Annotated in this window: 48 protein-coding genes and 2 pseudogenes (1 of these 50 running past the window's edge); 27 read left to right on the top strand and 23 right to left on the bottom strand. The window is 63.4% G+C overall.

Annotation, left to right across the window (positions count from 1 at the left end; genetic code table 11):
* Positions 1 to 979: the 3' end of a bifunctional SulP family inorganic anion transporter/carbonic anhydrase gene (locus tag WBN73_RS06955; protein ID WP_337340008.1), read on the top strand. The gene continues 1,319 nt to the left of window position 1, outside the view; 979 of the gene's 2,298 nt are visible here — the last part of the coding sequence; the start codon falls outside the window, past its left edge; the stop codon is at positions 977 to 979.
* A gap of 192 nt (positions 980 to 1,171) precedes the next feature.
* Positions 1,172 to 1,768: a J-domain-containing protein gene (locus WBN73_RS06950; RefSeq protein ID WP_207594762.1), complete on the top strand. Its 597-nt coding sequence runs from the start codon at positions 1,172 to 1,174 to the stop codon at positions 1,766 to 1,768.
* Between the two features lie 95 nt (positions 1,769 to 1,863).
* Here the strand turns inward: WBN73_RS06950 and WBN73_RS06945 are convergent, their stop codons facing one another.
* Both WBN73_RS06945 and WBN73_RS06940 read right to left on the bottom strand, forming a co-directional pair.
* On the bottom strand, positions 1,864 to 3,177 hold the full coding sequence (locus WBN73_RS06945) for an ammonium transporter (RefSeq protein ID WP_207594760.1): 1,314 nt from the start codon (positions 3,175 to 3,177) through the stop codon (positions 1,864 to 1,866).
* Between the two features lie 170 nt (positions 3,178 to 3,347).
* Positions 3,348 to 4,574, bottom strand: a complete 1,227-nt coding sequence (locus tag WBN73_RS06940; protein ID WP_207597646.1) for an MFS transporter — start codon at positions 4,572 to 4,574, stop codon at positions 3,348 to 3,350.
* A 164-nt stretch (positions 4,575 to 4,738) separates the two neighbouring features.
* Here WBN73_RS06940 and WBN73_RS06935 point away from each other — a divergent pair, with 164 nt between their 5' ends.
* The gene (locus WBN73_RS06935; protein ID WP_207594758.1) at positions 4,739 to 5,470 is read left to right on the top strand and encodes a glutamine amidotransferase; all 732 of its coding nucleotides are present in this window, start codon (positions 4,739 to 4,741) and stop codon (positions 5,468 to 5,470) included.
* A gap of 124 nt (positions 5,471 to 5,594) precedes the next feature.
* On the opposite strand, the gene WBN73_RS06930 is transcribed toward WBN73_RS06935, so the two are convergent.
* The 4 genes from WBN73_RS06930 to WBN73_RS06915 form a co-directional block, all read right to left on the bottom strand.
* Positions 5,595 to 7,223 (bottom strand): FAD-dependent oxidoreductase, encoded by a 1,629-nt coding sequence (locus tag WBN73_RS06930; protein ID WP_337340009.1) that lies wholly within the window; start codon positions 7,221 to 7,223, stop codon positions 5,595 to 5,597.
* Positions 7,220 to 8,299 (bottom strand): alcohol dehydrogenase catalytic domain-containing protein, encoded by a 1,080-nt coding sequence (locus WBN73_RS06925; protein ID WP_280623552.1) that lies wholly within the window; start codon positions 8,297 to 8,299, stop codon positions 7,220 to 7,222. Before WBN73_RS06925 ends, WBN73_RS06930 begins: the two co-directional genes overlap by 4 nt.
* Before the next feature lie 9 nt (positions 8,300 to 8,308).
* Positions 8,309 to 8,632: a YciI family protein gene (locus WBN73_RS06920; protein ID WP_337340010.1), complete on the bottom strand. Its 324-nt coding sequence runs from the start codon at positions 8,630 to 8,632 to the stop codon at positions 8,309 to 8,311.
* A 112-nt stretch (positions 8,633 to 8,744) separates the two neighbouring features.
* Complete coding sequence (locus tag WBN73_RS06915; RefSeq protein ID WP_337340011.1) at positions 8,745 to 9,641, bottom strand: LysR family transcriptional regulator; 897 nt, start codon at positions 9,639 to 9,641, stop codon at positions 8,745 to 8,747.
* A gap of 91 nt (positions 9,642 to 9,732) precedes the next feature.
* Between WBN73_RS06915 and WBN73_RS06910 the strand changes: the two genes are divergently transcribed.
* The 5 genes from WBN73_RS06910 to WBN73_RS06890 all read left to right on the top strand — a co-directional run bounded on the left by WBN73_RS06910 (position 9,733) and on the right by WBN73_RS06890 (position 18,160).
* Positions 9,733 to 10,536 carry an IclR family transcriptional regulator gene (locus WBN73_RS06910; RefSeq protein ID WP_207594747.1) on the top strand — a complete coding sequence of 268 codons (804 nt, stop codon included), beginning with the start codon at positions 9,733 to 9,735 and terminating at the stop codon, positions 10,534 to 10,536.
* A gap of 247 nt (positions 10,537 to 10,783) precedes the next feature.
* On the top strand, positions 10,784 to 12,172 hold the full coding sequence (locus WBN73_RS06905) for an MFS transporter (protein WP_337340012.1): 1,389 nt from the start codon (positions 10,784 to 10,786) through the stop codon (positions 12,170 to 12,172).
* A 107-nt stretch (positions 12,173 to 12,279) separates the two neighbouring features.
* Positions 12,280 to 13,419, top strand: a complete 1,140-nt coding sequence (locus tag WBN73_RS06900; RefSeq protein ID WP_337340013.1) for a Gfo/Idh/MocA family protein — start codon at positions 12,280 to 12,282, stop codon at positions 13,417 to 13,419.
* Positions 13,420 to 13,421: 2 nt separating this feature from the next.
* The gene (locus WBN73_RS06895) at positions 13,422 to 16,400 is read left to right on the top strand and encodes an oxidoreductase (RefSeq protein WP_337340014.1); all 2,979 of its coding nucleotides are present in this window, start codon (positions 13,422 to 13,424) and stop codon (positions 16,398 to 16,400) included.
* Complete coding sequence (locus tag WBN73_RS06890; RefSeq protein ID WP_337340015.1) at positions 16,397 to 18,160, top strand: FAD-dependent oxidoreductase; 1,764 nt, start codon at positions 16,397 to 16,399, stop codon at positions 18,158 to 18,160. The genes WBN73_RS06895 and WBN73_RS06890 overlap by 4 nt, the downstream gene beginning before the upstream one ends.
* Before the next feature lie 30 nt (positions 18,161 to 18,190).
* Here the strand turns inward: WBN73_RS06890 and WBN73_RS06885 are convergent, their stop codons facing one another.
* The 3 genes from WBN73_RS06885 to WBN73_RS06875 form a co-directional block, all read right to left on the bottom strand.
* On the bottom strand, positions 18,191 to 20,386 hold the full coding sequence (locus WBN73_RS06885) for a transglycosylase domain-containing protein (protein ID WP_280623535.1): 2,196 nt from the start codon (positions 20,384 to 20,386) through the stop codon (positions 18,191 to 18,193).
* A 106-nt stretch (positions 20,387 to 20,492) separates the two neighbouring features.
* Positions 20,493 to 20,993 (bottom strand): sensor histidine kinase, encoded by a 501-nt coding sequence (locus WBN73_RS06880; protein WP_242703397.1) that lies wholly within the window; start codon positions 20,991 to 20,993, stop codon positions 20,493 to 20,495.
* Positions 20,994 to 21,191: 198 nt separating this feature from the next.
* Positions 21,192 to 21,779, bottom strand: coding sequence for a DinB family protein (locus WBN73_RS06875; protein ID WP_337340016.1), 588 nt, complete (start codon positions 21,777 to 21,779; stop codon positions 21,192 to 21,194).
* Positions 21,780 to 22,059: 280 nt separating this feature from the next.
* On the opposite strand from WBN73_RS06875, the pseudogene WBN73_RS21435 reads away from it, so the two are divergent.
* Positions 22,060 to 23,042: pseudogene (locus WBN73_RS21435) on the top strand (polysaccharide lyase 8 family protein); the annotation flags it as partial.
* 18 nt (positions 23,043 to 23,060) lie between these two features.
* Positions 23,061 to 24,368 (top strand): polysaccharide lyase family 8 super-sandwich domain-containing protein, encoded by a 1,308-nt coding sequence (locus WBN73_RS06865; RefSeq protein ID WP_443193283.1) that lies wholly within the window; start codon positions 23,061 to 23,063, stop codon positions 24,366 to 24,368.
* A gap of 60 nt (positions 24,369 to 24,428) precedes the next feature.
* On the opposite strand, the gene WBN73_RS06860 is transcribed toward WBN73_RS06865, so the two are convergent.
* Complete coding sequence (locus WBN73_RS06860; protein ID WP_280623528.1) at positions 24,429 to 25,622, bottom strand: GntR family transcriptional regulator; 1,194 nt, start codon at positions 25,620 to 25,622, stop codon at positions 24,429 to 24,431.
* Positions 25,623 to 25,774: 152 nt separating this feature from the next.
* Between WBN73_RS06860 and WBN73_RS06855 the strand changes: the two genes are divergently transcribed.
* A complete protein-coding gene (locus WBN73_RS06855; RefSeq protein WP_337340017.1) occupies positions 25,775 to 27,274 on the top strand; it encodes a sulfatase-like hydrolase/transferase in 1,500 nt (499 codons plus the stop codon).
* Here WBN73_RS06855 and WBN73_RS06850 read toward each other — a convergent pair.
* A complete protein-coding gene (locus WBN73_RS06850) occupies positions 27,271 to 28,296 on the bottom strand; it encodes a Gfo/Idh/MocA family protein (RefSeq protein WP_337340018.1) in 1,026 nt (341 codons plus the stop codon). The two genes, WBN73_RS06855 and WBN73_RS06850, sit on opposite strands and share 4 nt — an antisense overlap.
* A gap of 253 nt (positions 28,297 to 28,549) precedes the next feature.
* Here WBN73_RS06850 and WBN73_RS06845 point away from each other — a divergent pair, with 253 nt between their 5' ends.
* From WBN73_RS06845 to WBN73_RS06835, 3 genes are read left to right on the top strand one after another with little or no spacing between them, the layout of a single operon-like run.
* A complete protein-coding gene (locus tag WBN73_RS06845) occupies positions 28,550 to 29,887 on the top strand; it encodes a sugar ABC transporter substrate-binding protein (protein WP_337340019.1) in 1,338 nt (445 codons plus the stop codon).
* Complete coding sequence (locus tag WBN73_RS06840; protein ID WP_207594715.1) at positions 29,887 to 30,885, top strand: carbohydrate ABC transporter permease; 999 nt, start codon at positions 29,887 to 29,889, stop codon at positions 30,883 to 30,885. Before WBN73_RS06845 ends, WBN73_RS06840 begins: the two co-directional genes overlap by 1 nt.
* A gap of 10 nt (positions 30,886 to 30,895) precedes the next feature.
* Entirely contained in the window at positions 30,896 to 31,804 is a 909-nt protein-coding gene (locus tag WBN73_RS06835) for a carbohydrate ABC transporter permease (RefSeq protein WP_207594714.1), read from the top strand.
* Between the two features lie 15 nt (positions 31,805 to 31,819).
* Here the strand turns inward: WBN73_RS06835 and WBN73_RS06830 are convergent, their stop codons facing one another.
* Positions 31,820 to 32,179: a VOC family protein gene (locus tag WBN73_RS06830; RefSeq protein ID WP_337340020.1), complete on the bottom strand. Its 360-nt coding sequence runs from the start codon at positions 32,177 to 32,179 to the stop codon at positions 31,820 to 31,822.
* 68 nt (positions 32,180 to 32,247) lie between these two features.
* On the opposite strand from WBN73_RS06830, the gene WBN73_RS06825 reads away from it, so the two are divergent.
* Together WBN73_RS06825 and WBN73_RS06820 are read left to right on the top strand one after the other, a co-directional pair.
* Entirely contained in the window at positions 32,248 to 32,562 is a 315-nt protein-coding gene (locus WBN73_RS06825; protein ID WP_337340021.1) for an MmcQ/YjbR family DNA-binding protein, read from the top strand.
* Between the two features lie 85 nt (positions 32,563 to 32,647).
* Complete coding sequence (locus WBN73_RS06820; protein ID WP_337340022.1) at positions 32,648 to 32,959, top strand: hypothetical protein; 312 nt, start codon at positions 32,648 to 32,650, stop codon at positions 32,957 to 32,959.
* 84 nt (positions 32,960 to 33,043) lie between these two features.
* Here the strand turns inward: WBN73_RS06820 and WBN73_RS06815 are convergent, their stop codons facing one another.
* Genes WBN73_RS06815 through WBN73_RS06800 form a run of 4 tightly spaced genes read right to left on the bottom strand, consistent with a single transcriptional unit; the run spans position 33,044 to position 38,153 of the window.
* Entirely contained in the window at positions 33,044 to 33,856 is an 813-nt protein-coding gene (locus tag WBN73_RS06815) for a bifunctional allantoicase/(S)-ureidoglycine aminohydrolase (protein ID WP_011776030.1), read from the bottom strand.
* Positions 33,857 to 33,870: 14 nt separating this feature from the next.
* On the bottom strand, positions 33,871 to 35,133 hold the full coding sequence (locus WBN73_RS06810; RefSeq protein WP_337340023.1) for a DUF6986 family protein: 1,263 nt from the start codon (positions 35,131 to 35,133) through the stop codon (positions 33,871 to 33,873).
* A gap of 1 nt (position 35,134) precedes the next feature.
* Positions 35,135 to 36,733, bottom strand: coding sequence for a malate synthase A (aceB, locus tag WBN73_RS06805; RefSeq protein ID WP_207594704.1), 1,599 nt, complete (start codon positions 36,731 to 36,733; stop codon positions 35,135 to 35,137).
* Between the two features lie 19 nt (positions 36,734 to 36,752).
* The gene (locus tag WBN73_RS06800) at positions 36,753 to 38,153 is read right to left on the bottom strand and encodes an NAD-dependent malic enzyme (RefSeq protein WP_280623519.1); all 1,401 of its coding nucleotides are present in this window, start codon (positions 38,151 to 38,153) and stop codon (positions 36,753 to 36,755) included.
* A 222-nt stretch (positions 38,154 to 38,375) separates the two neighbouring features.
* Between WBN73_RS06800 and WBN73_RS06795 the strand changes: the two genes are divergently transcribed.
* The gene (locus tag WBN73_RS06795) at positions 38,376 to 39,131 is read left to right on the top strand and encodes an IclR family transcriptional regulator (protein ID WP_011776026.1); all 756 of its coding nucleotides are present in this window, start codon (positions 38,376 to 38,378) and stop codon (positions 39,129 to 39,131) included.
* A gap of 67 nt (positions 39,132 to 39,198) precedes the next feature.
* Here the strand turns inward: WBN73_RS06795 and WBN73_RS06790 are convergent, their stop codons facing one another.
* The 3 genes from WBN73_RS06790 to pucL all read right to left on the bottom strand — a co-directional run bounded on the left by WBN73_RS06790 (position 39,199) and on the right by pucL (position 42,436).
* Complete coding sequence (locus WBN73_RS06790; protein ID WP_337340024.1) at positions 39,199 to 39,666, bottom strand: DUF2867 domain-containing protein; 468 nt, start codon at positions 39,664 to 39,666, stop codon at positions 39,199 to 39,201.
* A 174-nt stretch (positions 39,667 to 39,840) separates the two neighbouring features.
* The gene (locus WBN73_RS06785; protein WP_207594697.1) at positions 39,841 to 41,349 is read right to left on the bottom strand and encodes a nucleobase:cation symporter-2 family protein; all 1,509 of its coding nucleotides are present in this window, start codon (positions 41,347 to 41,349) and stop codon (positions 39,841 to 39,843) included.
* A 172-nt stretch (positions 41,350 to 41,521) separates the two neighbouring features.
* A complete protein-coding gene (gene pucL / locus WBN73_RS06780; RefSeq protein ID WP_207594695.1) occupies positions 41,522 to 42,436 on the bottom strand; it encodes a factor-independent urate hydroxylase in 915 nt (304 codons plus the stop codon).
* 369 nt (positions 42,437 to 42,805) lie between these two features.
* On the opposite strand from pucL, the gene WBN73_RS06775 reads away from it, so the two are divergent.
* The 4 genes and pseudogenes from WBN73_RS06775 to WBN73_RS06760 all read left to right on the top strand — a co-directional run bounded on the left by WBN73_RS06775 (position 42,806) and on the right by WBN73_RS06760 (position 46,180).
* Positions 42,806 to 42,982: a hypothetical protein gene (locus WBN73_RS06775; RefSeq protein ID WP_014922716.1), complete on the top strand. Its 177-nt coding sequence runs from the start codon at positions 42,806 to 42,808 to the stop codon at positions 42,980 to 42,982.
* Between the two features lie 372 nt (positions 42,983 to 43,354).
* Positions 43,355 to 44,290 (top strand): annotated as a pseudogene (locus WBN73_RS06770) (type IV toxin-antitoxin system AbiEi family antitoxin domain-containing protein).
* A 431-nt stretch (positions 44,291 to 44,721) separates the two neighbouring features.
* Complete coding sequence (locus WBN73_RS06765; protein WP_337340025.1) at positions 44,722 to 45,102, top strand: hypothetical protein; 381 nt, start codon at positions 44,722 to 44,724, stop codon at positions 45,100 to 45,102.
* Between the two features lie 73 nt (positions 45,103 to 45,175).
* Positions 45,176 to 46,180 (top strand): hypothetical protein, encoded by a 1,005-nt coding sequence (locus WBN73_RS06760; protein ID WP_337340026.1) that lies wholly within the window; start codon positions 45,176 to 45,178, stop codon positions 46,178 to 46,180.
* A gap of 105 nt (positions 46,181 to 46,285) precedes the next feature.
* On the opposite strand, the gene WBN73_RS06755 is transcribed toward WBN73_RS06760, so the two are convergent.
* Positions 46,286 to 47,629: an 8-oxoguanine deaminase gene (locus tag WBN73_RS06755; RefSeq protein ID WP_337340027.1), complete on the bottom strand. Its 1,344-nt coding sequence runs from the start codon at positions 47,627 to 47,629 to the stop codon at positions 46,286 to 46,288.
* 411 nt (positions 47,630 to 48,040) lie between these two features.
* On the opposite strand from WBN73_RS06755, the gene WBN73_RS06750 reads away from it, so the two are divergent.
* The 5 genes from WBN73_RS06750 to WBN73_RS06730 all read left to right on the top strand — a co-directional run bounded on the left by WBN73_RS06750 (position 48,041) and on the right by WBN73_RS06730 (position 55,543).
* Positions 48,041 to 48,535, top strand: coding sequence for a nucleoside deaminase (locus tag WBN73_RS06750; RefSeq protein WP_280623513.1), 495 nt, complete (start codon positions 48,041 to 48,043; stop codon positions 48,533 to 48,535).
* A 6-nt stretch (positions 48,536 to 48,541) separates the two neighbouring features.
* Positions 48,542 to 50,125, top strand: a complete 1,584-nt coding sequence (locus WBN73_RS06745) for an NCS2 family permease (protein ID WP_207594691.1) — start codon at positions 48,542 to 48,544, stop codon at positions 50,123 to 50,125.
* A 330-nt stretch (positions 50,126 to 50,455) separates the two neighbouring features.
* A complete protein-coding gene (locus tag WBN73_RS06740) occupies positions 50,456 to 51,802 on the top strand; it encodes an XdhC family protein (RefSeq protein ID WP_337340028.1) in 1,347 nt (448 codons plus the stop codon).
* Positions 51,793 to 52,731 carry an FAD binding domain-containing protein gene (locus tag WBN73_RS06735; RefSeq protein ID WP_337340029.1) on the top strand — a complete coding sequence of 313 codons (939 nt, stop codon included), beginning with the start codon at positions 51,793 to 51,795 and terminating at the stop codon, positions 52,729 to 52,731. The genes WBN73_RS06740 and WBN73_RS06735 overlap by 10 nt, the downstream gene beginning before the upstream one ends.
* A complete protein-coding gene (locus WBN73_RS06730) occupies positions 52,721 to 55,543 on the top strand; it encodes a molybdopterin-dependent oxidoreductase (RefSeq protein ID WP_337340030.1) in 2,823 nt (940 codons plus the stop codon). The genes WBN73_RS06735 and WBN73_RS06730 overlap by 11 nt, the downstream gene beginning before the upstream one ends.
* Positions 55,544 to 55,600: 57 nt before the next feature.
* Here the strand turns inward: WBN73_RS06730 and WBN73_RS06725 are convergent, their stop codons facing one another.
* Positions 55,601 to 56,068: a GNAT family N-acetyltransferase gene (locus WBN73_RS06725; protein WP_207594683.1), complete on the bottom strand. Its 468-nt coding sequence runs from the start codon at positions 56,066 to 56,068 to the stop codon at positions 55,601 to 55,603.
* Positions 56,069 to 56,109: 41 nt separating this feature from the next.
* On the bottom strand, positions 56,110 to 56,748 hold the full coding sequence (gene nboR, locus WBN73_RS06720) for a nicotine blue oxidoreductase (RefSeq protein WP_337340031.1): 639 nt from the start codon (positions 56,746 to 56,748) through the stop codon (positions 56,110 to 56,112).
* Between the two features lie 160 nt (positions 56,749 to 56,908).
* On the opposite strand from nboR, the gene WBN73_RS06715 reads away from it, so the two are divergent.
* Positions 56,909 to 57,100 (top strand): YegP family protein, encoded by a 192-nt coding sequence (locus WBN73_RS06715; RefSeq protein ID WP_207594679.1) that lies wholly within the window; start codon positions 56,909 to 56,911, stop codon positions 57,098 to 57,100.
* Between the two features lie 82 nt (positions 57,101 to 57,182).
* Here WBN73_RS06715 and WBN73_RS06710 read toward each other — a convergent pair.
* The coding region (locus tag WBN73_RS06710; protein WP_146116699.1) for a hypothetical protein at positions 57,183 to 57,377 on the bottom strand (195 nt) is incomplete at its 5' end.

Genomic DNA, 57,377 nt, shown 5'->3' with positions numbered 1-57,377 from the left:
TGTTATCGCCGGATCGTGCAGCTTCTTCGCGCTGCCCCGGCTCAACCGCGTCCTCCACTCAGTGCCCGAAGGCCAGGACACCGTGGTGGAGCTCAACGCAGACTACCTGGACCACGCCTTTCGCGAAGCGTTGGTCGCCTGGCAGAAGCAGCATCGGAGCACGGGCGCCTCGGTAATCCTTGAGGAACACGGCACCACCGCCTTCACCGATGCCCAGGACAACACCCCGCAGCGGCAGGACCCGCGCGAATTCCCGCTGCCGCCGCGCACGTCCTGGCTGCCGCCCGGTGACGGTCCAACAGCGGACGACGACAGCGGGCAGCCGCCGCTGCGGTCCATCCTCCTGGGCATCGACAAATACCATCGCCGGCACGCTGACAAGGTCCGCCCCCTGGTTCAGGACCTCACCGAAAGCCAGAACCCGGACACCCTCTTCGTGGCGTGCGTCGACTCCCGGGTCAACCCCAACCTGATCACCAGCAGCGGACCGGGTGACCTTCTCACGCTCCGCAACATTGGCAACGTGGTGTGCAGCGATGGCCGGGATGCCTCCATTGATTCAACGCTGTCATTTGCGGTCAAGGCGCTGTCCGTGGATTCGATCGCTATTTGCGGGCACTCCAACTGCGGCGCAATGAAGGCCGTCATTGCTGATGCAGAGGGTTCTGCCCCTGCCCTGGGTACGGGCTTTGATACCTGGCTGGAGCACGCACGGCCCAGCTACTCGGCGTTGCTCGCCGGCCATCCTGTTGCCCGCGCGGCCGAGGCCGAGGGCTACAGCCGGCTGGACCAGCTGAGCATGGTGAACATTGCCGTGCAGCTCCGGAAGCTGGAGGACCACCCCGTCACTGGGCCAGCCCTTGCCTCGGGCAGCGTGCAAGCCACGGGGTTGTTCTACGACATTTGCACCGCCCGGGTTGTGCTGGTGACGCCTGAGGGTATCGAACAGTTGGATCCGGGCATGGCTGTTCGTTCCTAGTTTTTTCGCCGGACCACCACCACCCATTTCGGGCACCGAACGGCCCCTGACACGCCTGTTGGCGGCGTGTCGGGGGTCGTTGCGGTTTCAAAGCAGGTGGTGGGGGTACGTGCCCCAACCACGGCAACGTGCGGAATACTGGAATCACGATGTCCGGCAGGCGAGGGCTGGCGTGCGAGGAGGTGGCAGGACGTGAACGCCGAGAATAACGTCTTCAGGCGCAGGCTTGAGCGCGGCGCCGAACTGCGGGCAGTCCGGTCATGGGGCGGCAACGCGGAAGAAGACGCAGAGCTTGAGGCCGCCGACGCCGAGGAACGCGAGAAACGCCGCAAAGTGGACGACGCGGCAAGGGTCGAGTACCTCATCCGGGACGCCATGAACCAAGGCAAGTTCGACAACCTGAAATACGCCGGAAAACCAATCCCCGGGCTGGGGGAGCACTACGATCCCGACTGGTGGGTCAAAGGCCTCATCCAACGCGAACGCCTCAGCGGGATCGGTCCGCCAGCCATTCTGCTCCGGATCGAGGACTCCGAGCTCGACGCCAAGCTGGACCAACAGTACACGGACAAACAGGTCCGGGACATTCTTGAGGACTTCAACAAACGCGTGATCGAGGCCAGGCGGCAACTTCAGGGCGGGCCACCGGTGATCACCAAGCTCCGCGACGTGGACGCTGAACTGGAAAAATGGCGGGAACGCAGGTCAGCCGCAGCTCCGCCGGAGCCGGAACCCGAGCAGCCGGGCAAGCGGACGTGGTGGCAGCGGATCTGGAACGGCTCCGGCTAGCCCAACTAGGTAACAGCAAACGTCCCAATCAGCCCTCAGTGGTGCGTTTGCTGTCACTTACTTGGGTGGGCGGGCGCTGTTTGGTGAGGGTGCCGTTAGGCGAAGCTGTCTTCCTTGGCCTCTTCGGGCTTCCGCCTGATCAAAGCAGACAGGTGCGCCTGCTGCTGACGGAAGTGGCCGTGGGCGGTGAGGCCGAACTCGTAGGCGGACTCGGCGTGCTGGGTGAGGTCAACACCGGTGATTTCGTGCTCGTGGGCAACACGGAAGCCGATGGTCCTGTGGATGGCCCGGCCGATGACCAGGGTGCCCAGGCCCGAGAGCGCCATGGTGACCAAGACGGCCACGGTCTGCGCGATCAACTGCTGGGGGCCGCCGCCGTAGAAGAGGCCGCCGGCCGTCCCCTCGGTGGGGAAGGCGATGAAGCCGAGGGAGATCGTGCCGATGACGCCGGCCCCGAAGTGCACGCCCACAACGTCGAGGGAGTCGTCGAAGCCAAACTTGTACTTCAGGTCAACGAACACTGCGCAGGCAGCGCCGGCCACCAAGCCCAGGCCGAGAGCTGCGAGCGGGGTGATGTTCGCGCAGGACGGGGTGATGGCTACAAGGCCCGCCACCACGCCGGACGCTGCGCCCAAGGACGTGGGGTGACCGTGACGGATCTTCTCCACCACCAGCCAGCTCAGCATGGCCGCGGCCGGGGTGACCAGGGTGTTGACCCAGATGAGGCCTGCCTGCTCCACCGTGGCGGCGGCTCCGCCGTTGAATCCGAACCAGCCGAACCAGAGGATGGCTGCCCCGATCATGATGAACGGCACGTTATGTGGGCGGTGGTTGGGGTCCTTGGCGAATCCGTGACGCTTTCCCACGATCAGTGCGAGGACGAAAGCGGCGGTTCCGGAGCTGACCTCAACCACTGCGCCACCAGCGAAGTCGATGACCTGGCCGAAGATCTGGGTGAGGGCGCCGCCTGCACTCATGAGGCCACCGCCCCAGATCATGTAAGCAAGCGGGCAGTAAACCACCGTCACCCAGATCGGTACGAACAAAGCCCAAGCGCCGAATTTGGCACGGTCGGCGATGGCACCGCTGATGAGGGCCACGGTAATGATGGCGAACGTAGCAGCGAAGCCTGCCTTGATGAGGTCCGGCGAACCCATCAGGTCCTGGAGCCCGAAGTGTGCGAAGGGGTTGCCGAACAGGCCGAGGAAGCCGTCGCCGGTGGTCATCGAGTAGCCCCACAGGACCCAGACAACACCAACGATGCCGGCCGAGATGAAGCTCATCATGATCATGTTCAGAGCTGCCTTGGCGCGGGTCATGCCGCCGTAGAACAGGCCGAGGCCCGGGGTCATGAATAGCACCATCGCCGATGACAACATCAGCCAGACGTGTTGCGCAGAGATCTCCACCTGCGTTCCCTTCAAGCTTGTCCGAAACGGGGCCGTTGTTGCACGGCCCACACCAACCCCCCGATCAATGTTCGGTGAGCTATGTTTCCGACTCAGAAGAGCTAAGTTGCAGGTAAGTTACAGAAATCCACTGTTCGTGAAGATCACGTCACTGGCGTGTTTCGGGAATGTTAACGGCGCTTCTCGCGACCCCCGGCAGGGTAGCCGCCGCGACGGCTGGCGATGATGATCACCAGCGCAACCGCAGTGGGAACCGCGGCGGCCAAGGGCACCAGGTGCGCACCGACGGTGGTGAGGGCGAAGGCTCCGTACACAGCACCGATGGCGATCCCCAGTTGGATGGTTACCACAGTCAGCCCGTTGGCAGCATCCTTGTGCTCACCGCCCGCACGGAGAATCGCCGCCTGGTTGTAGATGCCCACCGCTCCGAACGCGATGCCCCAGAGCGTCATCAGTCCAAACGCGCCCACCCAGGTGCCGCCCAGCGCGGGCAGCAGGGCGAAAGCAAGGGTCAAGAGTCCGACGGCGGCAATCACCGAGGTGCGCGGGCGGGAGTCCGCGGTCATGCCTGCAATCCAGATACCCACCAGGCTGGCGATGCCCACCACGGAAAGGGACAGGCTCGTAGCGGATTCCGGCAGTCCGGAGGCGAGGAGGAACGGGGCAACGTAGGTGAAGAGTGTGAAGTGGGCCAGCAGCAGGAGCGGCCATGCGATGGCGATGGCAATGACGCCGGGCAGTTTCATGGCTGCCCGTAGGGATGGGGTCTTCTGGCTGGCTTGGTCATGGGCGCCGGGGAGAAGCCAAAAAGCCAAGACAGCCAGCAACACACCAACTCCGGCCAGGACCAGGAACGAGGCGCGCCAGGTCATGAGCGAACCCATCAGCGTTCCGATGGGAGCACCGACGGCCAACGCGATGCTGTTGCCGCTGAAGACCACAGCCATGGCCTTGCCCACGGAATGTGCGGGGACGATGCGGGCCACATACGGTGCCATGCTGGACCACAACATGCCGTGGGCGATGCCGCCAAGGAGCCTCGCTCCGATCGCCCAACCCAAGGAGGGGCTGAAAGCGAGGAGCACGTTGCTCAGGGCAAAGGCCAGCACGGTGGCAATGAGCAGGGTCTTCCGGGGAAGCCGCCCGGCCAGGAACCGGGACAACGGGAGGGCCGTGAAAACGATGATGGCCGCATAGACCGCGGTCAGCGAACCCACCGCCGACTCGTCCACTCCGAGGTCGCGGCTGATTTGGGGAAGCAGGCCTGAGGGAAGGAGTTCTGTGGTCACAGCCGTGAACCCTGCCGCCGCCAGAACCAGAAGGCCACCCCACGGGATCTTCTTGGGGAGTTGCGGTGCAGCAACTGACGCCTTGGGCGATTGCGTGCCGACGACCAAAGGGTCCTGCTTCAAAGATTGCTCCTCAGAAATGAGTCATAGGTGTTTCATAGGGGTCCCTACCAACGTTATGCAGCCACGGCGATGCAAGGGAGTCTCTGTCAGAAACCCCCTTCGGGCCAACACACTTTGTTCGTCAGGCATTCCTCGCGCAGACTGGGCCTGTGAAGCCCTTCCTTTTGCTGGCCACCCGCGCCGAAGACGCAGCAGCCGATGACGAATACCAGGCCTACCTCCGCTACTGTGGCCTGAAACCGGAAGAATTGGTCCGTATCCGGCTGGAATCCGGGCCTTTGCCGGCGCTTGAACTGTCGGACTATTCCGGGGTGATTGTTGGCGGCAGCCCCTATACGTCCAGCGATCCTGTGGAGGAGAAGAGCTCCGACCAGATCCGGGTTGAGACGGAACTCTCATCCCTTCTGGACCGGATAGTGGCCGAGGACTTCCCGTTCCTTGGTGCCTGCTACGGCGTCGGGACCCTGGGTGTTCACCAAGGGGCAACGATTGACCGCCGCTTTGGCGAGCCTGTGGGGCCCACGGAGATCACGCTCACCGCCGACGGGGAACGTGACCCCATGCTTCGGGGCGTCCCACGCACCTTCGACGCCTTTGTGGGTCACAAGGAAGCGTGCAGCGAACTACCCGGACATGCGGTGCTGTTGGCCAGCTCAGCTGCCTGCCCGGTGCACATGTTCCGCATCAAAAACAACCTCTACGCCACACAATTCCACCCGGAACTGGATGCTGACGGGATCATCACGCGCATCAACATCTACAAGAACGCAGGCTATTTCCCGCCCCACGAGGCCGATGAACTCATCGCCGCCGCCCTTGAATCATCCGTGACGGAACCCATGCGGGTTCTCAGGAACTTCACGGAGCTCTACGCCCGCTAGCCCATCCGTTGTGGGGCCTGCTCTGCAGGGTTTGGCGTGGGTATTGGGTGTAGAGCGGGCCTGGCAACGCAAACGCCCGACGGCGGTAGTCGCCGTCGGGCGTTTCCGTCCCCCCAAGGGTCGGCTACTTCAGCCGGGCCGCGAGATCTTCCCCAACAGCGAAGGCACGGGTGATCGCGGAACCAAGGGTGGCGCCGCCGCCGGGGTAGTTGTTGCGGAAGACCCCGGCCGAGACGTTGCCCGCCGCATAAAGTCCCGGGATGGGCTGCTGCTGATGGTCCAGGACGCGACCACGGAAGTCCGTAGCCAACCCGCCCGACGTGCCGAGTACGCCTGCCCGGATGGGAACCGCATAAAACGGAGCCACCAGTAAGGGCGCCAGACAAGGATTGGGGGTGTTTCCGGCATCGCCCAGGAATCGGTCCTGGGCAGTGGCGCCCCTGCCGAATTCCGTGTCCACGCCGAGGACCGCGTCGGCGTTGAACCGGGAAACTGTGGCGTTGAGACCGGCTGGGTTGATGCCCACCTCCTTGGCCAGGAGTTCCAGGCTGGGCGCGGACACCATCCACTCTGCGGGTTCGCCCGGCGAGGAGCCCGCCACCGGGTATTTGGCCACATAGGCGGAATCAAAAACCAACCACGCCGGGTTGTTCTGTTGCCTGCCCGTATGCGGGTTGATCGAGGCGAAGACCCTGCTGGCGTCGTGATAGTTGAGCGCCTCGTTGACGAAACGCTTGCCGTCGCTGTTCACGGTGATGGATCCCGGCAACGTCATCTCCACGTTTCCCATACGCCCCGACTGCTGACCGTCGTACTGATGGGCCGCCGTCGAAATCACCGGAACGCCCCACACTGCCGTCATGTCCTCCACAGCCGCTCCGGCCTTCAGCCCGAGTTCCAAGCCGTCGCCCTCGTTGGACGGGGCGCTGATGGGCGTCACCGGATACGGCAGGAACGCGCTGCGAAGCCACGGATTCCATTCGAACCCACCAGAGGCAAGCACGACGGCGGTCGCGGCCACAGGCGCGTCGGCAGAAACGCCGCCGAGACGCAGCATCCACCCCGCGCCGGAATTCGACAAGTCCTCCACCGGACTGGACACCACAAGGTGCACGCCCCGGTCCACAGCGCTCGCGATCAGGCTCCCGACCAAGGCGCCGCCCATGGTCCGGATCCCGGTGGACGCCCGGCGTTCCAGCAGCAACGGATCAGCGGCGCGGCCGTTGAGTTCATCGCGTTCGGTCATGGTGAGCAGAGGGAAGTACGACGACGGCCGGATCAGCTCCGAAAGGCCGGGGTAGTCCTGGGGATCAAAAGCGTTGTTGTCCAGGCCGCGGCCACCGTTCGCGGACCCTTTCCAGTCCATGTGGTAATCCGGGCGGGCAATGGGAACCATGGACACTTTGGTGTTCCGGTTCAGGAAGTCCACAGCCCGCGGCGCAGTGGCCACGTACCACTCAATTTCCTGGGCCGTCATCACGTGGCCGGCCGCCTCCGTGAGGTAAGCGACGCCGTCGGCTTGGCTGTCCTGGTACCCGGCAGCCTTGGCGAGGTGGTTGTTCGGTGCCCACATCACGCCGCCACCGGCAGCCGTGGTGCCGCCCAGCAGCGGCGCCTTCTCCACCACCAGGACGCTCAGTCCGGCATCGGCAGCACGGACGGCGGCCACCAGTCCGGCGGCGCCACTGCCCATGATCACGACGTCGTAGCTTGCCTTGAGTTGTTCGGGCACGGTGACGATTGAGGTGCTCATGCGACGCTTCCCGCAGGCATCTCGATGACGATCTTGCCGATCTTCCCGGTTCGTCCCTGCATCAATCGGTAGGCCTTCTGGACCTCCGCAAATGCGAAGCGGTGGGTCATGAGGGCGCGTGCCTGTTCAGGGTGACGGGACAGCAGGGCGAGCCCGTCAGGGATGAGGTTGAGGCTCATCCGGCTGCCCATGAGATCCAGTTCCTTGTAAGGAATGTCCTTCATGGAGACGTTGGCTTGCCGCGGCGAGATGCCCACTTGGACAATCCTGCCGGCACTGGCAACCAGCCTGATGGCATTCTCCAAGGAGGACGGAACCCCGGTGGCTTCGATGACCAGTTGCGGGCCGTACCCGTCGGTCATGGAGTGAAGGCGTTGTGCTTGGTGTTCATCCGGGAAGTCGCTTCCCGGCCTTACCAGCAGCGTTTCCGCGGCACCGAACCCGACCGCAAGATCCAGCCGGTGCTGCTCGGTATCGGCGCAGATCACCGTGACTCCAAGCTCCGTCAGGTACAGCGTGGCCAGCAATCCGATGGGGCCGCTTCCCAATACCAGCGCGGTGTCGCCGGGCTCGGGCCGGCCGCGGTTGACGGCCTGCATGGCGATGGATGCGGGTTCGCCCATGGCGGCGATGTCCAGCGGGAGATCGTCGGGAACGGGGCACAGCTTCTCCACCGGGACGCTGATCAGTTCTGTCAGTGCCCCATCCGAGTAGCAGCCCAGGCAGCCCACGTCCTGGCAGACGTTGTACCGGCCGGTGAGGCACGGGCGGCACTCGCCGCAGTAGATGATGGGGTTGACGGCAACGCGGTCGCCGATGCTGATGTCCTGGACTGTGTCCCTTCCGGAGCCCCCGGTGCCGGTCTTCGCAGGCGCGAGGGCCTCCACGATGCCGGAGAACTCATGGCCTTGGACCAGGGGGAGCTCCGTGGGATAGTCGTCCTCCCAGATATGGAGGTCGGTGCCGCAGAGGGTGACGTTGTGGACCCGGACGAGGGCGTGGCCCGGTTCAAGGACGGGCTCAGGAGAATCCCGAAAAGCAATGGTCTCTTTGGAGACGGTGATCGCGGACAGCACTGGGGGACCTCAGTTCTGCGCGGCGGTCTGCGCGGCTGCCGGCTGCGCAGCATCAGCGCCGAAGAAGATGTTCCACTGCCGCACGGTCCGTTCCTCAATGAGTCCTGCGTTATGGAACGGGTCCTGGTCCATAAGGGCTTCGACGTCGGCTTTGGTGTCACCGTCGATGATCAGCAGCGCGCCTGGTGATTCCTCCGGACCGAAAGGGCCGCTCTTGAGGAGGCGACCGCCGTCGAACTGGGCTTTGAGGAACTCCACGTGAGCGGGCCGGACTGTATCCCGGCCGGCAGACGTCGAGTCGGAGTAGGCGTATGTAACGGCAAACGTGGCCATGAGGGTGTCCTCTTCATTGAGTGAGTGGGGCTTTTCTCAATGCTGGGCAACGCATTAGCTCTTGTCCAATACTTAGTTGGTCTCTCACCATGTGCAGAAAACACATAGTTGGCTAGTCCCCAGGAGTTGGCAGCACTTCCTCAGCCAGTTGGATTGCCGCCCGAACGGCCGGAGACATGGAGCCAGGGTTCCAGGCGAGTCCGGAAAACAGGAGCACGTCGTCGCCTTGAAGCGGCAGGAAGACGATGCCCGCAGGCATGATCCCTTCAATTGACCCGGGCATCAGGCTGATGCCCACGCCACCGGCCACCAAGGACAGTGCCGTGTAGGGGTCGGAGACCTCCTGGGCGATCCTGGGGCGGAAACCGGCGGCAGCACACGCCGCGAAGGTGACCTCACGCAGCGTGGACCCTTGGGCGGCAGGCATGGTGATGAACGGATCATTGGCCAGCTCGGCCATTTCCACGGAGGCCTGTCCGGCAAGGGGGTGGTCTGCCGGCAGGGTAACCCCCAGGCGCTCAATGGCAATACAGCGGGTGGCCAGCGACGGAGCGTCGATGGGTAGGCCGATAAAGGCCAGGTCCAGTGCACCGTTGCCCAGTTGGTGAAGTGCTTCCTGGGTCAGCAAGCCTCCCCGCAGCGTCACGTCGAGTTGCGGGTAGTGCTGGCGCAGGGCCCGTGTCAGTGGGGGAAGCGTGGCATGGTTCAGCGCACCCGAGAAGCCGATGGCGATTTTGCCATAGACGGTCCCCGTTCCGGCGCTGACAGCCCTGCGTGCCAGGTCCACTTCGTCCAGGATCCGGCGTGCGTGCGGCAACAGGGAATGCCCGGCCGGGGTCAGCGTGACGGACCGGGTGTTGCGGACAAAGAGCGGTGCGCCCAAGCCCTTTTCGAGCTTCTTGATGGTTTGGCTCAACGGCGACTGGGCCATGCGGAGCCGTTCTGCCGCCCTGCCGAAGTGCAATTCCTCTGCTACTGCCAGGAAGGCCTCAATTTGCCGCAGTTCCACGTTGCCTCCCGGATTCTCGCGCTTCAGTGCAAGGCTATATTGGGTTTGCGGTCCGCGATGCAGCCGACCGGAAAAGCACTACGGAGGCATCATGGCCAACTCGGCGTCGGGGGAGTCCGTGATCGAACGCGTCGTGAAGATCATGGACGCGTTTTCCAAAGGCCAGCCGTGGCTTCCCCTGAAGGACATGGTCCGGATTACCGGCATGTCCCGCAGCACAGTGCATCGCCTGGCCATGGACCTGGCAGCCAACGGACTCCTGGAGCGCAACGCTGCCGGCGAGTTCGGCGTCGGAATGAAGATGTGGGAACTGGCCTCCCGCAGTAATCCCCTGGAGGAATTCCGACGTCGCGGTTTGCCGTTCCTGGAAGGTGTGCACGCGGCGGTGCGGGAACACGTTGCCCTGTCCATTCCGGATGTGGAAACCAACAGTGTTCTTTACCTCGAACGCCTGGACCGGCATGGAACGGTCATGAACCTGGCGGAGGTTGCCGGCCGTCTGGACATCCACACGACGTCGTCGGGAATGGCCATGATGGCGCACATGCCGGGCTGGGTTCAAGACCGGTTCCTGGCAGGAAAGCTGGAGAAGACCACGCAGGCAACGGAGGTGGACCCTGCCAGGATCAGGAGCCACCTCGCCCAGATCCGCGAGCGTGGCTATGCCCGTTTGGTGGGTGTCCTGGTAGAGGAAAACACGGCCTATTCCGTGCCGGTGTTTGGCCAGGGCCAAGCCGTCATAGGTGCCATTTCCGTCGTCGTGCCTTCTGTGGACGAAGACGCCGGGCTGATACTCCCGGTCCTGGTGGCCGCAGGCCGCGGCTTGTCCCGGACCATGGGTGCTGAACGCCGGCCTTATGGCTCCCGTCCGTGGTTGTCCCACCTGGAGCCCTGACGGGTCAGATAAGAGACGTATCCCGTTCAACGGGAAGTTGTGCCGCTGCGTGTGACCTGGGTCCTACAGTCGATTCCAGAGGAACAATCGCCTGTGATCTGGAGCACAGCTACGGGAGTCGTTATCAACGGCTACCGGGCGGGCTGCACAACAAAGCAGCAGCCGGCGGTTTGTACCTCGTCCAATTCTTTGCCGGGCAAGGCACCATGGCGGTGCCACTTCCCGCGGCACTCAATGAGGAGACAGTATGGGACACGTGCAGCAGCACTCGCCCTCGGACGCCAACAATGCGGCCTCGCCGCTTGGAACAGAACCGGTTGGAACAGAGCCGGTTGAACACGTCAAAATGCCCAAGAAGGCGGCACTCGCCTCCTTCCTCGGATCCACCTTGGAGTACTACGACTTCTTCATCTACGGCACTGCCGCCGCCCTGATCTTCCCCAAGATCTTCTTCCCCGGCGGCGACCCCGTAGTGGCATTGCTCGGAGCGATGGCGACGTTCGGCGTGGGCTACCTTGCCCGGCCACTCGGCGGATTGGTGATGAGCCACTACGGTGACAAGATCGGCCGCAAGCAGGCACTGATGGTCACGCTGGTGATCATGGGCGTTGCCTCCATCGGCATCGGATTCCTGCCCACATATGGACAAATCGGCTACTGGGCAACGGTGTTGTTGCTGGTGGGCCGTCTGGCCCAGGGCTTCTCTGCCGGCGCTGAAGCCGCAGGTGCCTCGACCCTCACCATGGAACACTCACCCGAAGGCCGTCGCGCGTTCTTCACCAGCTTCGTGATGACCGGATATGCCTCTGGAATGGTGCTGTCCACGGTCGTCTTTATCCCGTTGGCAGCCCTGCCCGAAGAGCATCTGCTTAGCTGGGGCTGGCGCGTGCCGTTCTGGCTCTCGGTAGTAGTGCTTGCGGTGGCCTACTGGATCCGGACCCGCTTGGATGAGCCCCCGGTGTTCGAGGAAATCGTGGAGCATGACAAGCCCAAGGCCATTCCCGCCGTCGCGGTCATGAAAACCCAGTGGCGCGACGTCCTGCGCGTTGGCGTGGTGATGCTGTTCTCCGTCATGCAGACCACCTTCACCGTGTACGCCTTGGCCTACGCCACCGGCCCCGCCGTGGGGATCGACCGCACCCTCATGCTCACCGTGAACGCCGTGACCATCGGCCTGTCCATGGTGACCATCCCCATCTCGGCCATGATCTCGGACCGCGTTGGCCGCAAGAAGGTCCTCCTGGTGGGTGCCCTTGGCTGCGCTTTGACCACCATCGGCTATTTCTGGGCCATCAGCGAGCAGAACATCGCCCTGATCTTCCTGTTCGGTTTCCTGAACATGACGGTCTTCTACTCCTGCTGGAACGGCGTGTGGACGGTGTTCTTCCCTGAGATGTTCCCCGCAGCGGTCCGCTACTCCGGCATGGCGATCGGCAGCCAGATCGGCTTGATCCTGGCTGGCTTCGCACCGGCCATCGCAACCCTCTTGGCCCAGCCCGGACCGAACGGGTGGTGGCCGGTAGCGGGCTTCACCATCCTGTGCCTGGTGGCTTCGGGCGTCGCCATCATGACTGCCCGGGAAACGTACAACGTCCCGCTCGAGGACCTTGGCAAACCGCGCACTTCCCCCAAGTAGCAAACAATACGCACGACGCCGGGCGGCAGCTTCCGCCGCCCGGCGCGGTCCCTTCCACGTCAGAACCACAGCAAACGACTCATTTGCCCCGAAAGTTGGATTACCCGATGATTTCGTCAGCAACCGCACCCCGCATCTTCCGTGTTGGAATCGCGGGTTGCGGCGCCATTTCCCGCAACCACCTGGAAGCTTTCCTTGCATTGGACAACGTCCGGGTGGTGGGCGTCTGCGATGTGGATCCGGACCGGGCCTCAGCAACAGCCAAGACCTGGGGAGTCCCGAACGCGGTCACCAGCGTGGACGAGCTCCTCGCCCTGGACCTGGACATCGTTTCCGTCTGTACGCCGCATCCCACCCACGAGGACGTGGTGCTGAGGGCAGCCGCAGCCGGGATCAACGTTCTCTGCGAGAAACCCATAGCTACCAGACTGGAGTCCGCTGAGCGCATGGTGTCAGCCTGTGAAGACGCCGGAGTCCAGCTGGGGGTCCTTTTCCAGCGCCGCTTCTGGCCGGCGTCGCAGAAGATCCGCACCGCGATCGACGATGGCACGCTGGGCAAGGCGATCATGGCCCAGTGCTCGGTCATGCTGCACCGCGACCCGGACTACTACAACCGCGACACCTGGCGTGGCACGTGGGAGAACGACGGCGGCGGGGTCCTGATGTCCCAGGCCGTGCACCAGATCGACCTCCTCCAGTGGTACCTGGGGGACGTGGCCGAGGTTTACGGAAAGGTCAACACCTACCGCCACGGCGATTACATAGAGGTAGAAGATTCCGCAACGGCGGTGATCACCTTCGCCTCCGGAGCCATGGCAACGCTGGAGGCCTCCACCGCGGTATCGCCCAACCTTGGAATCCAGCTCCGCATTACCGGCGAAACGGGCGCCTCGGCTTCCCTGACGGAGTTCCCGGAAGGCAGCGACGGTCGACTCGACCTGTGGGCGGTGGGTGAGCGAATCGTCGTCGAGCCTGTCCATCCTGAAGGCGTTGAACCGAACGTCGACCTGTCCGTCATCAACGGCCAGCTGATCCCGTTCCACAAACTGCAGGTGAAGGACTTCGTGCAGGCGCTGGAAATCGGCACCGAACCGGCCATCACGGGCAAAGACGCGCTGAAATCCTTGCGGATCCTGCTGGCAGTCTACGAGTCCTCACGCACCGGCCAACCCGTCCGCTTCGCCGCAGTACAGCCTACCCACGCAGCCATTCCAGAGCTGCGCGGACGTGAAAAGGTGGCTCGCTGACCATGGTTTCCACCACGCCCTCAGCGGGAATGCCGCTGACCCTGGGCCGCAACGGCCGCACCCCCAAGACACTCCGCAACCGCCTCGCGTCGGCCCCCATGGAACGCAATTACGGCACCACGAATGGGCACATCACCGAGCAATACATTGACTACCTCGTGACCCGCGCCAAGGCCGGCCTTGGCATGGTGACCACCGAAGCGACGTATGTCCGCGCCGACGGCAAGGGCCGCACACACCAACTCGGCCTGCACACGGACCACATGATCCCCGGGCTCCGCCGGCTCACCGACGCCCTGCACGCCGAAGGTGCGCTGGCCGCCGTCGAACTTAACCACGGTGGCCGCACCGCGCAGTCCGCCGTTTCCGGGTTCAAGAACCTCGCGCCGTCGCCGGTTCCCTGCCCGACGGCGGGTGGCGAGGTCCCGCGGGAACTCACCGCTGCCGAGTGTTATGAACTCGTGGCTGCCTATGCGGCAGCCGCCCGCCGCGCAGTGGCCGCTGGTTTCGACGTCATCAACCTCCACGGCGCGCACGGGTACCTGATCCACCAATTCATGTCGCCCATTTCCAACCATCGCACGGACGAGTTCGCGGCCCCGGAGTTCTTCATGAACCTGGTCATCGATGCCGTTCGCGAAGCAGTGCCGGACACGATCGTCGGCATGCGCGTTTCCGTGATGGAAGGTCCAGCCGATGGCATCAGCGCAGAACAGCAAGTGGCCATCATCGGGAAAGCCCATCTTGACAAGCTCGACTTCCTGGACCTTTCCGCAGGCAGCTACGACGCCGGCGAATGGATTGTGCAGTCGGGGGAGTGGAAGCCCGGAATCTTGTCCGACTACGCCCGGGCCTACCGCCAGTTCGGTCTCCCTTTGGGCATGGCCGGACGACTCAACAGCCCGGAAATCATTGAAGAAGTCCTCGCACGCGGCACCTGCGATTTCGTGAGCCTGGCGCGCGCCATCCATGCGGATCCTGCTTTTGTGGGCGGCGTGCTGCACGGCGAACGCTACCGGCCGTGCATCGCCTGCAACGTCTGCATCGACAACCTGGGGCTCGGCCAAGTCACCTGCACGGTCAATCCTGCCGTGGGTCGTTCGCGTGTGCCCGTTTCAACCCCGGCCGTCCGCTCCGCCTCGCGAGTGCTGGTGGTGGGTGCCGGTCCCGCCGGGCTTACCGCTGCCCGCGAACTCGCCGAAGCGGGCGCCCTTGTGACCTTGGTGGACGACGGCGCACGGCCCGGCGGGCAGTTCGCGCTCGCCGAGCGCATGAGGTCCACGCCGGACTTCCACCGTTTCGCCGACTGGTCAGCCTCGGAGAACGAGCGCCTCGGCGTAGAGGTCCGCTTGGGTACCCATGCTGACACGTCCGACGTCGGTGGGTTGGTCCGCGATTTCGGCGCCGACGCAGTTGTCATCGCTACTGGTGGTCGTCGGCCTGAGGCAGGGTTTGTTGGCGGCGGCTTGCCTCTCGTCTCCGATATCCGTGACTGGCTCGCTGCCCACCCGGAGATTCTGGACGGTTCTGCGGAGGTCTTTCCGGAAGCCGTGACCATCTGGGGCGCTGATTCCGTGGCCATGAGCGTGGCCGACACCCTGGCGGCCCTCGGAACTTCTGTGCTGGTGGTCGGACCGCAGGAAGCGCTGGCCCCGGAATCCGGACGTCGCGCCAAGATCCTGGCCGTGCCGCGCCTTGAAGCCAACCCGAAAGTGCGGATCTTCCTGGCCAGCACCATCGAGGAGTTTGACGGCAGCCGCGTACGGATCAGCCGGGCGGGTGTTCAGGACGAGTGGATTGAAGCCCCGGGGGAGCTGCTGGTCTCGCGTTCGGTCCTGCCCTTGGACGGTCCCCTCACTCTGGAGCAACGGGAAGCTGGGCTCAGCCTGTCCGCTTCCGTTCCCGTCGCAGTGGCCGGAACGGTCGTCGATAAGACGCCAGCCATCGTGTCCAACGCGGTCAAGAGCGGCTACGACGCAGCCCAACGAATTGCCGCTGCCCTGACTGCGAGTGATGACACTGATGGTGCCGAGCTCGCTGGAAACGTGCCGGATCGCCGTAGCTTTTCGGCGATCTCGCAGCTGACCGGCGATCCCGCTTCTCCCGGTGCCTCTGCCCCCGTCGCCAATCCACCCCTCGGCACGCCAGTGCGTCGGCTCGGACTTGCACAGCTCTCCCTTGTGGGAACCGCACCCCCGGACCTGGTAAGCATCGCCGCTGAGGCCGGGTTCGACTTCATCGGTGCACGCGTACGTCCCGTGACACCCACGGAGCGCCCGTACAACCTCCAGCCCGGCTCGCCCATGCTTCGCGAAACCCTGGCTCGAATGGCCGACACGGGAATCACCGTTGAAGACATCGAGTTCCTGCTTCTGGACGGAACCGGCCTGCAGAATGGCGCCGATCAACGCGAAGCCTGGCTGCGGATGATGGAGGCGGGTCAAGCTCTGGGAGCGTCCACGCTGACAGTTGCGTGTGCGGATCCGGACCTGGACCGTTTCGGGGATCATCTGGCGCAGATGACCCAGGACGGCAAAGCCTACGGAATCGTCCCCACGCTGGAACCCATCGCATATCAGACCGTCCGATCGATCCCGCAGGCCGTTGAACTCGCGGACCGGGCAGGCTGCAAGATCGTGGTGGATGCACTCCACGTCAACCGCTTCGGCGGCACATGGGCCCAACTCGAAGACGCTGCGGGCCTGGTCCCCATGATCCAGCTCTGCGACGGTCCGGCCATCCCGCCGCCCGGCAGGGAAGGGCTGATCCTTGAGTCACGCTCGGAACGGGGTGTGCCGGGTGAAGGCCAATTCGACCTTCCAGCCATGCTCGCGTCGTTCCCCGCCGACACCCCCGTCAGCGTCGAAACCCCTTCCGGAAGCAGAGTGGCCGTCATGGGCGAACTCGCATGGGCCAAACAGCTGAAGGCAGCAGCCAACTCAGTCCTCACCACCCCCGTATTTACCTGGAGCACCACGTGAACAACACCCCATCCCTCCCCACCCTTGACTGCGATGTCCTCGTCATCGGCTCAGGAGCCGGAGGCCTCGCTGCGGCAGTGACAGCGGCCTACCACGGGCTGAAAGTCATCGTCGTGGAAAAGTCCGGAGTCTGCGGCGGCGCAACCTCGTGGTCCGGCGGCTGGGCGTGGGCTCCCGGTAACCCACTGGCGAAAGCCGGGGGCGTCAACGAAGACAAGGAGACATTCCGGGCTTACCTTCGTGCCGTCCTCGGCGACGACTATCGGGAGCAGAACGTAGAGGCCTTCCTCGAGGCTGCCCCACACATGGTGGGCTTCTTCCAGGAAAAGACGTCACTGCAATTCGTTCAGGGCAGCAAGATCAACGACATCTACGGCAAGCTCCCAGGCGCCGGCAAAGGCAACCGCTCTGTAGGGCCCAAACCCCTTAATGCCCGGACCATCAAGCCGGCCCTTCGTCACAAGATGCGCCATCAGCTGTACGAGACGTCCTTCCTCGGCATGGGCATCATGGCAGGGCCGGACCTCAGCAAGTTCCTCTCAGCGTCACAGGGCAACCTCAAAGGGATCTTCCACGCGGGGTGGCGTTTCGGCTTCCACCTCCTGGACCTGCTGACCCACCGCCGCAACATGCAGTTGGTCAACGGCACAGCGCTCACCGGCAGGCTTATGAAGTCCGCGGATGACCTGGGCGTCGACATCCGCGTCTCCACTCCTGCCACAGCGTTGCTTAGCGACAACGACGGCAAGGTGACCGGCGCCGTCGTGCGTTCTCCGGAAGGCGGGCTGCAGATCAACGCTGGCCGCGGCGTCGTGCTGGCCACCGGCGGTTTCCCCAACGATGTCCAGCGTCGCAAGGAGCTGTTTCCCAAGACTCCCACCGGCCAGGAGCACTGGACACTTTCACCGAGGGAGACGGTCGGCGACGGCATCAACCTGGCCCAATCCGTCGGTGCGCGCTTCAAGACGGATGTGAAGTCGCCGGCCGCATGGTGCCCGGTGTCGCTGGTGCCATACCGCAACGGCCGGACCGGGGTGTTCCCGCACATCATGGACCGAGCCAAGCCCGGCAGCATCGGTGTCCGTTCGGATGGGAAGCGGTTCGTGAACGAGGCCAACGGCTACTACGACTACGTTGACGCACTCATCGCAGCGACCCCGGAAGGGGAGACCGTGGAGTCGTGGCAGATCGCGGACAGTCGGTTTGTGCGTAAATTCCCGCTCGGAATGGCCAAACCGCTGCCCGTGCCGTTGTTTCCCTATCTGCGTTCCGGATACCTCCTCAAGGGCCGGACGCTGGAAGAACTTGCCACGAAATGCGGCATCGACCCCGCAGAGTTGCGCCGCACTGTGGCGAGGTTTAACGCCAACGCCCGTGACGGCGTAGATCCCGACTTCGGACGGGGCGAGACGGCCTTCAACCGCTACGGCGGCGATCCCACCATCCAGCCGAACCCGTCATTGGGGCCCATCGAGAAGGGGCCGTTCTACGCGGTGCGTGTGGTGCCGGGCAGCTTCGGCACGTTTGCGGGGGTCGACACGGATGGCCGGTCCAGGGCCCTCAATGACGACGGCGTCCCCATCGAGGGCCTGTACGTCGCCGGCAACGACCAAGCCAACGTCATGGGCGGGCATTACCCGGCGGGCGGCATCAACCTGGGCCCGGCGCTGACGTTCGGGTACATCGCGGGCCGTCACCTCGCCGGCGTGGACAGCTACGAGGACGACGGCACGCGCGCTGACGCGGAGATCTCTCACTAGCCCGGAACTGCCGGCAAGGCAGGGCTCCAGCTACCGTCCCGTCAATCGCGGAACCGCGGGCACCGTGGTGACGGGTGCCGGAGCCGGTGGGGGAGCAGGTGCTGCGAAGGGTCCGCTGGGGTAAAGGGCAGTGGCTTCCACCATGTAGTTGGCCCATTGGGGTCCAGCGATCATGTAGCCGTCCAGGGATTTGTAGAACTTTCCGTTGATGGTGACGTTCTGCCCGGCCCGCTGCTGTCCCGCCGTCGTATCGCCGAAGAACGACGCCGTGGAAAGAGAGGTGGTGTAGCCGGCCACCCACGTGGCCCCGTTGTTGTTGGACGTGCCGGTCTTGGCAGCCACGGGAACCTTGGTGTGGACCTTGGGCTCGATCCACACACCGGAGCCCATCTTGAGTACATCCTGCAGGACGGCATTAACACCACGGGCCACCGCCGGTTTCACCGCCTCCCGGCATTGGGGTGTTTGGGCTTCGAACTGGCGGCCCTGGGCATCGCTGATCTCAGTAATCGCGATGGGGGCGCAGTACGTGCCGTCATTGGCGAAGGTTGCGTAGGCGCTCGCCAGGACCAGTGGCGCAACGCCGATGGAGCCCAGCAGATTGCCGATCTGGTGCATGTTCACCGGAGCGTTGTCGAGCCCGCTGTGCAGGCCCACCGTATCGACCATTTTCTGGATGCCGCAGAAGTCCAACTGGGCTGCGGTAGCGAAAGTGGCCGTGTTGATGGAGTTGTAGAGGCCGTAGTTGATAGGCATGGCGCGGTAATAGCCCGGATCGTTGTTTTGCAGGTCGTCGTCGGCCCCCAGGTTCTGTGCCTTCTGGGCGGAGCTGTAGCCGCCCAACACCCTTCCGCAGCTGGAACGCCACGGGAACCCCACGGGGTAGACCCTGCGTGAGGCGTCAACCACGGCGGTGGGGTGCTTGCCTTGGTTGAGCCACTCGGCGTAAATGAACGGTTTCATGGTGGACCCCGGCTGGAACCCGCCGGCGCCGTTGAGGTCGTATCCGTTCTCGTCCTTGGCGTCCACGTTGAAGTTCAGCTGGGTATCGTATTTTCCTTCCTGCGGCACGAAGACCGTGTTTTGGGCCATCGACAGGATCTTTCCGGTGCCGGGCTGCACTGTGGTCATGGCCGCGCCCCACTTGTCCGGGTTGTCCCCGGCCGAGGCGTCCACTTGGGCCTGGGCAACTGCTTGGAGCCTGCTGTCCAAGGTGGTGGTGATAGTGAGGCCGCCCCGGTAGAGCAGGCGTTCGCGCTCGTTAACGGTGGAACCATAGGTCTCGTCGTTGAGGATCAGGTGGGAGACGTAGTCACAGAAGTAGGTGGCTATAGCTGCCCCCGCGCACCCCTGCCGGGAAGGCGTGATGTTCAGCTCTATGGGTGTTGCCACTGCCACGCCGTGGTCTACTGCCGTGATCATGCCCTGTTCCAGCATCCGGTCCAAAACGAGGTTGCGCCGGCTCAACGCTGCATCCGGGTCCACGGTGGGGTCGTAAATGCTGGGCCCATTGACCAGGCCGGCAAGGAGCGCGGCCTGTGGAAGGGTCAGGTCCTTCGCGGAGGTGCTGAAGAAGTATCGCGATGCGGCTTCAATGCCGTAGGCGTCCCGGTTGAAGAACACGATGTTCAGGTAGCCCTCAAGGATCTGTTCCTTGTTGAACCGCTTCTCCAGCTCGAGGGCGAGTTTGACCTCACGGAGTTTGTCTCCCATGGTTTTCTGGCCGCTGAGCACCACGTCTTCAGGACGCCCCTCGGACAGCCGCGACTCGTTGAGCACGTTGGTGACGTATTGCTGGGTCAGCGTGGATGCCCCTTGCCGTGTCCCTTTTGTCAGGTTGGAACTCAACGCCCGGATGATGCCTTGCGCGTCTACGCCGGCGTGATCGTAAAAGCGGCTGTCTTCGATGGCCACGATGGCTTCCCGGATGAACGGCGACATCTCCTCCAAGGGAACCTTGACCCGGTTTTCTGCGTAGAACGTGGCGATGTGTTGGCCGTCTGCGGAGACCATGGTGCTGGAAAGGGAGGGGGAATCGACGTTCAGCTCGCTCGGCAGGTCCTCATAGAAGCCGATCGACCCGCCCACGGTGGTGCTGGTGAAGGCCACCACGGGGACCACCAGCCCGGAGATCAACACTCCGCAGAGGATACTCACCAGGAAGTAACCGAAGACCCTCAGGAGGACCTTGCCGAGACCGATCTTTGGACCCTTGTTGCGCGCCATTTTCGTGCCATTCCGTCGGGATGTCAGGCTGAAAAGTAGCTACAGAATACGTCCGGCAATGCGGTTGGGAAATGGCTGGGAGCCCAAATAAGGTCGCAAATCGGACTCAATCCAGCGGCAGCGTGACCCTGACGCTGGTGCCCCGCCCGAGGGCGGAGTCGATGTCTACTGTCCCGCCGGCGTCGTGCACTGCGATGGACATCAGCAGCAAGCCAAAACCGTGCCGCCGGCCGCTGGGCGAGGCGTGGATTTCAAAACCGGCGCCGTCGTCCGTGATGGTCAGCTGGATGCCGTGGTAGACGGCGTTGAGGCGGACGGTGAGCTCGCTGGCGCCGGCGTAATTGAGGGTGTTGCTGAAGGTTTCCTGCGCCACGTGATAAAGGAGGGCGGCGGCTTTCGATGAGATCTCGATGCCATGATGCGGGGTGTGCCAGTGCACGGTGACGCCGGTGCGTCGGAGCGGCGCGGCGAGTCGGTCGATGCATCCAGCGACGCCCAGCGCGTAAAAATCCACGGGGTGTTGATCCTGGATGATGCCCTTGACGGCAACTACCTCACTGAGTGCTGATGACTGCTCCATTGCGTCCCCCACATCGATGTCTTTCATACTTGAGATTCGTTGCCGAAACCCCTCGGTATTGGTGTTCCGACTGATTCCAGCGTGGCGCCGCTATATCAAGGAACCTTTTCGTTTGGCTCAAGTTCGCATCAAGTTTGTGGGGGAGGCTTGCAGGAGTCATGCCTCGTTTCTACGGAGCGAGGCTACGCCGGAGGTTTGCCCAACATATGCAGGGGCTGTGAAGGTTCACCAGTGCCGGCGGTCTGCCTCCCGGGCTGCTTCTTCGATGCGGTACCGGTGGGCTGCCCACTCCTCGGAGTTACGGCCGGGGATGTTGGGATCGCCCGGCCTCTGCCCCGCGGAGCCATCGATGAGCTCGCGGATGATGTCTGCGTGCCCCGCGTGCCTGGCGGTTTCCACGCACATGTGGACCAGGATCTGGTGGAGCGTGACGTTCTTCTTCTCCTCCGACCACCACGGCACCACGCCCGGAGCATCCAACGGGAGGGTCTCGATGGTTTCATCGCTGTGCTTCGCGGAAAAGTGGTGCAACTCCAGGACTTCTTCCCGGCTCTCGGTGGCAGGGACCCACATATCGGAATCCGGTTCGGCGTCCTCCGCCAGCCACGGCATCTCCCTGCCGCTGGGTCGTCCGAAAGTCACTCCGAAATAGTCCAGTTGCACGCTGGCCACATGCTTCACGAGGCCCAGCAGATTGGTTCCTGTGGGAGTCATGGGCCTGCGGGCGTCGTACTCGCTGAGGTTCTCCACCTTGCCGAGCAGGTCCGCCCTCCGGAGCCGCAGGTACCCGAGCAACAGCGCTTTGTCATCCATGGGGAGCACTTTACAGAAAGGCGGGACCCGCGACTTCGCTGGAACACTGTGGCTTCGCCGGAAAGTTCCAGCGGTCTCGCACGTTTCCAGCGACGGGGACGTACCAGGTACTGCTTTATTCCTCTCTTTGGCATCGCGTTGACTTCAACCCAAGCCAGTGGCGGACCCGGCGAAAGACGCCGGACCCTGTCCAGCCACGAGTGTTAGGAGCAACTCCTTGTCACTTCAATTCCCCCGCAGAACGCTTCTTCAGGGCGCCGGTGCCCTGTCCCTGGCAGCAATGGTCAGCTCGATGTTCGCCCAGAACGCGTGGGCCGAAACCGAACCGGATGCGGCGGAGTTCGCAGCGTTGCGAAACCGCTGGGTGGACCAGATCACCGGCCGGAATGTCATCCAAGCGGGCGATCCGGACTTCGCCAAAGCGGTCGCTGCCGTGAACACCAAAGCCGCCGACTCCTTGGCAAAACTCAACCGGGCGTCCGGGCGGACATCGGTCTTCACGGATCTGTCCTTCGCCAAGGATGCGGAGATGGTCACCACGTATACGCGCCTTTCCCAGCTCGCCACTGCCTGGGCGACACCCACGGCGGCAGTGTTTGGGGATGCCTCAGTGCTGGCAGATATCAAAGCCGGGCTTGCTGATGCCAACACCCTTTGCTACAACGACGCCAAGGAAGAGGTTGGCAACTGGTGGTCGTGGGAGATCGGCGTTCCCCGTGCACTCGCGGACGCCATGGTCCTGCTGCACGCCGAGCTGTCCGCCGTCGAATCCAGGCCTACTCAGCGGCGATTGACCACTTTGTGCCCGACCCCTGGCTGCAGTTCCCACCCAAACGCGGAAAGATCACGTCCGTGGGGGCCAACAGGGTGGACCTGTGCCAGGGAATCATCATCCGGTCCCTGGCTGGCGAAGATCCGGCCAAACTCAAACATGCAGTCGCCGGACTCAGCCAAGTGTGGCAGTACGTCACCAGCGGGGATGGAATCTTCCGCGATGGTTCGTTCATCCAACACAGCACCACCCCCTACACGGGCTCCTACGGTGTAGTCCTCCTCACCGGTTTGTCCAAGCTGTTCTCGGTGCTGGGAGGCTCGGCATTCGAGGTTTCCGACCCGTCGCGCAACATCTTCTTCGACGCCGTGGAGGGTTCGTTTGCTCCCGTGATGATCAACGGAGCCATGGCCGATTCTGTTCGCGGCAGAAGCATCAGCAGGGAGGCCAACACCGGCTACGACCTCGGGGCGTCGGCCATCGAGGCCATCCTGCTCCTGGCCCGGGCCATGGATCCGGCCACTGCCGCCCGGTGGAGGGGATTATGCGCTGGCTGGATTACCCGCAATACCTACCGCCCGATCCTTGGCAGTGCAAGCGTGCCCAGGACGGCACTGGTGAAGGAACTCCAAGCCACAGGCGTTGCTCCCGTAGCAGAACCGGCAGGCCACAGGCTCTTCCCGGCGATGGACCGCACTATGCACCGGGGACCCGGATGGGCATTGTCGCTCTCCATGTCCAGCAATCGCATTGCCTGGTACGAATGCGGCAATGGAGAGAACAACCGCGGCTATCACACGGGTTCCGGCATGACCTACTTCTACACGTCCGACCTCGCCCAGTATGATGACGCGTTCTGGGCCACGGCCAACTACAACCGCCTCCCCGGCACCACCGTGGACACCACGCCCTTGCCGGACAAGGTGGAGGGTGAATGGGGCGCTGCGGTCCCGGCCAATGAGTGGAGCGGCGCCACAGCGCTGGGCGAGGTTGCCGCCGTCGGGCAGCATCTGGTGGGGCCGGGCCGCACGGGCTTGTCTGCAAGAAAGTCCTGGTTTGTCAGCGGCGATGTCACCGTATGCCTCGGGGCGGACATCAGAACTGGGTCCGGCGCCCGCGTGGAAACCATCGTTGACCACCGCAACCTCCACCAAGGCAGCAATGCACTCACGACGACGGCAGGCACCATCGCCGGATCGGCTGGCAGCGCTGAGGTACTGAGCGATGGGCGCTGGGTCCATTTGGAGGGTTTCGGAGGCTACGCCATGCTGGACGACTCTCCACTTCACGTGCTTCGGGAAACCCGGTCAGGCAGTTGGGCTGGGGTCAACGTCAACGGCAGTACCACGGTCCACCAGCGTAACTTCGCCACGCTCTACATAGACCACGGCGCCGGATCTGCCCCGGCCAGCTATGCGTATGTGGTGGCGCCAGGGGCCTCGCCGAACCTGACCCAAGAACTGGTGCAGGGAAACAAGTACAGGGTGATCCGCAATGATTCCACAGCGCAATCCGTGGAATTCAAAGCCGCGAAGACCACGGCAGCTACGTTCTGGAAGCCCGGGACAGCAGGGGACTTGGGAGCGTCCGGAGCTGCCTGTGTGGTGTTCTCGAGGCACGGCAACGTCCTCAATCTGGCTTTCAGCGAGCCAACGCAAAAGGCTGCCAGCCTCACACTGACCCTGCCCGAGGGCACGTGGTCCAGCGTGGTGGAGGGTGCCGGCACACTGGGGACAAATGCTGCGGGACAAACCACCCTGACGTTGGACACCGCCGGGCTCAGCGGCCAGACAAAGCTCATCAAGCTCAGCCGCTAGACCCTCGTTGTGAGGCCCGTTCTGCACCCCATTTCGCCCTGAACGGCTGCTAAGCGGGCCTCACAACGCACGCGAAACCTGGGGAACCCCGCTCTTCCTGGCCCCACACGAATCACGGACAACAATGCGTGGCCGCAACCGGATTTGGTACAACGGACATGCGTCGCCTTCGGTCAGCCGACGCAACAGGACATCGGCGGCCATGACGCCCAGTCTGTGCTTGGCCGGCGAGACCGCCGTGAGTGGTATTCGGGCGAGGTCGGCCATTTCGTCGTCGTAAGAAACCAGGGCGAGGTCCTCCGGCACCCGAACCCCGTGCCTGGACGCCGCTCCTTCCAGCAAAGCCGCTTCCCGGTCTCCGAAGACCAAGGCCGCTGTGGCGCCACTTTCTGCCAGCAGCTCGAACATGTGCTCCGCCTGATCGGCTTCCCACTCCGGCTTCGTTGCGCTGAATGCCATGCGCGTGTCGGTCTCCAACCCCAACGCCGCGATGGCAGCCGTATACCCTGCGATGACCGCAGCCTGCGTGGGATTGCTGCTGCGAGCGGCCTCGTTCGCCCGCGTGAGCAGCCCAATCTTTCGGTGACCCAAGCGGTGGAGGTGCATGACGGCGTCGTACGCTCCGCCTTGGTGGTCAGAGCAGACGTGTTCTGTAAGGTCGCCTGGCCCCAAGTCGTCCAGGCTCCGCTCCAGGAGGACAACCGGCACGGGCAAGGCCATGAGCTCGGCAACGCGCTGCTGGGGGTTGGCCAAGCCGGTCAGCGTTGGCACCAGGATGAGGCCATCCACTCCGGCGTCCAGGAGGAACTGGATGCTGGCGTTCTCCCGGGTGAAGTCGTAATGGTACGTGGACAACTGCAGGCTTGCACCGCGGGCGGAGAGATGTTCCTCGATCCCCTGAAGAACGCGCGGGTAATAGAGCTGCGTGTCCGGGAGCAGTACGCCGATGACAAAACGGGAGCGCTTCTGCGCACGCTGGGGTGCGGCGACGAAACTGCCTGCACCTTGCCGCCGGACCACGAGCCCTTTGCCCACAAGGTCCTCGAAGGCCCGCCGCACCGTGGTCAGGGAGAGTCCGGTCTCTGCTGCCAGTTGCTGCTCTGTGGGGAGCTTCGTCCCCACCGCCCACGTACCGGCGATGATGTCCCTGCGGAGGTCGTCACTCAGGTCCTGGAACTTCAAATTGGCCTTGGCCGTGTCTCGAAGTGCTGTGGTACCGGAGTCCGCTTGCGGTTCCTGTTTCCTCTTTGGCATGATCCATCTCCACTTGTGGACAGACAATTTCTCTTATCATGCCCCACAATTTAGAGAGTATTCAGGGAGTAATTTCCTCCCCTCGTGAGTATTTTTATGCTGTTCGGGAATGCTCATTGATTCCTTGCCTTCGCCCTCCGTAGCAATGGAGGGTGTCCAACAAGAAGCCAAATATTCTCTTCATCCTCAGCGACGACCAAGGTGCGTGGGCCCTGGGCTGCGCGGGCAACACCGAGATCCACACCCCACATCTGGATGCCCTCGCTGCCCGTGGGACGCGCTTGGAGAACTTCTTCTGCGTCTCTCCCGTGTGCTCACCAGCGCGCGCCAGCCTGATGACCGGGGAGATCCCCTCACGGCACGGCGTCCACGACTACTTGGCCGGCGTTGAAACGGGACCTGAAGCAGTGGACTACCTCCAAGGGCAAGCACTGTTCACGGATGCCCTGGCCGATGCCGGCTACCGCCTGGGCCTCTCCGGCAAATGGCATCTGGGGGCCAATGACGTTCCGAGGAAAGGCTTCAGCGACTGGTTTGCGTTGGAGGGTGGCGGCAGTCCCTATGACAGCTCGGTGATGTACAGGTTCGACGGCGGCACCAGCCACCAGGAACTGGTCACCGAATACTTGACGGACGCGATTACCCGCGACGCAGTGGGCTTCGTCGATGAGGCTTCGCAGGAATCCGAACCCTTCTTCCTGGCCGTGAACTACACAGCTCCCCACAAGCCGTGGAAGGGCCAGCACCCGCCCGGGTTCGAGGAACTCTACAGCGACTGCGAGTTCGTCAGTTGCCCGCAGGAGGCAATGCACCCATGGACTCCAACCGTGGAGGGTGTCCCAGTCGGCGGCGAGGCGGACGTGCGGGCCGCGTTGGTGGGGTACTTTGCCGCGGTGAGCGCCATGGACGCCGGGATTGGCAAGATCCTGCGCCGCCTGGAGGAACTGGGGATCCGGGACAACACCCTTGTGGTCTTCAGCAGTGATAACGGCTTCAACTGCGGCCACCACGGTATTTGGGGCAAGGGCAACGGGACGTTCCCGCAGAACGTCTACGATTCCTCCGTCAAGGTCCCCGCGATCTTCGCGCTCCCGGGCAGGGTCCAGCAGGGGTTGGTGCTGACGGAGCTGTTGTCCGCTTATGACGTAGCTGCCACCGTGCTGGAGCTAGCGGGCCTGGACTCCCGTCCCTTCGAGCGCGGGCCTGGGCAGTCCTTCTCGGAGCTGTTGCGCGCGCTGCCGGACCCAGCAGGGGACGCTGGCGGTAGGAACCCCGACGGCGGCGGCCCGCCCGCCGCTGCCGGGGACCGCGCCGTCGTGGTCTTTGACGAATACGGACCGGTCCGGATGATTCGCAGCACGGACTGGAAGTATGTGCACCGATTTCCTCATGGTCCCCACGAACTTTACGACCTCGTGGCTGATCCGGGTGAACGCCTCAATCTGGTGGATCTGCCGGCGCATTCAACGCGGGTGGCCGGCATGCGGGCCCAACTGCAGGAATGGTTCCAGCGCCACGCTGCCCCCGGGTTCGATGGCAGCTGGCTTCCGGTAGCCGGCGCAGGCCAGACTGCGTCTGTGCTGGACGATCCCCTGGGGGCATTCACTCCACCCAACTGGGTTGGCACAGCCGCAGCCGGCCACGCCTTCTAGGGGACTTCGCTCAGGATCCGAGCGGTATTCGTGGCATCGCGGGACGCGTTGAGAACCACGGGGTTGCCTGATGTGGCTGCCTCGTAGGACGCCAGGACTACCTCGACGATGTGGCGGGCGTGGTCGACGCTGACTTTCGGTGTTCCGCCGTCGAGTACTGTGACGAAGTCCTGCAACTGCAGGAAGAAGCCTTGCTGGATATCCTCCGGCTGTGGCTCCCACACGGTGCGGGTGGCACCATTGCTGCGGACCAACGTTCCGTTGTGTGGGCTGCAGGAAATGGTGCCGTGTTCGCACACGACAAGGACCTCGTCCACGCGTTGGGCAGCATCGGACACCACCGAGATGCTGACGTGGACTCCGTTTCTGAGCGTCAGCGCGATGGCACCGTCGGTTTCTACGGGAACACCGAAGCGATTGAGGGTGGAGGCGTTCAACGAGCCAACTGCGGCGCCACCAAACCAGATGGAGCGGTCAAGGCAGTGGCCGCCGATGTTCATGAGTGCGCCACCACCAGCCATGGCCTCGCTGAAGAACCAGTCCGGACGGCTCCCGGGACGGTAGTCGGTAGTCCTGTAATCGCGGATCATCAGGACACGGCCGAGTTCTCCGCTCGCCAGCACCTCCTCCGCCGCCAGCTTCTCCGGAAGGAAATGCTGAATCTGGCCGATCACCAAGGCCACTCCGGCCTTGTCACAGGCACGGATCATGCGATCACAGTCGGCGACCGTGGTGGCCATGGGCTTTTCCACCAGCACGTGTAACCCGTGGTCCGCTGCGGCCACCACCATCTCGAGGTGCAGTGCATGCGGAGTATTGATGATGACCGCGTGCAGGCCAGCCTCACGGAACATGGCCCGATAGTCCCCATAGACGGAAGCCCCCCATGGCGATGCGACCCTCTGTGCGGCTTCATCCCGCAGGTCGCAGACGGCGGCCAACTCCACGTTGCTGATCCGCGCTGCGGATGCTGCATGGAAGTGTGCCACGGCGCCCGCGCCAATGATCCCAAGTCGTATCAATTTCCCTCTTTAGCTCGGAGCCGGAGCGCGGGCCCGTTTGATCGGAACACCGCGCAGGTCTCCTCGATTGTTGGGCAGCCTGAAAAGAGGAATAAATGCCTAATTGGGCCGGACTCACCTGAGGTACGCCGGGGATGCCAAACCATCATCGAAACTTTCCAAAATACTCATTGAATCCTGCTTTCGGGGGCTGTGAGAGTCGTCTCACTGAACCGCATCCGGCTGGTTCCCCCTCACTCGAAAGGTGATTCCCATGGGCAAAACAGCCCGTCATCTTCGCCCGCTGGCCGCCCTGTTGGGTGCAGCGCTTGCCTTGTCCACCACTGCTTGCGGCGGAGCCACCGATGCCTCCCCGGCCGCCGAAGCCGTGGATATTTCCGGGTCCATTTCCGGCCAGACAATCAACTATTGGTCGATGTGGAAGGACGGCGAACCTCAGCAAAAGGTCATCGCCACTGCCATCGCGGACTTCGAAAAAGAAACCGGAGCCAAAGTCAGCGTCCAATGGCAGGGACGAAGCAACACCGAAAAGCTCGTCCCCGCGCTGAACACCAACAACGTCCCGGACCTGGTGGACGGAACGCTCGCCAAGCTCGCTCCGGTGATCGGCGAAACCGGGCAGGCCAGCCCCCTGACGTCCGTCTACTCGTACGAGCTGGATGGGAAGACCGTCAGCTCAGTGATCCCGGAGAAGTTCACCAGCAACGGCGTCTTCAAGGGAGAAGACGGACAGCCTTGGATGGTTCCCTACAGCATCAGCTCCGACGGCATCTGGTTCGATGCCGCCAAACACCCGGAGCTCAAAGCCACGCCGCCCGCCACCTGGGATGAATTTATTGAGGTCCTGGACAAGCTGAAGGCCGGTGGAACAGCACCCATTGCCGCGGACGGTGACATCGCCGGCTACAACTCCACATGGTTCGTCACCGCGCTGCTCCGGCTCAAAGGTGCAGGCAGCTTCAAGGCCCTCGCCGAAGACAAGTCCGGTGAAGGGTGGGACGATCCCGCTGTCCTTGAAGCAGCCCAAAAGGTGGAAACCCTGGTTAAGGGCGGATACCTCAACAGTGGCTACAACGCCAGCAAGTTCCCGGCGCAACAGCAGCTCTGGGCGAACGGCGATGCGGCACTGATCCTCAACGGCTCATGGACGCCCACGGAAACCGGCTCATATGCCGCACCCGGCTTCGAATATTCCTCCTTCCAGTTCCCGGCCATCGGCGGCAAGCCAGCCAGTGCCCGCGTGGACTTCATTGGCTTCGCTGTTCCAGCAAAATCCAAGAACCAGGTTCCTGCCCAGCGACTTGCGGCGTACCTGCTGGGCGCCAAGTACCAGAACGCCCTCGGAACGGACGCGAAGGTGCTGCCGGTGAGGCAGGACGCACCGGTGGACCCCGCCGTCGCAAGCGTCAAAGCCGCCATCGACGCCGCTCCGGCCACGCACCTGCAGAACGACGGCGTGACGTTCCCCGGTTACACCGAGAAAGTCTTCTTCCCCAGGGACGATGAACTGTTCCTTGGAAAGACCACAGCCGCAGAGTTCGTGGCCAAGATGAAGGAAGCCCAGATCCAGTACTGGAAGGACAACGGCTGATGTCCGTGGGTCTGAAGGAGCCACGCGCCAGGAAAGCGGCACTGCAGAATCCGGCCTCCCGCAATCCAGTGGCCACAAGGGCATCAGCTCAAGGCCGCCGGCCGGGAAGTTCCATTGACGTGCAGCGCAAGAAACTGCTGATTCCCTTCGTGGGTCCGGCATTCGTCTTGTACACCGTCCTCTTCATCGTCCCCGCCCTGGGCGCAGTCTGGATCAGCCTCCACAAGTGGGCAGGTTCCGGACCCATGAAATTCGTGGGGCTGGACAATTACGGCCGGATTTTCCGGGACCCGCTGTTCCTGTCATCGTTCGGCAACACCCTGCTTCTGCTGTTCGTGGTGGGAGCCGCGATCTTCATACTCGCTTTTGCCATGACGCTCGTCCTCCGGGACATGGCAGGGAAGAAAGTGGTCCGTAACGTCATCTTCTTCCCGCACCTCATCAACGCGCTCGTGTTCGGCGTCCTGGCAGGCTTCATCTTCAACCCGGGCGGCATGGTGAACAGCATCCTGGCACCTCTTGGTGTGACGGATCCGCCAAAGTGGCTGGCGCAGGACAACATCTTCCCGCTCATCATGGTCACGCTGGTCTGCACTACCACCGGCTACTTCACCACCATCCTGATGGCCGGCGTCGACCGTATTCCGCCTTACTACTACGAGGACTGTGCGCTGGCAGGGGCCACCGCGTTCCAGAGGCTGCGGTATGTCATCCTCCCGCTGACCTGGGACGTCTTCGGCACCTGTGCCGTGCTGTGGACCATCTCGTCGGTGAAGATCTTCGAGATCGTCTGGGTCTTCGGTGGAAGTTCCGGGGCCGGGGTGCCGCCAACCCAGAGCTGGACGGCCGCCGTCTACACCTACGTCAACGCCTTCTCCGGACAGTCCACGCCGGCCTATGGAGCCGCAACGGCCTCTGCCGTGTTGTCCCTGGCGCTGATCTCCATCCTGGTTGTCCTGCTGCGCCGCGCAATGCGTCGCGACGCCGTCGAGTTCTAAAGGAAATGTCATGAGCGAATACAAACTGCTGGGACCCATGGCTACCACCCGCAGGCGGGGACGCCGGGGCGTCAGTCCCGCGTTGCGCGGCGAGCGCAGCGTGGTCCGTGGCATCGGGGTGGGTCTGCTGTGGTTGGTGGTCGCGATCAGCATCGCGGCACTGGTGTGGATGGTGGCACAGGCATTTCGGGATACCCGTGCCATTCTTGATGACCCTTGGGGGGTGCCGTCGTCCCTGGACTTCGGCAACTTCGTGCGGGCCTGGACGGTGGGAGACTTCGCGGTGGCCACATGGAACAGCCTGCTGACCACGGTGGTGTCCTCGGTCCTGACGGTCGCCATCGCCGCGCCGTGTGCCTACTACCTGAGCCGTGTGGACAACAGGCTGACCCGCGGTCTGAGCCTCTACTTCATCCTGGGCCTGGGTATTCCGGCGCAGGTCATTCTGATTCCACTCTTCGTCATGCTGAACAAGGTGTATCTCACGGACAGCATCATCGGATTGAACCTCGTCTACATTGGGGTTTCCATGCCCTTCACGGTCTTCCTGCTGACCGCCTTCTTCCGTTCCCTCCCCCTGGAGATGGAAGAAGCCGCAGCCCTGGACGGGACCACGGCCTTCGGAACGTTTTGGCGCATCACCCTGCCCTTGGCCAAGGGAGGCATCCTCACAGCCTTCATCCTCCAGGTCATCTCGCACTGGAACGAAACCCTTCTGGCCTTGACCCTGCTGCAATCCACTGAGAAGTACACGCTCCCGGTAGCGCTGATTTCGTTCGTGCAGCAGCAGACTTACTCGGGCGCTGACTGGGGCGGGCTGTTTGCCGGCCTTGTGATGGTTGTGCTGCCCATGCTGGTTATCTACGTGTGGCTGGGCAGGCGCCTCACCGAGGGACTGACGCTGGGGATGGGCAAGTAGCCCCCGACGCCGGGGCTACCGCGGACTTTTGTCGATCACGCAGAAGCGGTTGCCGTCCGGGTCAGCGAGGACCACGAAGTCCGGATCCTCGGGGTACAGGTCCCAGTCAACTCGTTGGGCGCCGAGCCCGATGAGCCGCTCCACCTCGGCAGCCTGGTCATCCGCGTAGAGGTCAAGGTGAGTGCGGGGGTGATCCTGTACCGGTGTTTCACTGAGCATGAGGGCCAGTTGGGGTCCGGTGCCTGACGCCGGTACCAGGATCACCCACGTGTCATCGCCCGGTTCCCGTGGGACGTATCCAAGGGCTTGGTGCCAGAACCGGGTGGCGCGGGCCATGTCATTGATGCCCAGGACTGTGCTGCCGATAGTCAACATGGGGCCAGCGTAGCGGCGGTGCCCTGGCATGTCTTGTCCATTGCGCAGCACCAGTGCCACAGTGAACCATGGCCACAGAAGACGATATCCGGCGCATCTGCCTGGGCATGCCCGGTGTAAGTGAGCGTCCCAGTTGGGGACAGCCCGCCTGGTTCGCAAAGACCCTCATGGCCCGCATCTGGGAAGAAGGCGTGGGCACCGTCAAAACCGATGAACGCGAAGCGCTCGCAGCCATGAATCCGGATACCTTCTTCTGGACCCCACATCACGACCAATCCCCGCAACTCATGCTGATCCGGCTCGAGCGAATCGACACGGACGAGTTGGATGAGCTGCTGCAGGAGTCGTACCGAATCGCCGGCGGCCCAGGCAAACCCAACTGAGTAACAGCAAACGTCCCATTGAGCGCTCAGTAGAACATGTGCTGTTACCCAGTTGGTTGCGGGCGGTCGGGCTAGACTCGGCCGCATGGGGGATCACAACACACTTGGGGAACACAACACACCGCAGCCTGCCCGCAAACTGGCAGCCGCCGTCGTGCCTTTGCTGGGGTTAATCGCCGTGGTTGTGGGCGTGATCGTGGCGTGGAACGGCATGAATGACCAGATTGGCTGGTTTGCCTACGCGCCACTGAGCGACAGTGTGTTCGTGGGGGACAACGGCTCCTTCGTGAGTAAAGGGACCCAGCTCGGCTTGGCCGTGGCGGGGGTTGGCCTGTTGGTCCTCGCGTTCTGGGCGGGACTCGCCGTCGGCCGTCGCAGAAGCCACCCAGAGCGCTGAGTTCGCCGCAGAAACGCGAAATCGCCGGAAAGCTCCAGGCGAACTGGCAGCGTTCCGGCGATCTCGGCGCAAGCAAACAACAGACTAGGTGAGCTTCACCTGGCGGTTCATGTCCTTGTAGAGCAGGTAACGGAACTCGCCCGGACCGCCGGCGTAGCAAGCCTGGGGGCAGAACGCGCGCAGCCACATGAAGTCGCCGGCCTCCACCTCAACCCAGTCGTTGTTGAGCAGGTACATGGCCTTGCCCTCAAGCACGTACAGGCCGTGCTCCATGACGTGGGTCTCCGGGAAGGGGATCACACCGCCGGGCTGGAAGGTGACGATGTTGACCTGCATGTCGTGCGCGAGGTCGCTGGAGTCCGTGAAGCGCGTGGTCTTCCAGACGTCGTCGGTGTCCGGCATGGAGGTGGGCTCCACGTCCTTCTCGTTGGTGACGAAGGACTTGGCTTCGAACCCTTCGAGCCGCTCGTAGGCCTTGCGGATCCAGTGGAAGGACACGATGTCGTCGGAAACGTTCTCCAAGCCCCACTCTGCACCGGCAGCGAGGTAGGCGTAGCCACCCTCTTCGAGGTGGTGCAGTTCGCCGTCGAGGGTCAGGTTCACCTGGCCCTTGGTGACGAAGATGACGCCTTCAACGCCGGCCTCGAACTCGGCCTTGGGAGCCCCGCCGCCCGGCGCGATCTCCACGATCAGCTGCGAGAACGTGGTGGCGAAACCGGAGATCGGCCGCGCGATGATCCATGACCGCGTGTTGGAGAAACCCGGCAGGTTGCTGGTGACGATGTCCGTCATCACGCCCTTGGGGATCACCGTGTACGCCTCGGTGACGATTGCGCGTTCCGTGGTGAGTTGGGTCTGCGGCGGCAGGCCGCCCTGTGGGTAGTAGTACTTGCCCATGCGAGATGCTCCTATCAGTGCGAAGTTGGTTGCGCGAGCCGCGGGTGCGCCAGTGCGGTCAGCTGTGAAAGTTCGACGCCGGCAAGCGCCTTGACCTCGTCGGTCCCCACTGCGCCGCACTGGACGCCGCGGAGGACGAAGCCTGCCAGTGCGCGGGCCGTGGCGGGCTCGTCCATGACGCCGCCTTCGGTGCGTTCCACGTAGTTGCGGAGGCGCAGGGCCGCTGCGGGCAGGCCTTCGCGGTAGAAAGCGTACGACGCCGAGAAGCGGCTGGGCAGTTGGGCGGCGTGGAGATCCCAGCCCTGGTAGTAGCCGTTTTCCAGGGAACGGCGGACCAACCGGCCGTGCAGTTTCCAGGCGTCTTCAACGGCGTCGCCCACGGGGATGATGTTGGTGGAACCATCGGACAGGCGGATGCCCGTTCCCGCAACAGCGAGCTGCATGACTTCCTTGGCGAAGTCGGCCACCGGGTGCTCCATGGACTGGTATTCCGCGGAGATTCCCAGCGAGGCGCTGTAGTCGTAGGTCCCGTAGTGCAGGGCGCTGATACGGCCCGGAACCACGTGGGGGAGCTGGGCTACAGGCGAGGTTCCGTCCGCGCCGATGATGAGCTGCGGAGTTTCCACCTGGACCTCAAAGCGAAGCCGGCCAGCGGGGAGTCCCAGGACTTCCTCCAGCCGGGACACTGCGAAGTCCATGGCCTGCACCTGGGCCACCGTGGTGACCTTGGGCAGGGTGAGGATCAAGCCGGCAGGGAGTTCCCCGGCAGCAGCCAACGTCGACACAAACAGATCCAGTGTCCGCAGGCCACGGGCCCGGGTGGGGGCCTCGAAGCACTTGAAGCGGATGCCGATGAACGGCGGAGCTGTCCCTGCCGCAACTGCAGCGGCAACAGCGTTGGCGGCAGCAACGGCGTCGGCGTCTTCTGCCTCGTCGCCGCGGTCACCGTAACCGTCTTCGAAGTCCAGGCGGAGGTCCTCGATCGGCTCAGCCGAAAGCTTTGCAGCAACCCGTTCGGCAACAGCAGCAGCCAAGTGAGGCTCCTGGCCCAACAGCTGACCCAGCTTTTCCAGGCCGCCGTGGGCTTCCGCCGTCGCGAGGGCCTGGGCGCCCCACTCAGCTGCGAGAGCTGGTGTGAAGCGGTCAGCCGGGATGTAGACGGTGTGGATGGGCTGTCGTGAGCCGTCGTCGCCAGGGTAGTTCCGGTCGAGCAGCTGGTCCGTCGCGGCAAGCTGCGACTCGATGTGGGCCAGATCGGATGCAGAGAATGAGCCCATCTCAGCCCACCAGCTCATACGCGGGCGTGGTGAGGAAGTCGGTGTAATCGTCGGACAAACAGATGTCCTCGATCAGCTTCGACGCCGGCTCGTAGTACTTGGTGAAGTTCTCGTCGCCGAATTCGATGCGCAGGCGCTCGGTCTCTTCGCCCAGGATCCGGGTGACGAGTTCGCGGGTCACGGTGTTGCCCGTGTCCGCGAGCACTGACTTGTTACGGATCTGCTGCCAGACCTGCGAGCGGGAGATCTCCGCGGTTGCGGCATCCTCCATGAGGTTGTGGATGGCCACGGCACCGCTGCCGGAGATCCACACGCCCGTGTAAGCGACGGCGACGTACAGGTTCAGCCGCAGGCCGGCTTCGGTGACGTGGCCTTCGGCGGAGGCGACGTCGATCAGCTGCTCAGCCGTGACGCTCACCTCGGGGCGCTGCTTGTCCAGCTGGTTGGGACGGTCGCCCAGCACGGAATCGAACACTTCGCGGCACGTGGGAACCAGGTCCGGGTGGGCCACCCAGGAACCGTCAAAGCCATCGTTTGCTTCGCGGGTCTTGTCGGCGCGGACCTTGTCGAAGGCTGCGGCGGTGACGTCGGGCTGCTTGCGGTTGGGGATGACGGCGGCCATGCCACCCATGGCGAAGGCGCCGCGCTTGTGGCAGGTCTTGACCAGGAGTTCGGTGTAGGCCCGCATGAACGGTGCCGTCATGGCAACGGTGGCGCGGTCCGGGAGGACGAACTCTTCGCCGGCATCACGGAAGTACTTGATGATGCTGAAGAGGTAGTCCCAACGGCCGGCGTTCAGGCCCGAGGCGTGATCGCGCAGTTCGTAGAGGATCTCGTCCATCTCGAACGCCGCCGGGATGGTTTCGATGAGCACCGTGGCGCGGACGCTGCCCTGCGGGATGCCGAGGAAATCCTGGGCGAAGACGAAGACGTCGTTCCAGAGGCGTGCCTCCAGGTGGCTCTCCATCTTGGGCAGGTAGTAGTACGGGCCGTGGCCGTTGAGGAGCAGCTGCTTGGCGATGTGGAAGAAGTGCAGGCCGAAGTCCACCAACGCACCCACGGCGGGTTCGCCGTCGATCAGCAGGTGGCGTTCTTCCATGTGCCAGCCGCGGGGGCGGGCGACAACGACAGCCAGGGGAGCGTCCGTGCGAAGTCGGTATTCCTTGCCTTCCGGCGAGGTGTAGCTCAGGGTTCCCTGGGCGGCGTCGCGAAGGTTGAGGATGGCGTCGATGACGTTGGGCCACGTGGGCGTGCTGGCATCTTCGAGGTCCGCCAGCCACACCTTGGCGCCGGAGTTCAGGGCGTTGATGGCCATCTTGGCCGGGGTTGCCGGGCCGGTCATTTCGACCCGGCGGTCCTGCAAGGCTGCCGGTGCCTCGGCGACCTTCCAGTCGCCGTCGCGGATATCCTGGGTCTCCGGGAGGAAGTCCAGGCGGGACGTGTCGGCAACCTTCTGGCGCTTGACTTTACGGGCTTCAAGGAGGTCGTTGCGGGTGCCGGCGAAGCGCCTGTGCAGTTCCTCGACGAAGGCCAGTGCCTTGGGAGTGAGGATTTCCTCGGCGCGATCGATCGGCCGGGGATCGGTGACTGTGATAGCCATGTGAGCGGATTCCTTTTTTCTAGAGTGCGCTGGCGGCGTTGGCATGCGCAGCTGCTGCTACGGCACTGGCCACATCGGCGGCAACATGGGGATCGAAGACGCTGGGGATAATGTAACTCGCGTTCAGCTCATCGTCAGCTACCCGGTTGGCAATGGCCTCGGCTGCGGCCACCAGCATGTTCGGCGTAATGTCCGATGCACCGGCGTCCAACAGGCCCCGGAAGAAGCCCGGGAAGGCCAGCACGTTGTTGATCTGGTTCGGGAAGTCGCTGCGGCCGGTGGCAACCACGGCTGCGTGCTTGGACGCAACAACGGGGTCGATTTCCGGCGTCGGGTTGGCCATGGCGAACACGATTGCATCCTCGGCCATGGAGGCCACCTGCTCTTCGCCGATCACGTGCGGGGCACTGACGCCGATGAAGACGTCCGCTCCCTTGAGGGCGTCGTGCAGGGTTCCGGAGAAGCCTTCTTCATTGGTGTTCGCGGCAATCCAGCTGCGGTGCTCGTCGCCATATTCCTCGCCGGAGTGGATGGCGCCGGAGCGGCCGGCGGCGATGATGTGCTGCGCGCCCTGGGCCTTGAGGAGCTGGATGATGGCCGAGCCGGCAGCGCCGACGCCCGAAACCACGATCTTGACCTCGGAGAGCTTCTTGTCCACCACGCGGAGGGCGTTAACAAGGGCAGCCAGCGTGACGATCGCTGTGCCGTGCTGGTCATCGTGGAAGACGGGGATGTCGAGTTCTTCGCGGAGGCGGTTCTCGATCTCGAAACAACGCGGTGCGGCGATGTCTTCGAGGTTGATGCCGCCGTAGACGGGGGCCATGGCCTTGGCGATCATGATGATTTCTTCGGTGTCCTGGGTGTCCAGGCAGACCGGCCAGGCGTCAACGTTGGCGAACTGCTTGAAGAGTGCTGCCTTGCCTTCCATCACGGGAAGTGCGGCGGCGGGGCCGATGTTGCCCAGGCCCAGCACGGCCGAGCCGTCGGTGAGGACGGCGATGGTGTTGCGCTTGACGGTCAGGTTGCGGGCTGCGGCCGGGTCTTCGGCAATGGCCATGCAAACACGCGCGACGCCGGGAGTGTAGGCGCGTGAAAGATCATCACGGTTGCGCAGGGCTACCTTGGGGACGACTTCGAGCTTGCCGCCGAGGTGCATGAGGAAGGTGCGGTCAGAGACGTGCTGGACGGTGACGCCGTCGAGGGCGTTCAGGGCGTCCTTCACGCGGGCTGCATGGTCGTCGTCGGTGGTGTTGCACGTGACGTCAACAACGATCGTCTCGTGGTGGGATTCCGTGACGTCCAGGGCGGTGATTGCTGCACCGGCTGCGCCGACGGCTGCTGCCAGTTCGCTGGTAGCGGTGAAGCTCGACGGTGCGGCGACGCGCAGGGTGATCGAGTTTCCGGGGCTCGGATTCGCCATTGAAATTCCTCCTGTAAGGCCCGTTCCCGGGCCGCCGTTCCAAACTGAATGTTTTCGTATTATGGATATTATTATCTACAAAGTGGAAACACAACCCCCTCGCTTGGTCATGTTCGGTGTCATCGCGCAGGTGCCCGCTGTGCTGTATGTTGGGTGTTCTAAGCAATTCTTTTCACGATGCGGATAAGAGTTGTCGGAATCTGAGTCATGGGAGACAAGGGAATGGCTGAAAAAGCCTCCGGAGGCGTGCAGTCCGTTGAGCGCGTCTTTGAACTGCTGGAACTGATCACGGACGCGGGCGGCGACGTCACGCTCAGCGAACTCTCGTCGTCCACCGACCTGCCCTTGCCCACCATCCACCGCCTGCTCCGCACGCTGGTGTCCCTGGGCTACATCCGCCAGCTCCCCAACCGCCGCTATGCCCTGGGCCCGCGGCTCATCCGGCTCGGCGAAGGTGCCAGCAAGCAACTCGGCGCAGTGGCCCGTCCGCAGCTCAAGACACTGGTGGAACGCCTCGGCGAGACCTCCAACATGGCCGTCCTTGATTCGGACATGGTCATCTACGTGGCCCAGGTCCCGTCCATGCACTCCATGCGCATGTTCACCGAGGTCGGCCGCCGCGCCCACACGCACGATACCGGCGTGGGCAAAGCCATCCTCGCCCAGTTAGATGACGAGGTTGTCCGCGGCATCGTGGCCCGCACCGGCATGCCTACTCCCACGGCCAAGAGCATCGGCGACATCGACTCCCTGCTCGCTGACCTCAAGCTCATCCGCGAACGTGGCTACTCCATTGACGAGGAAGAGCAGGAGCTCGGCGTCCGCTGCTTCGCCATGGCCGTGCCCAACGCGCCCACGCCCACCGCAATCTCCGTGTCCGGACCGATCACCCGCGTTGACCAGAGCTTCGCTGACCGCGCCGTGCCCATGCTGCGTGAAGCTGCCATGGCGATCTCCGCGGAGCTGAACCAGAACTAGGCTTACCGCCCGCACCCGCCGGGGTGGCATTTGATGGCAATGTTTCCCAAAGCATTGCCATCTTTTGTTACCTCGGCGTTGGTTGTGGGCGGGTGGCTTTCTTCAGCATGGAGTTCACCACAATCGGGTGCACCGGCCGCACGAGGCTGAAGTACAGCTTCCCCCGCCACCCCTTAAGTACGACGGCGGTGGTCACCCTGATCAGTCGGCCCACCGGATCGACTCCGACGGCGGCCGCGAAGTCCAGGTGTTTGTCCCGGACAAAAATCAGGGCTTCTTCCCCGGACTGCTCCGTCACTCTGAACGTGTCCAGCGGGGCCTTGGGAACGCCGATCAAAGGGACCAGTGCCTGCCGCAAACCCATGGCTCCGGCAACCCAGCGGGGCATGGACTCCACGGCGAACAGCCGCTCTACCCATTCCGTGGGGTCCGTGCCGGCCCCTTGGGGAAGGACGGCCAAGCAGACGTCCGCATAGTCCGGCGTCGGGATCTTGCGTAAGGCCAATGAGTGGAAGCAAGGAGCCTGTTCGGTCATGGGCTGATCCTACGGCGCGCGTGGGAAGCGAGTGCCTGCGGTGGCGAGGGCGCCACGTGGGCGGGTTCCGGCGTCGTACATTCTGTTCCTGTCCGCTTTCCGCGCGAGGCGACAAGAGGCGGCAGTGTCCCCCAAGGAAACACTGCCGCCTGCTGTTGTTTGCGCGGTTGAAAGCTAGTGCTCCGACGCGCTGGAGGTCTTGAGCGGGACTTCCTTGCCGTCGGCGTCGATGAGCTTGCCGTTTTCGAAGCGGTCGCCTTCGCTCAGGCACTTGATGTCCTCTTCGCTGACAACCCGGTCAGTACCGGCGACGAACACCGACTGGTTGTCTGAATTGCCGGCTTTGAAGTGGTTGAAGAGGATGTTCAGCAGGATGGCCATGACGGCTGCCGAGCTGATGCCGGAGTGGAAGATCGTGGAGAACCAGGACGGGAACGCGTCGTAGAAGGACGGTGCGGCGATGGGGATCATGCCGAAGCCGATGGATGCCGCGACGATGATCAGGTTCATGTTGTTCTTGTACTCCACCTTGGCCAAGGTGCGGATACCGCTGGCGGCCACCGTACCGAACAGCACCACACCGGCGCCGCCCAAAACGGGCGTCGGAACCGCTGCTACAACGCGGCCCAGGATCGGCAGGAGGCCGAGGATCACCAGGATAAGGCCGCCGGCGCTGACCACGAAGCGGCTCTTGATGCCCGTGATGGCCACCAGTCCCACGTTCTGGGCGAAGGCGCTCTGCGTGAAGGAGTTGAACAGCGGGGAGATGGCGCTGGAGAGCATATCTGCGCGGAGGCCGTCGCCGATGCGGCGGGAGTCCACCTTGGTGTCCACGATCTCGCCCACTGCGATGATGTCGGCCGAGGTCTCTGTCAGGGTGACCAGGATGACGATGAGCATGGAGATGATGGCGGCGATTTCAAAGGTCGGCGCGCCGAAAGCGAACGGTGTGGGGAACGCGACGATGTCGCCTTGGCCAACCTTGGAGAAGTCGGCCATGCCTGCAATGAGGGCGATGATGGTGCCGATGACCATGGCCAGCAGGATGGAGAGCCGGGAGATGGCGGCGTTGCCAACCTTGCTCAGGAGAAGGACGACGCCCATGGTTGCCGCTGCGAGCCCAATGTTGGCCATGCTGCCGTAGTTGTCGGACTTGGCGTTGCCGCCCATGGCCCAGTTTGCCGCCACCGGCATCAGCGTCAGGCCGATGGTGGTGATGACTGTGCCCGTGACCACTGGTGGGAAGAATTTGATGATCTTGGAGAACAGGGGGGTGATCGCCAAGCCAATCAGCGATGCCACGATGACCGAGCCGAACACTGCCTGTATCCCGCCGCCGCCTTGGACGATCGCCACCATGGTGGAAACACCGGCGAAGGACACGCCCTGGACCAGCGGCAACTGCGAGCCGAAGAACGGAATACCAACCGTCTGCAGGATGGTGGCCAGGCCGCCAACAAACAAACAGGCGGCGATGAGGAGGCCGATGTCCTGCGAGTTCATGCCGGCAGCTGCACCGATGATGAGCGGCGGGGCAATGATTCCGCCGTACATGGTGAGGACGTGCTGGAAGCCGTAAGCGAAGGTGCTGCCAATTGACAGGCGCTTGTCCTCGGGGCGTTCCGGCTGATGCTTCCGCGAAGAGGTGGTATTCGCAGGGCGGGACTTCTTTTTGATGTTCATGGCAGACTTTCTGGGTTCATGGCAGACGTCTTCGTCTGGCTAACTGTGTCTGGCTAACAAAATCTTGGGGTTTTGGGGTTGGGTTTGTGTGCAGGTCCTTTGCGGGGCGCAAGTGGTGGGACCTGCACACATACCCTTGGATGGTGCGGTTTAGTGCGGCTTAGGTGCGGGCTTAGCAGAAGCCGGCGATGCCGCTCCAGGCAACCGGGGCAGCGGCGATGTTCTCGCGCTGGACGGTTGCTTCGATGAGGCCGTACGGGCGATCCGCGGCGAAGAAGACCTCGTTGGGGTTGTCCAGGCCGAATGGGCTCAGGTCAACCAGGAAGTGGTGCTTGTTGGGCATGGAGAACTTGATCTCGTCCACTTCGCTGTGTGCTTCCAGGACCTTCTTGCCCATGTCGAACAGCGTCTGCTGCAGGGCGTGGGAGTAGTTCTCGGTGAAGCCTTCCAGCAGGAGTGCCTTGATGTCCTCGTAGCTCTTGTTGAAGTCCGTGCCGGCGAAGTCCAGGTTGGTGTTGTAGCGCCAGCGGGCGGATACATCGGTGGCCAGGATGCGGTCGGTGGTCTCCGGCAGGGTGGTGTACTTGTCGCGCGGGTAGCCGACAAAGCCGGACTGCGTGGTCTTCAGGACGGTCAGGTCCTTGAGGCCGGAAATAAGGTGCGTGGTTGCGCCATCACGGACGACGACGGCGGTACGCACCTCTTGTCCGTTGCGAACGAAGCTGTGGTCGTGTCCCTCGCCATGGGCCTGGATGCGATCCCAGCTGTAGGCCTCGGCTTCCCAGCGGCCGCCGGTGACCCAGTCGAACCCACCTGTGAAGTGGTCTGCAAGGCGCAGGAGGAAGGACTCGGGGGAGCCGATGCCTTCACGGGCGAACGCATAAACGGTGTTCTTCTGGGTGTCGGTGGCAACGACGTGGCCGTTGTCGCCTTCGAGGTGCGCGGCCTGGAAGTCGCCGCGCAGCTGCGAGGTGACGTTCAGGTCTTCGATGTGGTGACGGTCCGTATCCCGAGTGACTTTGACGACGCGGACTTCTGCTTTGCCGTACTGGTTTTCGCCGAGGACGATGTTGTTGCTCATGGTCATATCCCAACTTCTGTGAGGTGGAACCTACGTTCCATCAATGAAATTAAGCGCGTGTTTCCACCGCGTTTCTGGTGGAGCCGACCCAACAAAAAGAGCCGACATCCATTGATGCCAGCTCATTACGACCCTGCCTGCTGCTCTCAGGTTACGTGACCTACGCCACGAACTCATTCGAGAGTAGCGCATGATTTCGGCTTGTGTATATGGATTCCGAAGGATCGTTATGAACCATCCAAATGTGACCGGGGCAACTCGGTTTGGCTTTTCGGGGGTCTTGACGCTTGCTTTGCCGCCTGCCTACACTTTCCACATAACAATAAAAGTTTTCCGAAGAGCGGAAACTGCATGCATGAGAAAGAGGAGGAACAGATGGACTCGAAGGATACGAACAACGTCGTGGAATTCCCGGCGCCCGGTCAGGAGCTGTACCTGCCCTTCGGTGCAACAGATCCGGACTTCTACATTCCGGCCGACTGTGACCGCAAGGCTGGCGGGTTCTCCCGTTGGCTGCGCGCACTCCCGGTGTTCGGCCGGCAGCGCCCCTGAGACCCTGCATCTTCGGGGCGCGGACTCTGCGCAACAGAGCCAACGAGGCGGGCGATACCTGGGGAGGTGTCGCCCGCTTTTGTGTGCCTTCTGTGCGCTCCGCCCCCGATTCGATGCTTCGCTGCAGATTAGACGGTAGGAGTCGTCTAGCCCGCAGCAAGCCATCGAATCGGGCTGGGTTAGCCTCGCGACGCATTCTGGTTCGGGGGAGATCCCGGTCTGTCCGGAACTCGGGAATGACTCCATGCAGATGCTTCGCTGCAGATTAGACGGTAGGAGTCGTCTGGCCCGCAGCAAGCCATCGAATCGGACTTTTCCACATAGGGCCGTACGCACCTGTCCCGGACTCGCGGGCTTGGCGAAAGTTGGCTCATGACTACTACCGCCCCCAAGGAACTCCCACCCGGCATGGATTTGTGGAGGACAGGCCAGCTTAATGAGGCAGGATTCAATGCCCGTGCCATAGCAGTCCTAGTGCGAGGGGGAGTTCTGGTGAGGCTCCGCCGAGGCTGCTACATTCGTGGGCGGACCTGAGCGGCGCAAAAACCTTGGGTCCGAAGCCGGCAACTGATCGCCGCGCACGCCCACGGGACACTCACGACGTCGGGCGGTGGCTTGGTCTACAGCCACACCTCCGCTGCCCGCCTCCACCGCCTGTTCCTGTGGGATGTTGACGACCGCGTGCACATTACGCAGAAGAAGACGCCGTCGCCGATTTCGCATGGCCGCGATGTAGCGGCCCATTCCAGAGTGCTTGGGGAGGGCGAGGTGGTCCTCGTGGACGGGCTGCCGTGTACTTCGCTGGAGCGGACAGTGGTGGACTGTTGCCTGATGTTGGACTACCGGCAGAGCCTTGTCTTGATGGACCAGGCCCTCCGAATTGGTGCTGATGTCGCGAGGTTGACGCAGATGTGCGAATTCCTGTCCGGCAGAAACGGAGTGCTTTCGCTGCGACGGGCTTTGGAAAATGCCGATCCCCGCTCTGAGTCCCCGGGTGAGACCCTAAGTCGGGAACTTCTGGTGCGACTCCGCATTGAGCCACCGGAACTTCAGGTGGAAGTCCGCACTGTTGAGGGCCGGCACCGTTTGGACTTAGCCTGGCGCGACAAGAAGGTGGCCTTGGAGTTCGACGGCAGGATCAAGTACTTCGACTACGCGCCAACGGATGAGGTTGTCTTCCAAGAACGTCAGCGCGAAAAGGCCCTGACTGAGCTCGGCTGGAAGTTCATTCGCATCAAATGGCGGGATCTGTTCCAGGAGCGCGACTTCAAGATGCGCGTGCTGCGAACTCTCCGCGCGGCCGAATAGACGAATCCCTGCGCACTCGACGGCTCCTGCCGTCTTATGCGCAGCGAAGCATCGAAATGGTGGAATGTGATCTGCGTAACAATCGGCGGGGCGCTGAGGGCTTCACGTAAGCTGGGCTGACGGCCACCCCCTTGGGTCTTGAAGGCCGTGGCGACCCTGACTGAGGGGTTGCGTTTGCTCGCTCGATGGCGCCGGCCTTACGTCCGCACGCGTCGCACCGCAGCATGTCGAGTAATACCGACGCTCGTCATCGAGCCGTGCCGGGTCACGATCCCCGGCCGAAAATCCCTGCCTCGGCAGGTGACAACGAGAGCCGGGTGTGGGGATTCCGGCACCGCAGCAGCCTGCTTGTGGCTGCTACCCCAAAGGAACACTGTCATGAAACTCAAGGTCTCAATGCTTGGGGTGGTGATCGCGTTGGCTCTGGCAGGGTGCACGACGCCGACACCGACACCGACACCGACTATAACCGCCACGGACGCATCGCCGAGTCCGACTACCGTAAGCCCGACGCCTTCGCCGAGTGCGACGACGGTTGGCCCGACCCCGACGCCTTCGCCGACGGAGACGAGCGAAAGCCCGACCCCGACGCCTTCGCCGAGTGCGACGACGGTTGGACCGACGCCGACGCCTTCGCCGAGTGCGACGACGGTTGGCCCGACGCCGACGCCGACGCCGACGCCCACCCCAACCCCATCCCCCACCCCAACCCCCACAACTCCAACCACCGGCACCCTCGCCAATCTGGCTCGGGTTCCCTGGGATGGCGGCCCTGCGTACTGGGCAAAGTTCCCCGGCGCAGCGAATCTTAACAACCCTAATCTGTTCCCCGTCAGCGTCTATTACGGAAAACCTGAGCACGCCACCCAATTGAAGGACATTGGCGTGAACGTTTACCAGAACGCCGAGCATGACGGTTCCACCATGGCGTCCATCACGAACACGGGAATGCTGGTCATCGCCGGAACAGAATGGTCCCGGACTGAAGTGGGCAGCAACCCGAACGTGGTTGGCTGGGACACCTATGACGAGTGCGACATGCTGGGGCTTGGCTGCGACGGTTCAACATATGAGCAGAACCTTCAGCAGATGAAGAACAAGGTGGCCCAGATCCGTGGCTTCAACGACGGCAGGTTTGCGTTCGCCAACTATTCCAAGGGCATCCTGGGAACCTATTGGGCGCCGGGGCTCATGGATGACTTCATGTCTGCTGTTGACGCGGCATCCGTGGATAACTACATGTACACGCGGGCGGATCTGCAGGACGAGTTGAACCGGACGCCGGCATGGCCGGAGGGTGCGAACACTGCTACCTCGGCGGCCTACGGCTGGCAGATTGACCAGATGCGCAAGTTCCAGTCGGCGCCGGGTATCCATCCGAACTGGATATTTGTTGAGTCGGCACGCCCGTTCCTGAATGCCTCCAATGACCGCACCATCACACCGGAACAGATGGAAGGCGCTATGTGGTCCGGCATCATCCATGAGGCACGCGGGATCAGTATCTTCCAGCACAACAACAATGGCCAGGCAGGCTTCGGGACGTACTCACTGGTTCAGGCGCCGGCTGACAGGAAGGCGAAGATCAAGGCTGCCCTAGCCGGTATCCAGTCCTTGGCACCTGTACTCAACACGCAGAGCTATGTGTGGGACGCAGGCGCCGCGGGCACGGACACGATGCTTAAGGCGAAGGATGGAAGTGCCTACCTCTTCGCAGGCATCGGCTTGAACGGCGGTACAGGTTCCAAGACGTTCACCCTCCCGGCCGGGATCACCGGTACGCAGGTGGAGGTTGTGGGCGAGAACCGCACCATCTCTGTCCAGAACGGAAAGTTCACAGACTCGTTCGCCAACGAGTACACACATCACATCTACAAGATCACGATCTGATACAACTGGCGGTCGGCAGCGAGATCGCCGGAATAGTGCGAAATCGCCGGAACGTTCCCTGTGAAATGGACGCGTTCCGGCGATCTCGCGCAAGCGGCACCGAACCTACCCCGCAACCAACTTCCGTGCCGCCGCCGAGTGCTCAGCGATCAGACCGGCCACGTCCAGCCCCGGAATTGCACCGTCAACCACCCGCCAAGCACCCCCCACCATCACCCGGTCGGCACGGTCCGCACCGCAGAGCAGCAACGCGGCAACGGGGTCGTGGCTGCCCGAGAATCGTAAGGAGTCGGGTTTGAACAGGGCCAAGTCCGCCTGCAAACCCGGAGCCAGTTGCCCAATGTCGGAGCGCCCAAGAACCGCGGCGGATCCACGGGTGGCCCAGCCAAGGGCCCGCTCCACAGGAACTGAAGCGCCGTAGCGGAGCCGCTGCAAATACAGTGCCTGCCGGGCTTCGAGGATCATGTTGGAAGCATCGTTCGACGCCGATCCGTCCACTCCCAGCCCTACGGGGACACCAGCAGCCTCGAGTTCCAGGACCCTCGCGGTTCCGGAGGCCAGGCGCATGTTGGAAGTGGGGCAATGCGCGACGGCGGTGCCCGCGGCTCCCAGCCTGGCGATCTCCTCGTCGTTGAAGTGGATGCCGTGTCCCAGCCAGGTCCGGTTGCCCAGCCAACCCACGGACTCCAGGTAATCCACGGTCCGCAGTCCAAACATGGACCGGCAGAAGTCTTCTTCATCAATGGTCTCGGCTAAATGCGTGTGCAACCGGACATCGAATCGTTCGGCCATAGCGGCACTCTCGGCCATGATTTCCTTGGTCACGGAGAAGGGCGAGCAGGGGGCCAGTGCGATCTGCACAACGGCTCCGTCACCGGTCTCGTGATACTGGCGAATGAGCCGTTCGCTGTCCGCAAGGATCGCCTCAGGTGACTGGACCGTGGTCCTGGGCGGCAGCCCGCCGTCGTCCTCTCCCAAGGTCATGGACCCGCGGGTCAAGGTAGCGCGCATGCCCATGGAACGTGCGGCTGCAACCTCAATGTCAATCGCGTCTTCCATGCCGTCGGGGAAGAGGTAGTGGTGGTCGGCAGCGGTGGTGCAGCCGGAAAGCAGCAGCTCAGCCAGCGCAACCTGTACGGCAAGCTCAAGGCTCCGGGGCGTCAGCCGCGCCCACACCGGGTACAGGTTCTGGAGCCATGGGAACAGGGGAGCGTTGGCCACGGGACCCCACGCGCGGGTGAGCGTTTGGTAGAAGTGGTGGTGCGTGTTGATGAGGCCGGGCAGGACCACATGGGAGGAGGCATCAAAGACGTCGGCGGGAGATGAAGGCTGCCCGCCCGAAGGCACCAGCTCTACGATTTTCCCGTCGGAAACCACCAGGCCGCCACCGGCGTCGAGGTCGTTAGCGGTGAAAATGCCCAACGGATTCTTGATCCAAAGTGGGGTCATGACAGGTTCCTTGTCTGGTCGGCGTGTACGCGTTCCAGCTCAGTTAGGCCCTGTCTGCTGATCCAGGTGCCGGACCGTCAGAATGCGGCCCAGTCCGAAAAGCGTAGAATGCCCGACGGCGGCGGTCAACGTCCGTGGGGCGTCCCCGGTCACATTCGGCCACCAGAACCGTGGAATAAGTAATTTCGCATGACGAAATTAAGTTTTCAAAAAACTATGGCGCGGCTCACAAAGCTGGTGCTACGCTCTAACTGCCAAAGGCGGGCACCCGGACCTCGGGAAGCTATCTACCAGGCGCAACTTAACCTTCATCGCACATGCTGAAGCCTGGTAACCAAGCTAACTGGAGCTCTTCTCTGTAGCGCCCCCACATAGGTCACCTGGCTTCCTCAGCACTAAGGAAGTCGCAACATGAGTAAAACCGTCACGGCCGAGCAATTCCTGGCCACATCCATTGAGCTGGCTACAGCCAATGTCCTCAACAGTGGGGGCCCGTTCGGCGCCGTCATTGTCACCGCGGACGGACGAGCCTTCGAAGGCGTCAACCGCGTCACCGCCACGAACGATCCCACCGCCCACGCAGAAGTCACGGCCATCCGCAACGCCTGCCGCGAACTGGGAACCTTCGATCTCAGCGGAGCAACCCTCTACACCAGCTGCGAGCCATGCCCCATGTGCCTGGCCTCCGCACTCTGGGCACGCGTTGACCGCGTGTTCTTTGCCGCAGACCGTCACGACGCCGCATCCGTCGGCTTCGATGACGCTGTCTTCTACGAGTACTTCGAGAATGACAACCGGGACGCGCTGATGCCGGTAGCCAAGCTGGAACTGGGCGACCCCCAGGCTCCGGCGGCCCTCCAGCCGTTCAACACATGGAACACGCTTGATTCCAGGATTGACTACTAGGGCCCGGTGGCTGACATGACAATCCTGGATAATTCCGCTGAAAAGCAGACAGCAGCTGAAAAGCAGGCTGCGCTCTTTCCCCAGGGAGACAGCGCAGAGCCCACAGCGGCAAAGCACACGGCAACCGGCCTGGCAGGTGGCAACAAGAAGCCCCCGGTGTCGAACTCCTTCCTGGACAAGTTCTTCCAGATCTCCAAGCGTGGATCCACGCTGGCCCGCGAATTCCGCGGCGGCCTGGTCACGTTCTTCACCATGGCGTACATCGTCATCCTGAACCCGCTGATCCTTGGCGGCTTCTCGGCAGAAAACGCTCCCACCGACGTCGCCGGCGGCTGGCTTTCGGCTGCACAGGTTGGAGCCGTCACCGGCCTGACCGCCGGCGTCATGACCATTGTTTTCGGTCTCATCGCCAACCTGCCCTTCGGCCTCGCGGCCGGGCTGGGCATTAACTCCTTCCTGGCCGTCGCGGTGATCCAGGAAGTCACGTGGCCTGAAGCCATGGGACTTGTGGTCATCAACGGCATCCTGATTGTCATCTTCGGTGCCACCGGCGCCCGGACGGCGATCTTCAAGGCAGTTCCCAAGGAGCTCAAGGCAGCCATCACCGTTGGCATCGGCTTGTTCATCGCCTTCATCGGCTTTGTGGACTCCGGCTTTGTCCGCGCCACCACGGGCGGCCCACCGGTTCAGCTCGGCGACAACGGCTCCATCACCTCCATCCCCACCCTTGTCTTCATCATCGGACTGCTGACCATGGGCATCCTCGTGGCACGCAAAATCCAAGGCGGCCTGCTGATCGGCATCGTCGCCACCACTGTCCTCGCCGCTGTTGCCGAGGCCGTGTTCCGCATTGGTCCAGGCAGCGCCGACAACCCCGGCGGCTGGCACCTCAACGTACCCATCCTGTCCAGCCAGCTGGTGTCCGTCCCGGACCTTAGCCTGGTGGGCCAGTTCGATCTCTTCGGCTCCTTCGCCAGGATCGGTGGATTGGCGGCCACCATGTTGGTCTTCACCCTGGTGTTCACCAATTTCTTCGACGCCATGGGCACCATGACCGGCCTGGCCAAGAGCGCAGGCGTGGCACACAAGGACGGTACCTTCCCCAAGCTGAAGTCGGCTTTCATTGTTGAAGGCATGGGCGCAGTGGTGGGTGGCGCAACGTCCGGTTCATCCAACACCGTCTACATCGACTCCGCTGCCGGCATCGGCGAAGGTGCCCGTACCGGCTTGGCCTCCGTGGTCACCGGCCTGTTGTTCCTGGGTTCGATGTTCTTCACGCCGCTCACCTCGGTGGTGCCGCTGGAAGTTGCAGCAGCAGCCCTGGTGGTGGTGGGTGCAATGATGATGGCGCAGATCCGCGAGATCAAGTTCACCAAGTTCTCCATCGCGCTCCCTGCGTTCCTGACCATCGTGACCATGCCGCTGACCTACTCGATCGCCAACGGCATCGGCGTCGGATTTATCTCCTTCGCCGTGATCAGCGCAGCGTCGGGTAAGGCCAAGAAAGTTCACCCGCTCATGTGGGTGGTCACGGCAGGCTTCATCATCTACTTCGCCCGCGGCCCCATCAACGCCCTGATGGGCGTCTGACCCGGAGCCGCACCCCGCGCCGGCGGTCATTCCGGCACTCTGATCGGCGGTCCGTCGGTACCCACCGCACGAATAGGCGTCCGCCGTCGTCGTCCTCTTAATACAGGCACGACGGCGGGCGGCGGTTGGGCGGTCGACGCTCCGTCAAGGAACGGGGGCAGGGAGATGAAGCCCTTGCCCCCGTTCCTATGAACTCTGACTGACTGAACTCTTACTGACTTAGCCGCGACTTCCCCTCAACAACCTCTGGAAATGAGAATATGAGGCAAGATCGCGCACTGCTCCGGCCGGGCCACCCGGCCGGGACACCTGGAAAAAGGACGTGTTGCCATGCTGGATCTGATGCCTTCACTGGGCAGCTGGCGGCCTGCGGTCTCCGGCCAGCGATGTGCTGTGGCCACGATCGTAGGGACCGGCGGCTCCGTGCCGCGGCCCATGGGGACCTCCATGATGGTCTCCGAACATGGCGAAATACTGGGCAGCCTGTCCGGAGGCTGCGTGGAAGGTGCCGTGGTGGAAGCGGCCCTGGAAGCAATGCGCGACGGCGGCCCCCGCCTTGAGTCGTTCGGCTACAGTTCCGAGGACGCCTTCGCTGCAGGGCTCACCTGTGGAGGAGAACTGGAAGTCCACATCCAGCCGCTCGGAGCAGGCTCTCCGGAACTTTCCGTTTTCACTGAACTTTCGGTTTTATCCGGACTGTCATCCTTCAAAGGCCAGTCCACCACGGCACACCCTTCCGAAGCCCAGCTTTCCGTGGCCCCTCCTGCCGTGGCGCTGATCCGCAGGCTGGATGCGGCGGGCGGTGTCGTCGTCGTGCATGATCCTGTGAGGTTCCGCGCGATGGAATCGGAGGAACTGGCCAAGCTGGTCGGAGACCATCCCTCCACACTCTTCGCGGCCGCCGCACAGGTGGAGCCGCTGCTCCAGGGCGGACGTGCCGGATTGGTCCGGCTCGCTCCGCCGGAGGGCTGCATCGATGGTTGGGTCACCACGGACAGGTGGGCAGCTGAGCACCAGGAAGAGGAAACCCAGCCCGAGCCCATCACACTATTCGTCGAAAGCCGCTTGCCGGCCGCGCGGATGCTGATCTTTGGTGCCAACGACTTTGGCGCCGCGTTGCTCCCCGCCGGACAACTGCTCGGCTACAACGTCACCCTCTGCGATGCCCGGCCTGCCTTCGCCCGGCAAAGCCGCTTCGCGGGGGCAGACCAAGTTGTCACTGATTGGCCGCACCGCTATCTGGAAGCCGAAGCAGCGGCCCGCCGCATCGATAACCGGACTGTGGTGTGCGTCCTGACCCATGACCCCAAGTTTGATATTCCCTTGCTGGAGACCGCACTCCGGTTCAACCTGGCCTACGTCGGGGCGATGGGATCCCGTAGAAGCCATCGCCAGCGGGTCGACGCCTTGCTCGAGGCCGGCACGACGCCGGAGTCCTTGGAACGGCTGCATTCACCTATCGGTCTGGACCTTGGCGCCGTGACCCCCGCGGAAGTAGCGGTATCCATTACGGCGGAAATCGTGGCGGAACGCGGGGCGGCAGCCCCGGAGCGAGGGGGCAGTGCGGCCGGAAAGACCCCCGGCTTCCCTTCACTCAAGGACAGCATCGGCCCGATTCATCCGGCTCCGTTCCACCCAGCACCTCAACACCTCACTCAGGAGGACCCATGGACATGAACACCATCGAGGCCGTGGTCCCCACCACGGACCCCGCACAATGGCGCGACGGCGATGCCTGGCTCGCCGGTGGCACGGTCCTTTTCTCCTACGGAAGCACCGTCCTCAAACGGCTTCTTGACCTTGGCCAGGCCGGCTGGCCCGCCGTGACCGTGACGGACAAGGGCATCGAACTCGCCGCCACCTGCACCGTTGCGCAGCTGTACGCCTTGCCGCAAACTGCCGAAGCAGCCAGCCGTGAATGGCCTGGCTTGGCCTTGGTCCGCCCTTGCTGCGACTCGTTCGTGGCTTCGTTCAAGATCTGGAACATGTCCACGGTGGGCGGCAATATTTGCACCGGCCTCCCGGCAGGGCCCATGACGTCGTTGTGCGCCGGACTGGACGGCATCGCCACCATCCTCAGCGCGGATGGCACCAGCCGGGAAATTCCGGTGGCCGACGTCGTTACAGGGGATATGCAGACTGACCTGGCGCCGGGAGAGCTGCTGCGCAGTATCCATCTCCCCGCCGGCGCCCTTTCCGCGAGGGTTGCCTTCCGGCGTTTGTCCCTCAGCAACCTCGGGCGCTCAGGCGTGCTGCTGATCGGACGGCTCGACCCCGACGGCGCCTTGGTCATCACTGTGACTGCCTCGACCAAAAGGCCGGTACAACTGAGGTTCCCTGCCGGGCAGGTTCCCGACGCCGGGACGTTGGCTGACGCCGTCGGCGAATCAATTCCCTGGCCGCTGTACCACGACGATATCCACGGGCTCCCCGCTTGGCGCCGCGACATGACGTTCAAGCTGGCCGAAGAAATCCGGGCGGAACTGCTGGGCGAGTCCATGACCGTGTCCGGCGATTTCTGGCCGCCACACAACACCTCGCCCCAGCCGTCCACGCAGCCCGCACCATCCACCACCCAGCAGAAGGAGGCCCCGAATGGCAATTGAGATCAACGGAACTGCCTCGCAGGCCACACCCCGCCCCGGCCAGTGCCTCCGCACGTTCCTCCGCGAAGAGGGCAACTTTGGCGTCAAGAAGGGCTGCGACGGCGGCGACTGCGGAGCCTGCACCGTCCACGTTGACGGAACACCCGTCCACAGCTGCATCTACCCGGCTGTCCGTGCCGAGGGCAAAGCAGTCACCACCATCGAGGGCTTGGGCAGCGCAGAAGGCCTGCATCCAGTGCAGGAGCAGTTCCTGGAAGCCCAGGGTTTCCAGTGCGGGTTCTGTACCGCCGGAATGATGATGACCGCGGCCACCTTCGACGACGAGCAACGCGCCAACCTGCCGCGCAACCTCAAGGGCAACCTATGCCGCTGCACCGGTTACCGCTCCATCGCGGACGCGGTCTGCGGCCACGGCGGCGATCACCAGCACGACGCCGGAGTTGACGTTTCGGGGGCGCAGTCGCCAGCTGCCGTTCCCACCGCGGTTGTGCCCGCCACTCCCGGTCAGCTCGGCGACAACGTTCCCGCACCCGCCGGTCAGGCTGTGGTCACCGGAACCGCCCGCTACACCCTTGATGTCCCGGCCGGGCAACTTCCGGGCCTGCTGCACATGAAGCTCCTTCGTTCGCCGCACCCGCATGCCCGGATTGTGTCCATCAACAAGGCCCCGGCGCTGGCGGTTCCCGGCGTCGTGGCGGTGTTCACGCATGAGGACGCACCGCAGCTGCTGTTCTCCACGGCCCAACACGAGAATTACACCGACGATCCCGATGACACCCGTGTGTTGGATAACGTGGTGCGGTTCATCGGCCAGCGGGTTGCGGCCGTCGTCGCCGAGTCCGTTGGGGCGGCAGAGGCCGGCGCCCGCGCCTTGGCTGTTGAGTACGAACTGCTGGAACCGGTCTTCACTCCGCAGGAAGCCATCCTTCCTGGAGCCCCGGCGATTCACGGAGAAAAGGACGGAGTCTTCTCCCGCATTTCCCGCCCGCTCCAGAATGTGGTGGCAGAGGTCCATGCCGAACTTGGGAGTGTTGCTGATGGGTTCGCGGCTGCGGACTTCATCCACGAGCACACGTACCAAACCCAACGGGTGCAGCACGTGGCCATGGAAACGCATGCTTCCATTGCCTGGCTGGATGAGGAGGGACGTTTGATGATCCGTTCCTCCACGCAGGTTCCCTTCTTGGTAAAACGGACGCTGAGCCGGGTGTTCAACCTTGCGCCGGAGACCATCCGGGTGGTGGCCGGCCGGGTTGGTGGCGGATTCGGTGGCAAGCAGGAAGTCCTCACCGAGGACCTGGTGGCGCTTGCCGCTTTGGCTCTTCGCAGGCCCGTCCAGCTGGAGTTCACCCGTACTGAGCAGTTCACGGCAACCACTACGCGCCACCCCTTCACCATTCACCTCAAGGCGGGTGCCAGCCGTGACGGTGCCCTCACCGCGCTTCAACTGAACGTCCTCACCAACACCGGTGCCTACGGAAACCATGCGCCGGGAGTGATGTTCCACGGTTGTGGCGAATCGTTGGCCGTCTACAAGTGCGTGAACAAGAAAGTGGACGCGCACGCGGTGTACACCAACACCGTCCCCGCCGGTGCCTTCCGCGGGTATGGGCTGAGCCAGATGATCTTCGCGATCGAATCGGCGATCGATGAGCTGGCTGTCGGCATCGGCATGGATCCGCTCGAATTCCGGCTCAAGAATATGGTCCGCCCCGGTGATCACATGCTGTCCACCACCCCCGAGCCGGAAGAAGACGTGCACTACGGAAGCTACGGCCTGGACCAGTGTGTTGCTTTGGTGCGGGACGCCCTGGACCGGGGCAAGGAACGATACCGCGCCGCCGGACTGGACGACCTCGGACCGGACTGGGTGGTGGGGGAGGGCTCGGCCCTGTCCATGATCGACACCGTCCCGCCGCGCGGCCATTTCGCCCACACCCGGGTGAGCCTGGAAGCGGACGGAAGGTTCGCCGTCGACGTCGGTACTGCCGAATTTGGGAACGGCACCACAACTGTTCACGCGCAGCTGGCCGCCACGGCGCTTGCGACCACGGCGTCCAAGGTGACGGTCCGCCAGTCCGATACCGACCTCGTGGAGCACGACACCGGGGCTTTTGGCTCGGCCGGAACCGTGGTGGCCGGCAAGGCGACACTCGGTGCCGCATTGGAACTCGCCACCCGGATCCAGACGGTGGCCGCTTCGCTGACCGGAGCGGCCCTGACGGATTGCCGGCTGGTGGATGGCGCCGTCGAGTGTGGCGACCGCACGGTGACGCTGGCGGAAATCGTCGACGCCGCCCGGCTGCAGGGCGTTCGGCTCGCCACCGACGGCAACTGGGGTGGGACGCCGCGATCTGTCGCGTTCAACGTCCATGGCTTCCGTGTTGCCGTTAATACGGGAACCGGTGAGCTGAGGATCCTGCAGAGTGTCCAGGCCGCCGACGCCGGTGTTGTGGTGAATCCGCGGCAATGCCGTGGACAGATCGAGGGCGGCATTGCGCAGGCCCTCGGCGCGGTGCTGTACGAGGAAGTGAAAGTGGACGACGCCGGACGGGTCACCACGGACATCCTGCGGCAGTACCACATCCCGTCGTTCGCTGACGTGCCCCGGAGCGAGGTGTACTTCGCCGCTACCAACGACTCCACTGGCCCCCTTGGCGCGAAGTCCATGAGCGAGAGCCCGTTCAACCCGGTGGCGCCCGCGCTGGCCAACGCCATCCGCAACGCGACGGGGATCCGCTTTGGCGAGCTGCCCATCGCGCGGGACAAGATCTATCTGGCCCTCCGCGACCGCACCACTGCGCCCGTGTAGCCCAACTGAGTAACAGCAAACGTCGGTATGAGCCCTCAGTGCGACGTTTGCTGTTACTCACTTGGGTGAGACGGCGAGCTCCATGAACACACTGTTCGGGTCCAGGGTGTAGTCCCCGAATGGGGGGCATTCGGTGAAACCGTGCCGGGCATACAACCGGCGGGCCGGAGCGAAATAATCCTCGGTTCCCGTTTCCAGGCTCAGGCGCTCGAACCCTCGCACACGGGCTTCGGCCACGATGTGCCCCAGCATCAAGGTGGCCACTCCGCGTCCCCGCGCGCTGGCCGCAGTGCGCATGGACTTGATCTCGGCCTGCCCGGCGGAGAGCGTCTTCAACGCACCGCATCCCAGCAACACACCATCCTCGCGTGCCGTCCAGAACGTGATGGATTCGTGTGACAACGCCGAGTGGTCCAGCGCGTGCACGCTCTCAGCGGGCGACGTGGCGAACATGTCGGCCAGGTGCTCGCTGAGGAGTTGGTGGACATCGGGGCGTGCGGGATCGTCAAGATCAATGCGGATCATGCGTCCAAAGTTACCCGGGCCCTTGACCCAGGTACCAATACTTACATCTCCAGCAAATGCAGCTGGTCCTTCGTGTCCAGGTCCTCGCCGGAGCAAAGGTCGCTGCAGTCCACCAGGTCCACCAGGCCGGGATGGGCCTTCAGGAACGAGCGCGCTCCCGTGTCGCCATGAGCCGCGGCAGCGGCTTCGGCGCGGAGTCCGACGTCGAAAATCACCGGGTGCCTGCGCTTCAGGCGGCCCGACTCATCAGGGTACGCGGCCGCGGTAACCCGACCGGGACGGTGGCTGCCCAGCAGCCTGCTCACCGCCGTCGGAGTTAGTCCGGGCTGGTCCACCAGCGCCACCATGATGCTGTTCCCAGGGGTGGCGGCGTCGATTCCGGCGCGGAAAGAGCCCGCCATGCCTTTACCCCACTGCTCGTTCTCCACCACCACGTAGGGGCCCAGATACGTGACGCTTCTGACGCGGTCGGCTTCGGCGCCGAGTACCACCACAACCTCGCGGCAGCCGCCGTCGAACAGGGTGTTGGCCAGAACCTCTACCAACGTCCGGCCGCGGAATGGGAGCAGCGCCTTCGGGCCGCGCCCCAAGCGGGTGCCGGCCCCTGCAGCGAGGAGCACGCCCGTGGTGGGGGCCATGCCGGAGTCAGTCATATCCTCACGATACGCGCGGGGGTGCATGCGGTCTCTAGCTCCTGGCTTGCTTTCTGGTACATCTACCTAATTCGGTTGCAGATTACCCGCGGGTAGGCCTTTTGATCGGCGTAAATGGCCATTATTGTCGATGGGGGAGTTGTGCAGTCAGCTCGTAGACGCAACGACGCGTGAAGGAACAGAAAATATGGCTGGCACTTTCGAAATTCTCAAAGCAGGATCCAACTCATTCCGGTTCAGGCTCACCGCCGAGGACGGCACGGTTGTGGCAGTGTCGCCACAATTTCCGAACCTCAAGGCCGTGGTGGCCGGCATCAACGCCGTCCGCGAAAATGCGGCAACGGGCTTTGTGGTGGACCGACGGAACCTGGGTACCTAGGTCCGGTCCAAAGAAACCAGCGAAAAAAAGTTGGCGGCAGTGTTCCATACGAACACAGCCGCCAACTTTTTTGTGCGGGTTGTCAGGCGTCGCCGCCTGCGCCGCCGGTGGTGCCGGCGTTCACGTCCAGCAGTTTGTAACGGTCAATGGCGTACGACGGCGCGCCCTCCTCGACTTCGCCCCTCGCCGCCAGCAACTGCAGGGTTTTGGCGACGATGGAGTGGGTGTCGTTTTTGAAGTAGCGGCGTGCGGCTTGGCGGGTGTCGGAGAAGCCGAA

The sequence above is a fragment of the Paenarthrobacter sp. CCNWLY172 genome (assembly GCF_037402035.1).
Lineage (GTDB): Bacteria > Actinomycetota > Actinomycetes > Actinomycetales > Micrococcaceae > Arthrobacter.
Note: the sequence above shows the minus strand (reverse complement) of the source record. Positions and strands in the feature narration are given on the sequence as shown.

What these genes read in the sequence shown, in the direction of transcription:
- WBN73_RS06775 (WP_014922716.1), top strand. Translation starts at nt 42,806, where the DNA reads ATGGACTCGAAGGATACGAACAACGTCGTGGAATTCCCGGCGCCCGGT.
- WBN73_RS06875 (WP_337340016.1), bottom strand. Translation starts at nt 21,779, where the DNA reads ATGGATGACAAAGCGCTGTTGCTCGGGTACCTGCGGCTCCGGAGGGCG.
- aceB (WP_207594704.1), bottom strand. Translation starts at nt 36,733, where the DNA reads ATGGCTATCACAGTCACCGATCCCCGGCCGATCGATCGCGCCGAGGAA.
- WBN73_RS06820 (WP_337340022.1), top strand. Translation starts at nt 32,648, where the DNA reads ATGGGGGATCACAACACACTTGGGGAACACAACACACCGCAGCCTGCC.
- WBN73_RS06795 (WP_011776026.1), top strand. Translation starts at nt 38,376, where the DNA reads ATGGCTGAAAAAGCCTCCGGAGGCGTGCAGTCCGTTGAGCGCGTCTTT.
- WBN73_RS06900 (WP_337340013.1), top strand. Translation starts at nt 12,280, where the DNA reads ATGATTTCGTCAGCAACCGCACCCCGCATCTTCCGTGTTGGAATCGCG.
- WBN73_RS06835 (WP_207594714.1), top strand. Translation starts at nt 30,896, where the DNA reads ATGAGCGAATACAAACTGCTGGGACCCATGGCTACCACCCGCAGGCGG.
- WBN73_RS06740 (WP_337340028.1), top strand. Translation starts at nt 50,456, where the DNA reads ATGCTGGATCTGATGCCTTCACTGGGCAGCTGGCGGCCTGCGGTCTCC.
- WBN73_RS06905 (WP_337340012.1), top strand. Translation starts at nt 10,784, where the DNA reads ATGGGACACGTGCAGCAGCACTCGCCCTCGGACGCCAACAATGCGGCC.
- WBN73_RS06750 (WP_280623513.1), top strand. Translation starts at nt 48,041, where the DNA reads ATGAGTAAAACCGTCACGGCCGAGCAATTCCTGGCCACATCCATTGAG.
- WBN73_RS06840 (WP_207594715.1), top strand. Translation starts at nt 29,887, where the DNA reads ATGTCCGTGGGTCTGAAGGAGCCACGCGCCAGGAAAGCGGCACTGCAG.
- WBN73_RS06920 (WP_337340010.1), bottom strand. Translation starts at nt 8,632, where the DNA reads ATGGCCACGTTTGCCGTTACATACGCCTACTCCGACTCGACGTCTGCC.
- WBN73_RS06885 (WP_280623535.1), bottom strand. Translation starts at nt 20,386, where the DNA reads ATGGCGCGCAACAAGGGTCCAAAGATCGGTCTCGGCAAGGTCCTCCTG.
- pucL (WP_207594695.1), bottom strand. Translation starts at nt 42,436, where the DNA reads ATGACCATGAGCAACAACATCGTCCTCGGCGAAAACCAGTACGGCAAA.
- WBN73_RS06865 (WP_443193283.1), top strand. Translation starts at nt 23,061, where the DNA reads ATGGATCCGGCCACTGCCGCCCGGTGGAGGGGATTATGCGCTGGCTGG.
- WBN73_RS06825 (WP_337340021.1), top strand. Translation starts at nt 32,248, where the DNA reads ATGGCCACAGAAGACGATATCCGGCGCATCTGCCTGGGCATGCCCGGT.
- WBN73_RS06930 (WP_337340009.1), bottom strand. Translation starts at nt 7,223, where the DNA reads ATGAGCACCTCAATCGTCACCGTGCCCGAACAACTCAAGGCAAGCTAC.
- WBN73_RS06845 (WP_337340019.1), top strand. Translation starts at nt 28,550, where the DNA reads ATGGGCAAAACAGCCCGTCATCTTCGCCCGCTGGCCGCCCTGTTGGGT.
- WBN73_RS06860 (WP_280623528.1), bottom strand. Translation starts at nt 25,622, where the DNA reads ATGCCAAAGAGGAAACAGGAACCGCAAGCGGACTCCGGTACCACAGCA.
- WBN73_RS06715 (WP_207594679.1), top strand. Translation starts at nt 56,909, where the DNA reads ATGGCTGGCACTTTCGAAATTCTCAAAGCAGGATCCAACTCATTCCGG.
- WBN73_RS06910 (WP_207594747.1), top strand. Translation starts at nt 9,733, where the DNA reads ATGGCCAACTCGGCGTCGGGGGAGTCCGTGATCGAACGCGTCGTGAAG.
- WBN73_RS06735 (WP_337340029.1), top strand. Translation starts at nt 51,793, where the DNA reads ATGGACATGAACACCATCGAGGCCGTGGTCCCCACCACGGACCCCGCA.
- WBN73_RS06730 (WP_337340030.1), top strand. Translation starts at nt 52,721, where the DNA reads ATGGCAATTGAGATCAACGGAACTGCCTCGCAGGCCACACCCCGCCCC.
- WBN73_RS06755 (WP_337340027.1), bottom strand. Translation starts at nt 47,629, where the DNA reads ATGACCCCACTTTGGATCAAGAATCCGTTGGGCATTTTCACCGCTAAC.
- WBN73_RS06790 (WP_337340024.1), bottom strand. Translation starts at nt 39,666, where the DNA reads ATGACCGAACAGGCTCCTTGCTTCCACTCATTGGCCTTACGCAAGATC.
- WBN73_RS06830 (WP_337340020.1), bottom strand. Translation starts at nt 32,179, where the DNA reads ATGTTGACTATCGGCAGCACAGTCCTGGGCATCAATGACATGGCCCGC.
- WBN73_RS06800 (WP_280623519.1), bottom strand. Translation starts at nt 38,153, where the DNA reads ATGGCGAATCCGAGCCCCGGAAACTCGATCACCCTGCGCGTCGCCGCA.
- WBN73_RS06725 (WP_207594683.1), bottom strand. Translation starts at nt 56,068, where the DNA reads ATGATCCGCATTGATCTTGACGATCCCGCACGCCCCGATGTCCACCAA.
- WBN73_RS06810 (WP_337340023.1), bottom strand. Translation starts at nt 35,133, where the DNA reads ATGGGCTCATTCTCTGCATCCGATCTGGCCCACATCGAGTCGCAGCTT.
- WBN73_RS06815 (WP_011776030.1), bottom strand. Translation starts at nt 33,856, where the DNA reads ATGGGCAAGTACTACTACCCACAGGGCGGCCTGCCGCCGCAGACCCAA.
- WBN73_RS06895 (WP_337340014.1), top strand. Translation starts at nt 13,422, where the DNA reads ATGGTTTCCACCACGCCCTCAGCGGGAATGCCGCTGACCCTGGGCCGC.
- WBN73_RS06880 (WP_242703397.1), bottom strand. Translation starts at nt 20,993, where the DNA reads ATGAAAGACATCGATGTGGGGGACGCAATGGAGCAGTCATCAGCACTC.
- WBN73_RS06785 (WP_207594697.1), bottom strand. Translation starts at nt 41,349, where the DNA reads ATGAACATCAAAAAGAAGTCCCGCCCTGCGAATACCACCTCTTCGCGG.
- nboR (WP_337340031.1), bottom strand. Translation starts at nt 56,748, where the DNA reads ATGCACCCCCGCGCGTATCGTGAGGATATGACTGACTCCGGCATGGCC.